The sequence below is a fragment of the Burkholderia sp. S-53 genome, assembly GCF_025560745.1.
In the GTDB taxonomy this organism is placed as follows: domain Bacteria; phylum Pseudomonadota; class Gammaproteobacteria; order Burkholderiales; family Burkholderiaceae; genus Burkholderia; species Burkholderia pyrrocinia.
This window is the reverse complement of record NZ_CP090483.1, coordinates 2,673,706-2,730,659: the sequence shown is the minus strand read 5'-3', so window position 1 is coordinate 2,730,659 and position 56,954 is coordinate 2,673,706. Positions and strand designations below refer to the sequence as shown.

48 protein-coding genes and 1 pseudogene (1 of these 49 running past the window's edge) are annotated in these 56,954 nt (G+C 68.1%); 21 read left to right on the top strand and 28 right to left on the bottom strand.

Going from position 1 to position 56,954, the window contains the following annotated elements; genetic code table 11:
• Positions 1–200 precede the first annotated feature (200 nt).
• The 6 genes from LXM88_RS17595 to LXM88_RS17570 all read right to left on the bottom strand — a co-directional run bounded on the left by LXM88_RS17595 (position 201) and on the right by LXM88_RS17570 (position 7,140).
• Positions 201–2,540, bottom strand: coding sequence for a bifunctional diguanylate cyclase/phosphodiesterase (locus LXM88_RS17595; protein ID WP_262535346.1), 2,340 nt, complete (start codon positions 2,538–2,540; stop codon positions 201–203).
• Positions 2,541–2,757: 217 nt separating this feature from the next.
• Positions 2,758–3,639 (bottom strand): PhzF family phenazine biosynthesis protein, encoded by an 882-nt coding sequence (locus LXM88_RS17590; RefSeq protein WP_262535344.1) that lies wholly within the window; start codon positions 3,637–3,639, stop codon positions 2,758–2,760.
• Between the two features lie 13 nt (positions 3,640–3,652).
• Positions 3,653–4,111 (bottom strand): RidA family protein, encoded by a 459-nt coding sequence (locus LXM88_RS17585; protein ID WP_031402925.1) that lies wholly within the window; start codon positions 4,109–4,111, stop codon positions 3,653–3,655.
• A 42-nt stretch (positions 4,112–4,153) separates the two neighbouring features.
• Entirely contained in the window at positions 4,154–5,335 is a 1,182-nt protein-coding gene (locus tag LXM88_RS17580; RefSeq protein ID WP_262535340.1) for an aminotransferase-like domain-containing protein, read from the bottom strand.
• Between the two features lie 152 nt (positions 5,336–5,487).
• Entirely contained in the window at positions 5,488–6,396 is a 909-nt protein-coding gene (locus LXM88_RS17575; RefSeq protein WP_262535338.1) for a DMT family transporter, read from the bottom strand.
• Positions 6,397–6,447: 51 nt separating this feature from the next.
• Entirely contained in the window at positions 6,448–7,140 is a 693-nt protein-coding gene (locus LXM88_RS17570) for a VOC family protein (RefSeq protein ID WP_262535336.1), read from the bottom strand.
• A gap of 230 nt (positions 7,141–7,370) precedes the next feature.
• On the opposite strand from LXM88_RS17570, the gene LXM88_RS17565 reads away from it, so the two are divergent.
• The 4 genes from LXM88_RS17565 (at position 7,371) to LXM88_RS17550 (ending at position 11,960) form a co-directional block, all read left to right on the top strand.
• Positions 7,371–8,828, top strand: a complete 1,458-nt coding sequence (locus LXM88_RS17565; RefSeq protein ID WP_262535335.1) for an aminotransferase-like domain-containing protein — start codon at positions 7,371–7,373, stop codon at positions 8,826–8,828.
• Between the two features lie 158 nt (positions 8,829–8,986).
• Positions 8,987–10,885 (top strand): molecular chaperone HtpG, encoded by a 1,899-nt coding sequence (gene htpG / locus LXM88_RS17560; protein WP_262535333.1) that lies wholly within the window; start codon positions 8,987–8,989, stop codon positions 10,883–10,885.
• An 8-nt stretch (positions 10,886–10,893) separates the two neighbouring features.
• Positions 10,894–11,484: a chorismate--pyruvate lyase family protein gene (locus LXM88_RS17555; RefSeq protein WP_262535331.1), complete on the top strand. Its 591-nt coding sequence runs from the start codon at positions 10,894–10,896 to the stop codon at positions 11,482–11,484.
• On the top strand, positions 11,484–11,960 hold the full coding sequence (locus LXM88_RS17550; protein ID WP_262535329.1) for a DNA-deoxyinosine glycosylase: 477 nt from the start codon (positions 11,484–11,486) through the stop codon (positions 11,958–11,960). The genes LXM88_RS17555 and LXM88_RS17550 overlap by 1 nt, the downstream gene beginning before the upstream one ends.
• A 42-nt stretch (positions 11,961–12,002) precedes the next feature.
• On the opposite strand, the gene LXM88_RS17545 is transcribed toward LXM88_RS17550, so the two are convergent.
• Entirely contained in the window at positions 12,003–12,257 is a 255-nt protein-coding gene (locus LXM88_RS17545) for a hypothetical protein (protein ID WP_262535327.1), read from the bottom strand.
• A gap of 42 nt (positions 12,258–12,299) precedes the next feature.
• Positions 12,300–12,578: a YlcI/YnfO family protein gene (locus LXM88_RS17540; protein WP_262535325.1), complete on the bottom strand. Its 279-nt coding sequence runs from the start codon at positions 12,576–12,578 to the stop codon at positions 12,300–12,302.
• Between the two features lie 168 nt (positions 12,579–12,746).
• On the opposite strand from LXM88_RS17540, the gene LXM88_RS17535 reads away from it, so the two are divergent.
• From LXM88_RS17535 to mctP, 3 genes are all read left to right on the top strand, one after another.
• Positions 12,747–13,664, top strand: a complete 918-nt coding sequence (locus tag LXM88_RS17535) for a spermidine synthase (RefSeq protein ID WP_262535324.1) — start codon at positions 12,747–12,749, stop codon at positions 13,662–13,664.
• 199 nt (positions 13,665–13,863) lie between these two features.
• A complete protein-coding gene (locus LXM88_RS17530; protein WP_047898686.1) occupies positions 13,864–14,106 on the top strand; it encodes a DUF3311 domain-containing protein in 243 nt (80 codons plus the stop codon).
• Positions 14,103–15,653, top strand: a complete 1,551-nt coding sequence (mctP, locus tag LXM88_RS17525) for a monocarboxylate uptake permease MctP (protein WP_047898685.1) — start codon at positions 14,103–14,105, stop codon at positions 15,651–15,653. The genes LXM88_RS17530 and mctP overlap by 4 nt, the downstream gene beginning before the upstream one ends.
• A 61-nt stretch (positions 15,654–15,714) precedes the next feature.
• On the opposite strand, the gene LXM88_RS17520 is transcribed toward mctP, so the two are convergent.
• The 5 genes from LXM88_RS17520 to LXM88_RS17500 all read right to left on the bottom strand — a co-directional run bounded on the left by LXM88_RS17520 (position 15,715) and on the right by LXM88_RS17500 (position 20,839).
• Positions 15,715–16,149 carry a VOC family protein gene (locus LXM88_RS17520; protein ID WP_096471447.1) on the bottom strand — a complete coding sequence of 145 codons (435 nt, stop codon included), beginning with the start codon at positions 16,147–16,149 and terminating at the stop codon, positions 15,715–15,717.
• A 241-nt stretch (positions 16,150–16,390) separates the two neighbouring features.
• On the bottom strand, positions 16,391–17,344 hold the full coding sequence (gene tal, locus LXM88_RS17515) for a transaldolase (protein ID WP_262535320.1): 954 nt from the start codon (positions 17,342–17,344) through the stop codon (positions 16,391–16,393).
• A gap of 180 nt (positions 17,345–17,524) precedes the next feature.
• Positions 17,525–18,736: a benzoate/H(+) symporter BenE family transporter gene (locus LXM88_RS17510; protein ID WP_262535318.1), complete on the bottom strand. Its 1,212-nt coding sequence runs from the start codon at positions 18,734–18,736 to the stop codon at positions 17,525–17,527.
• A gap of 57 nt (positions 18,737–18,793) precedes the next feature.
• Positions 18,794–19,969, bottom strand: coding sequence for a vWA domain-containing protein (locus LXM88_RS17505; RefSeq protein WP_262535317.1), 1,176 nt, complete (start codon positions 19,967–19,969; stop codon positions 18,794–18,796).
• 27 nt (positions 19,970–19,996) lie between these two features.
• Positions 19,997–20,839: an AAA family ATPase gene (locus LXM88_RS17500; RefSeq protein WP_047901028.1), complete on the bottom strand. Its 843-nt coding sequence runs from the start codon at positions 20,837–20,839 to the stop codon at positions 19,997–19,999.
• 245 nt (positions 20,840–21,084) lie between these two features.
• Between LXM88_RS17500 and LXM88_RS17495 the strand changes: the two genes are divergently transcribed.
• Both LXM88_RS17495 and LXM88_RS17490 read left to right on the top strand, forming a co-directional pair.
• Positions 21,085–21,444 carry a c-type cytochrome gene (locus tag LXM88_RS17495; protein ID WP_011352793.1) on the top strand — a complete coding sequence of 120 codons (360 nt, stop codon included), beginning with the start codon at positions 21,085–21,087 and terminating at the stop codon, positions 21,442–21,444.
• A 40-nt stretch (positions 21,445–21,484) separates the two neighbouring features.
• Positions 21,485–21,844, top strand: coding sequence for a c-type cytochrome (locus LXM88_RS17490; RefSeq protein ID WP_047898680.1), 360 nt, complete (start codon positions 21,485–21,487; stop codon positions 21,842–21,844).
• Positions 21,845–21,926: 82 nt separating this feature from the next.
• Here the strand turns inward: LXM88_RS17490 and LXM88_RS17485 are convergent, their stop codons facing one another.
• On the bottom strand, positions 21,927–22,394 hold the full coding sequence (locus LXM88_RS17485; protein WP_412524110.1) for a DUF1841 family protein: 468 nt from the start codon (positions 22,392–22,394) through the stop codon (positions 21,927–21,929).
• Between the two features lie 261 nt (positions 22,395–22,655).
• On the opposite strand from LXM88_RS17485, the gene LXM88_RS17480 reads away from it, so the two are divergent.
• The gene (locus LXM88_RS17480) at positions 22,656–23,594 is read left to right on the top strand and encodes a DMT family transporter (protein WP_262535304.1); all 939 of its coding nucleotides are present in this window, start codon (positions 22,656–22,658) and stop codon (positions 23,592–23,594) included.
• A gap of 103 nt (positions 23,595–23,697) precedes the next feature.
• Here the strand turns inward: LXM88_RS17480 and nth are convergent, their stop codons facing one another.
• Together nth and rsxB are read right to left on the bottom strand one after the other, a co-directional pair.
• Complete coding sequence (nth, locus tag LXM88_RS17475) at positions 23,698–24,342, bottom strand: endonuclease III (protein WP_262535303.1); 645 nt, start codon at positions 24,340–24,342, stop codon at positions 23,698–23,700.
• Positions 24,339–25,340, bottom strand: coding sequence for an electron transport complex subunit RsxB (gene rsxB / locus LXM88_RS17470; protein ID WP_262542868.1), 1,002 nt, complete (start codon positions 25,338–25,340; stop codon positions 24,339–24,341). Before rsxB ends, nth begins: the two co-directional genes overlap by 4 nt.
• 156 nt (positions 25,341–25,496) lie before the next feature.
• Here rsxB and LXM88_RS17465 point away from each other — a divergent pair, with 156 nt between their 5' ends.
• Entirely contained in the window at positions 25,497–26,129 is a 633-nt protein-coding gene (locus LXM88_RS17465) for a TetR family transcriptional regulator (protein ID WP_047898676.1), read from the top strand.
• 81 nt (positions 26,130–26,210) lie between these two features.
• Here the strand turns inward: LXM88_RS17465 and LXM88_RS17460 are convergent, their stop codons facing one another.
• Together LXM88_RS17460 and LXM88_RS17455 are read right to left on the bottom strand one after the other, a co-directional pair.
• Positions 26,211–27,677: a polyhydroxyalkanoate depolymerase gene (locus LXM88_RS17460; RefSeq protein ID WP_262535300.1), complete on the bottom strand. Its 1,467-nt coding sequence runs from the start codon at positions 27,675–27,677 to the stop codon at positions 26,211–26,213.
• Positions 27,678–27,968: 291 nt separating this feature from the next.
• On the bottom strand, positions 27,969–29,798 hold the full coding sequence (locus LXM88_RS17455) for a glycoside hydrolase family 15 protein (protein ID WP_262535299.1): 1,830 nt from the start codon (positions 29,796–29,798) through the stop codon (positions 27,969–27,971).
• A gap of 165 nt (positions 29,799–29,963) precedes the next feature.
• Here LXM88_RS17455 and LXM88_RS17450 point away from each other — a divergent pair, with 165 nt between their 5' ends.
• Positions 29,964–31,208 (top strand): lactonase family protein, encoded by a 1,245-nt coding sequence (locus LXM88_RS17450; RefSeq protein WP_262535298.1) that lies wholly within the window; start codon positions 29,964–29,966, stop codon positions 31,206–31,208.
• A 100-nt stretch (positions 31,209–31,308) separates the two neighbouring features.
• On the opposite strand, the pseudogene LXM88_RS37295 reads toward LXM88_RS17450, so the two are convergent.
• Together LXM88_RS37295 and LXM88_RS17440 are read right to left on the bottom strand one after the other, a co-directional pair.
• A pseudogene (locus tag LXM88_RS37295) lies at positions 31,309–32,868 on the bottom strand (DNA translocase FtsK); the annotation flags it as partial.
• Positions 32,869–36,255: 3,387 nt separating this feature from the next.
• Positions 36,256–36,801, bottom strand: coding sequence for an META domain-containing protein (locus tag LXM88_RS17440; RefSeq protein ID WP_262535294.1), 546 nt, complete (start codon positions 36,799–36,801; stop codon positions 36,256–36,258).
• A 213-nt stretch (positions 36,802–37,014) separates the two neighbouring features.
• On the opposite strand from LXM88_RS17440, the gene purT reads away from it, so the two are divergent.
• The 4 genes from purT to LXM88_RS17420 all read left to right on the top strand — a co-directional run bounded on the left by purT (position 37,015) and on the right by LXM88_RS17420 (position 40,850).
• On the top strand, positions 37,015–38,229 hold the full coding sequence (purT, locus tag LXM88_RS17435) for a formate-dependent phosphoribosylglycinamide formyltransferase (protein ID WP_262535293.1): 1,215 nt from the start codon (positions 37,015–37,017) through the stop codon (positions 38,227–38,229).
• Between the two features lie 18 nt (positions 38,230–38,247).
• Positions 38,248–38,433: a DUF6726 family protein gene (locus LXM88_RS17430; RefSeq protein WP_262535292.1), complete on the top strand. Its 186-nt coding sequence runs from the start codon at positions 38,248–38,250 to the stop codon at positions 38,431–38,433.
• An 80-nt stretch (positions 38,434–38,513) separates the two neighbouring features.
• On the top strand, positions 38,514–38,891 hold the full coding sequence (locus LXM88_RS17425) for an MliC family protein (RefSeq protein ID WP_262535291.1): 378 nt from the start codon (positions 38,514–38,516) through the stop codon (positions 38,889–38,891).
• Positions 38,892–39,278: 387 nt separating this feature from the next.
• The gene (locus tag LXM88_RS17420; protein ID WP_262535290.1) at positions 39,279–40,850 is read left to right on the top strand and encodes a DEAD/DEAH box helicase; all 1,572 of its coding nucleotides are present in this window, start codon (positions 39,279–39,281) and stop codon (positions 40,848–40,850) included.
• Positions 40,851–41,024: 174 nt separating this feature from the next.
• Here the strand turns inward: LXM88_RS17420 and gluQRS are convergent, their stop codons facing one another.
• Complete coding sequence (gene gluQRS / locus LXM88_RS17415; protein WP_262535288.1) at positions 41,025–41,918, bottom strand: tRNA glutamyl-Q(34) synthetase GluQRS; 894 nt, start codon at positions 41,916–41,918, stop codon at positions 41,025–41,027.
• A gap of 19 nt (positions 41,919–41,937) precedes the next feature.
• On the bottom strand, positions 41,938–42,792 hold the full coding sequence (locus tag LXM88_RS17410; RefSeq protein ID WP_262535287.1) for a sulfurtransferase: 855 nt from the start codon (positions 42,790–42,792) through the stop codon (positions 41,938–41,940).
• 216 nt (positions 42,793–43,008) lie between these two features.
• Between LXM88_RS17410 and dnaE the strand changes: the two genes are divergently transcribed.
• The 3 genes from dnaE to LXM88_RS17395 all read left to right on the top strand — a co-directional run bounded on the left by dnaE (position 43,009) and on the right by LXM88_RS17395 (position 49,266).
• A complete protein-coding gene (gene dnaE / locus LXM88_RS17405; protein WP_262535286.1) occupies positions 43,009–46,542 on the top strand; it encodes a DNA polymerase III subunit alpha in 3,534 nt (1,177 codons plus the stop codon).
• 270 nt (positions 46,543–46,812) lie between these two features.
• On the top strand, positions 46,813–47,901 hold the full coding sequence (locus LXM88_RS17400) for a glycosyltransferase family 9 protein (RefSeq protein ID WP_262535285.1): 1,089 nt from the start codon (positions 46,813–46,815) through the stop codon (positions 47,899–47,901).
• A gap of 186 nt (positions 47,902–48,087) precedes the next feature.
• Positions 48,088–49,266, top strand: a complete 1,179-nt coding sequence (locus LXM88_RS17395; RefSeq protein WP_262535283.1) for a glycosyltransferase family 9 protein — start codon at positions 48,088–48,090, stop codon at positions 49,264–49,266.
• Between the two features lie 153 nt (positions 49,267–49,419).
• On the opposite strand, the gene LXM88_RS17390 is transcribed toward LXM88_RS17395, so the two are convergent.
• The 3 genes from LXM88_RS17390 to LXM88_RS17380 form a co-directional block, all read right to left on the bottom strand.
• Positions 49,420–50,700 carry an O-antigen ligase family protein gene (locus LXM88_RS17390; protein WP_262535282.1) on the bottom strand — a complete coding sequence of 427 codons (1,281 nt, stop codon included), beginning with the start codon at positions 50,698–50,700 and terminating at the stop codon, positions 49,420–49,422.
• A 132-nt stretch (positions 50,701–50,832) separates the two neighbouring features.
• A complete protein-coding gene (locus tag LXM88_RS17385; RefSeq protein ID WP_262535281.1) occupies positions 50,833–51,675 on the bottom strand; it encodes a glycosyltransferase family 2 protein in 843 nt (280 codons plus the stop codon).
• A gap of 131 nt (positions 51,676–51,806) precedes the next feature.
• Positions 51,807–52,559, bottom strand: a complete 753-nt coding sequence (locus LXM88_RS17380) for a glycosyltransferase family 2 protein (protein ID WP_262535279.1) — start codon at positions 52,557–52,559, stop codon at positions 51,807–51,809.
• A gap of 225 nt (positions 52,560–52,784) precedes the next feature.
• Here LXM88_RS17380 and msbA point away from each other — a divergent pair, with 225 nt between their 5' ends.
• On the top strand, positions 52,785–54,536 hold the full coding sequence (gene msbA / locus LXM88_RS17375; protein WP_262542867.1) for a lipid A export permease/ATP-binding protein MsbA: 1,752 nt from the start codon (positions 52,785–52,787) through the stop codon (positions 54,534–54,536).
• A gap of 92 nt (positions 54,537–54,628) precedes the next feature.
• A complete protein-coding gene (locus LXM88_RS17370; RefSeq protein ID WP_262535278.1) occupies positions 54,629–55,021 on the top strand; it encodes an RcnB family protein in 393 nt (130 codons plus the stop codon).
• Positions 55,022–55,069: 48 nt separating this feature from the next.
• Here LXM88_RS17370 and LXM88_RS17365 read toward each other — a convergent pair whose 3' ends face one another.
• The 3 genes in view from LXM88_RS17365 to LXM88_RS17355 are tightly spaced (at most 41 nt apart) and all read right to left on the bottom strand, a layout consistent with a single transcriptional unit that may run on beyond the window.
• On the bottom strand, positions 55,070–55,636 hold the full coding sequence (locus tag LXM88_RS17365) for an FUSC family protein (protein WP_262535276.1): 567 nt from the start codon (positions 55,634–55,636) through the stop codon (positions 55,070–55,072).
• Positions 55,637–55,677: 41 nt separating this feature from the next.
• Entirely contained in the window at positions 55,678–56,946 is a 1,269-nt protein-coding gene (locus LXM88_RS17360; RefSeq protein ID WP_262535275.1) for an MFS transporter, read from the bottom strand.
• Positions 56,943–56,954, bottom strand: the 3' portion of a protein-coding gene (locus LXM88_RS17355) for a PRC-barrel domain-containing protein (RefSeq protein WP_262535273.1). It continues 954 nt past the right edge of the window; the window shows 12 of its 966 coding nt (coding positions 955–966); its start codon lies off the right edge, out of view — the gene reads right to left on this strand; it ends in the stop codon at positions 56,943–56,945. Before LXM88_RS17355 ends, LXM88_RS17360 begins: the two co-directional genes overlap by 4 nt.

The window sequence follows — 56,954 nt, the reverse complement described above, 5'->3', positions numbered from 1 at the left end:
GTGGTGTTGGAGCAGGGCCGGATCTTGCGCGTGTAGACGTGACCGGCGGCCCGCCGATACGTTGGCCCTCCCGATTGTCCGCCGCGCACAGCGACACAGCCATGCGCGGAAACGCTAATTAATAAACTGAAGAATAAGATCGGAACACGAAATAATTGTGGCAGCGCGCAACGCGTGCCACGGCCGCAGCCGCGGTGCGCTCAGGCGCCGGTGCTGCCGGTCGCGCGGTGAGCGATGACGTTCGGATGGTCGCCGCGCACGCCGAAGCGCGCGATCAGCGCGGGAATTGCGTCGGCCGGCACCGGACGCGAGAACAGGAAGCCCTGCGCCTCGATCTCGCCGAGCGCGGACAGCCACGTGATCTGTTCCTCGGTTTCCGTGCCTTCGACGACGACGGTCAGGCCGAGCGAGCGCGCGAGATGCACGATCGACGATACCATCACGCAGACGCTGCGATCGTTCGGGATCGCCTGCACGAACGAACGGTCGACCTTCAGCGTGTCGACGGAGAAGCGGTGCAGGTACGACAGCGACGAATAGCCGGTGCCGAAATCGTCGAGGGCGATCCGGATGCCGAGCTTCTTCAGCGCGACGATCTTCTCGGACACGAGTTCCGGATACTCCATCATCGCGGTTTCGGTGATCTCGATCTCGAGCCGGTTCGCGTCGATGCCGGTGTCCTGCAGCGTGCGCGAGATCGTCTCGATCAGGTCGCCGCGCCAGAACTGCACGGGCGAGATATTGACCGCGAGCGTCAGCGTGTCGTGGCCCTCGTCGCGCCAGCGCGCGATCTGCTCGCACGCGGTGCGGATCACGAAGTCGCCGATCGGCACGATCAGGCCCGTCGATTCGGCGATCGAAATGAATTCGTTCGCGGAGATGATCCCGTGTTCGGGGTGATCCCAGCGCGCGAGCGCCTCGAAGCCGGTGATGGTGCGGTGCGTGAGGTCGATCTTCGGCTGGTACGCGAGGAACAGCTGCCCCTCGGCGAGCGCGACGCGCAATTGCTGTTCCCAGCGCATCAGGTGGTCGGCGCGGTGCGACAGGTGCGGCGCATAGAACTGGTAGCAGTTCTTGCCGGCGTCCTTCGCGCTGTACATCGCGAGGTCGGCCTTCTTCAGCAGGTCGATCTCGCTTTCGTTCGCGACGGTGTGCAGCGCGATGCCGATGCTCGCATGCAGCACGAACGAACTGCCGCGCACGTCGAACGGTTCGCCGAACATCCGGATGATCGCTTCCGCGAGCCGCACCGCGCGCCGTTCGACGTCGTCGCCCTTCATCACGACGACGAACTCGTCGCCGCCGATGCGTGCGAGCGAGCCTTCGTCGCCGACCGCATCGGACAGGCGTGACGCGGTCATCTGCAGCACGATGTCGCCGGCGTTGTGGCCGAGCGTGTCGTTGACCGTCTTGAAGTTGTCGAGATCGATGAACAGCAGGCCGAGCCGCGACAGGCTCGTCGGCATCGCCACGTCGTTGCGCAGCCCGCGCAGCGTCGCATAGCGGTTCGCGAGGCCGGTGAGCAGGTCGAATTCCGCGAGCTGCGTCATCTCGCGCTCGCGGCCGAGCAGCTTGCCGATCAGGCCCGTCGCGACGCCGAAGAATGCGAGCATCGCGAGCGTGATGAAACTCGTCATCAGGAGGTAGACGTTGCGCGTGTGGTAGTAGTCCGCGAATTCCTCGGTTTGCGACAGGCCGACCATCACCGCGAGCGGATAACCGTCGAGGTGGCGGTACGACACGATGCGCGTCACGCCGTCGAGCGGGTCGATGATCGTGCCCGTCACGCGCTCGGCGATCGGGTACACGCCCGATGCCGAAAACGCGCCCGGTGCGTTGCTGAGCGAGCCCGTGCGCCGTGCGAGCACCGCGCCCGTGTCGGACACGACCGCGATCACGCCTTCCTTGCCGATCGCCGCGTTGTTGTAGAAGTCGTTCGTGAAGTAGCTCGGGTCTTCCGACACGACGACGATGCCCGCGAAGCTGCCGTCCGGGTTGTTCAGGCGCCGCGTCATCTGCAGCGTCCAGTGGCTCGACACGCGGCCGAGCACGGGCTTGCTGATATAGAGGCGGTCGTCGTTGTGCGACAGGTGGACCTTGAAGTGCTCGCGATCGGCCAGGTTGATCGGCTGCGGATGGAGCTCGGCCGTGTTCGCGAACAGGATGCCCTTCGCGTTGACGAGCGATACCTGGATCAGCGTATCGCTCGGCACGACGCCTTTCTCGACGGCGCTCGCGAGATTGAAGCGTCCGGGCGACTTCTCGAACTCGAACTTGACGAAGCGGGTGATCTGGTCGACCTGGTGGATCGCCTTGACCGTATGCTGCTCGAGCGCGGAGGACAGGATCGCGGCGGATGCCGCCGCTTCCTTGTATGCACTGTCCTTCTCGACCGACAGCCGCGCGATGATCACAGCCCACAGCAGCGCAAGCGCCAGCATCCCGAGCAGCGGGATCGCGAACAGCGCACGCCGGCGCGATTTGCGCGGCGCGCGTAGCGGCCGGGTCGGCGGCGTAGGGTTGGACCGGGCGGAGCTCATCGAAGAGGGTGGCGTCCTGCTCGCGTGCGCCATCCGTCGGGATGGCCGGCTATGGTTGGGGTCGCCCCGGCGTCTGTTCGTTCGCGGGATGCGCAATCATGGACAGACCTCCGAAACAACGGATTAGGCCCGATATTACTGGCTGGAACGTTTTTGCGATAGTTGGGCGAACCGTAGGGGCGCCGGGCGGGCCGGCGCCATCGCACATCGCGAAATGTCAGACAGGTGACCGGAACGTGCCGTCGACGACCGTGACGGCGTGGCCGCCGATCCAGGTCGTGCCGTCTTCGTCGTAGCTGACGAAGATGCGGCCGTCGCGGCCGATCGCCGTGCCCTGGCGGGCCGTGTAGGACATGCCGGGGCGGCGTTCCTGCCGCGTCAGCAGCCCGGCCAGCGCGGCATTCGCGCTGCCCGTGACGGGATCTTCGCCGACGCCGAAGTTGCCGCCCGTCATCAGGCAGCGGATTTCGAACGTCGCGGGGCCGCCTTCGGCATGCGGCGCGTAGACCGCGAGGCCGTCCGTGCCGTAGCGGTGCGTGATCGCCTCCAGCGCGGCCGGATCGGGCGTCAGGCCGATGCAGGCGTCGGCCGACGTCAGCCGCACGACGAGCCACGGCGCGCCGTTGTCGACCGCGCACGGCTCGGCATCCAGGTCGATCGCGTCGCTGCGCAACGCGGCCGCCAGCGCCGCGTAGTCCGAACGGTCGAGCGGCGTGACGCGTGCCGGCGGCGCGGCGAACGCCCAGCCGTCGACCTGCTCGCGCAGCGCGACCCGGCCGACCCCGCACTGCTGGATCAGCCGGCCCGGCGTGCGCGGCTGCGCGCCGCTTTCCAGGAACGCATGCGCGGTGCCGAGCGTCGGGTGGCCGGCGAACGGCAGTTCGCCGCCCGGCGTGAAGATCCGCACGCGGTAGTCGGCTTCCGGGTCGGTCGGCGTGCAGACGAACGTCGTTTCCGACAGGTTCGTCCAGCGGGCGATCGCGAGCATGGCGTCGTCGCCGAGCGTATCGGCGTCGAAGATCACGGCGAGCGGGTTGCCCTTGAACGGCACCGACGTGAACACGTCGACCTGCTTGAAGCGGACGAGACGACCGGGCATCGCGCTGCGCCTGTTACGCGACTTCGGCGATCAGCTCGATCTCGACGCATGCGCCGAGCGGGATCTGCGCGACGCCGAAGGCCGAACGCGCGTGCTTGCCCGCGTCGCCGAACACTTCCGCGATCAGTTCCGACGCGCCGTTCGTCACGAGGTGCTGTTCGGTGAAGTCGAGCGTCGAGTTGACGAGGCTCATCAGCTTGACGATGCGCGTGACCTTGTTCAGGTCGCCGGTGTGCGCGTGCAGCGTCGCGAGCAGGTCGATCGCGATCGAGCGCGCGGCCGCCTTGCCGTCTTCCGTCTGAAGATCCGCGCCGAGCTTGCCGGCCCAGACCTTGCCGTCCTTCTTCGCGATGTGGCCCGACAGGTAGACCGTGTTGCCGCTTTGCGCGCTCATCACGTAGGCGGCGGCCGGTGCGCCGGCGGTCGGGAGCTCGATGCCGAGCGACTTCAGTTTGTCGTAGACGTTAGCCATGTGTTCGATTCCTCGTAGAGAGTCGTGACAGGAAAAGGGGGATCAGAGGCGTTCGCGCAGCAGCTTGCCGAGGCGAGCCACGCCTTCCTCGATCTTCTCGGGCGGCACCGTGACGAACGACAGGCGCAGCGTGTTCTGCTGCGCGTTGTCCGCGAAGAACGGCGCGCCCGGCACGAAGGCGACGTGGTTGTCGACGGCCGCGGCGAGCAGCTTCATGCTGTCGATTTGCGCGGGCAGGTTCACCCAGATGAACATCCCGCCTTCCGGGCGGTTCCACGTGACGCCTTCCGGCATGTGGCGTTCGAGCGAGGCGAGCATCGCGTCGCATTGCGCACTGTACAGCTCGCGGATCGTCGGGATGTGTTCGTCGAGGAAGCCGTCCTTGATCACTTCGTGCGCGATGCGCTGCGTCAGCGTCGGCGTGTGCAGGTCGGTGGCCTGCTTGGCCTGCACGAGCTTGAAGTGGAGTTCCTCGGGGGCAATGATGTAGCCGATCCGCAGGCCCGGTGCGAGCACCTTCGAGAACGTGCCGAGGTGCACGACGTGGTCGGGCGCCATCGACAGCATCGTCGGCAGCGGCTCGCCGCGGTAGTTCAGCGCGCCGTACGGATCGTCTTCCAGCACCGGGAACGGGCTCGTCTGCGCGAACGCGGCGAGCGCGCGGCGGCGCTCGACGGGCAGGCGGCGGCCGGTCGGGTTCTGGAAGTTCGGCTGCGCGTACAGGAGGCGCGCGCCTTGCGTGAGTTCGGGCGTGAGGCCTTCCGGCAGCAGGCCCTGCTCGTCGGTCGGCACCTGCACGTAGCGCGGCTCGTACAGCGAGAACGACTGCAGCGCGCCGAGGTAGGTCGGCGTTTCGACGAGGATCGGGCTGCCCGGATCGACGAGCGCCTTGCCGAGCAGGTCGAGCGCCTGCTGCGAGCCCGTCGTGATCAGCACCTGCGACACGCGCACGCTGTAGCGCTCGGCGATCCACTCGCGCAGCGGCAGGTAGCCTTCGGTCGCGCTGTACTGGAGTGCGGCGGCCGGCGCGTCGCGCAGCACGCGATCGGCGGCGGCGCGCATGCGCTCGGCCGGGAACGTCGCGGGAGCGGGCAGGCCGCCGGCGAACGAGATGACCTCGGGGCGTTCCGTGACCTTCAGGATCTCGCGGATCGCAGAGCTCGTCAGCTTGCGGGCGCGTTCGGAAAGCTGCCAGTGCGGCGGATGCAGGTCGCTCGGATTCATAGTCTCCTCGTTCGGATATCGTGGTCAGTCAAGAAAGGTCGTTCGGGCGGATCGCTTCGACGCTGCCGGGTGGGCAGGCGCGAGCGCGGTCGAGCCTTCGCGGCCGGGTGGGCAAAACCGATCAGGCAAAACAGCCATTATGGCGCACCTGTTCAGCCGGCGCGAGCCGGTTGCGCGGTGGTGGCGACCGCCGAGCGGCGCCCGAGCACCACGGTGGCGATCACGGCGGCGGCGAACAGCCAGGTCGACGGCGTGACCGTCTCGCCGAACAGGAGTGCGGAAAAAGCAATCGTGAAGAAAATCTGCAGCAGTTGCACCTGGCCGACGCGCGCGATGCCGCCCATCGCGAGCCCCGCATACCATGCAAAAAAACCGATGAACTGCGAAAAAAGGGTCACGTAGCCGAACGCGAGCCACGTGCGCAGCGCGAGCGGGCCCGGATGCGCGACATGCTGCATCCACGCGAGCCAGCCGACCGGCAGCACGAGAAACGGCGCGGACACGACGAGCGCCCAGCAGATCACCTGCCAGCCGCCGATCTGGCGCGCGAGGCGCGCGCCCTCCGCATAACCGAGCGCGCCGATGCCGACCGCGACGAGCATCAGCGCGTCGCCGGCCTGCACGGTGCCGCCGCCGTCGCGCAGCGCGAACGCGATCACGAGCGCGCTGCCGGCCACCGCGCTGGCCCAGAAAGCCTTCGACGGCCGCTCGTGCGACAGCCATGCGGCGTACAGCGCGACGAACAGCGGCTGCAGCCCGTTGACGACCGCGCCGTGGGACGCCGGCACGGATTTCATCGCCCATGCGGAGAACACCGGATACGCGATGATCACGCCGGCCGACGTGATCGCGAGGCTTTTCAGTTGCGCGCGGGTCGGCAGCGCCTCGCGGCGCCACCACAGCAGCAGGCCGGCCGGCACCGCGGCGGCGAGCGCGCGGCCGAGCCCGTTGAGCAGCGGATTGAGCTCGGACACGACGATACGCGTCATCGGCAGCGTCAGGCTGAAGATCATCACGCCGATCAGGCCGAGCAGCATGCCCCGGGTTTCGCGCGAATTCATGTCGTGGGTGTCTCCGTGTTGCAGGGTCGTTGTAATCGAGGGGCGGGGTGTTCAGCGCAGCGTGCGCGCACCTTGCGGCGTGTCGAACTCGGCGACCAGCGCGGGCGGGCCGTCGCCGGTTTCGAGGTCGAGCAGATGCGCGGCGCCGAGCCAGTCGAGCTGCTCGCGGATCGCGTCCGCACGCGGGTGAGTGCCCTTGAGCGCCTTCAGCGCGACGCCGTCGTGCGGCAGCGATTCGGCCGGGTGGTGCGGGCTGTCCCACTGGATCAGCGACGGCACGAGGCCGTCGCCGGAACCCTGCCACGCGGGGAACGCGCCGTCGTCGGGCACCGTCAGGCCCCAGCTCAGGTCGCCGCGCCGCATCGCGACGACGGGCGGGATGCGGGCCGGGTACTGGCTCTGCCACAGCGCGAGCTGGCGCGGGCGGTCGACGCGCGCGACCCAGTGCGAGAGAAACGGGCCCTGCGCGAGCCGTGCGTGCATCGCCGGATCGTCGAGCGCGAACAGCCGCGCGCGCGGCGGCGCTGCGCTGTCGTCCAGGACGGGTGCGTCGGGGTCGATCGCGATCACTTCGAGGTAGAGCCCGCCCCATGCGCCGAACAGCGCATTGTGGGTCCGCATCAGCGGGTGGCGGCCGCCTCCGGCCGGTTCGATGCCGAGCGCGTCGGCGACATGGCGTACGCCGTCGTCGAGCGTGCGCGCGGCGATCACGAGATGGTCGAGTGTCAGGGAGCGGGCTGGCATGAACGTCGGTCGGGAAGCGAAAGTGTCATGGTAGGCGGGCGATGCGCCGGGCGGTGGCCGGACCGGCCGGCGCACGGGCCGCGGACGAGGCCGGCCGACGCGGCGCCGGGTGCGGCGGGGCCGGAACGGCGGCCGCACGGTCGCCGTTGCGGTCAACTGTAATCGTCGGGACCGGCACAGTAACGGTACAATCGGCGCGATAGCCTTCGGTACAGTTGGAGCTGCCGCCCATGTCCACCGTTCCACTCGCCCAGATTCCCGCGCCGCACGATACGGCCACGCTCACGCTCGTCGACCAGCTTGTCCAGTGGGCCCGGCGGCGCATCGACGAACGCGTGTTCCGTCCCGGCATGCGGATGCCGTCGATCCGCAAGCTCGCGCTCGACAAGAGCGTGTCGCGCTTTACCGTCGTCGAGGCGTACGAGCGCCTCGTCGCGCAGGGTTACCTCGACTCGCGGCGCGGCTCCGGCTTCTACGTGCGCGAACGCACGGCCGGCCCGCAGCCGGCCGACAACGCGGCGCGCGGGTCCGAGGCCGCGCCCGTGCACAACACGATCGACGTCGTCTGGCTGCTGCGCAACATGCTGCACACCGTCAGCCCGGAAAAGGGGCCCGGTCTCGGCTACCTGCCGGGCCGCTGGCTCGACGGCGAGCTGATCACCGGCGCGCTGCGCGCGCTCGGGCGCCAGTCCGGCGCGCAGATGCTCGGCTTCGGCACCGCGCAGGGTTTCCTGCCGCTGCGCCAGCAACTGCAGACGCGGCTCGCCGAAGTCGAGATCGGCGCGACGCCCGACCAGCTCGTGCTCGTATCGGGGATCACGCAGGCGATCGACCTGATTTCGCGGATCTACGTGCGGCCCGGCGACGCGGTGATCGTCGGCGATCCCGCGTGGTTCCAGATGTTCGGCCGCTTCGCGTCGCAGGGCGCGCAGCTCGTCGGGATGCCGTACACACCGGACGGCCCCGATCTCGATGCGCTCGAGACGCTCGTGCAGATGTGGCGGCCGAAGATGCTCGTGATCAACTCGGTGCTGCAGAATCCGACCGGCACGTCGCTGTCGGCCGCGCAGGCGTTCCGGATCCTGAAGCTCGCGGAGGCGTACGACTTCCTCGTCGTCGAGGACGACGTGTACGGCGACCTGTGCCCGCCGAGCTATCCGGCCACGCGCCTCGCGAGCCTCGACCAGTTGAAGCGCGTGATCTACCTCGGCAGCTATTCGAAGACGCTCGCGGCGAACCTGCGGGTCGGTTATGTCGCGTGCGCGCCGGAGATCGCGAAGGCGGTCACCGACCAGAAGATGCTGGTCGGGATGACGACGCCCGAGCTCAACGAGCGCGTGCTTTACAAGATCCTGACCGAAGGGCATTACCGGCGCCATGTCGAGCGCTTGCGCGCGCGGCTCGACGGCGTGCGCGACAAGACCGCGCGGATGCTCGAGCGCACGGGGCTCGGGCTCTTCACGATGCCGGCGGCCGGGATGTTCCTGTGGGCCGATACGGGCGTCGATTCGGACGCGCTCGCGGCGGTCGCGCACGAGGCCGGCTTTCTGCTGACGCCGGGCAGCCTGTTCTCGCCGCAGCAATCGCCGTCGACGTGGATGCGCTTCAACGTCGCGAACTGCGGCGATCCGGCGCTGCCGGGGCTGCTGGCAGGCTATATCGACTCGGCCGTGCGGCGCGCGTCGTGACGCGGCGCGGCATGCCGACCCTTGAAATCGCGCGCGCCGTCCCCAGATACGCGCGCAAACCGCTCGCGCCGGGCGGTCGGGCTTCACGGGCTTGCCGGCATCGCACGCCGGGCGCCTGCGCCACATCATTCAAGTTCAAGTAAGAGGAAACAGCATCCATGGCACACGAAACGATGAGCTTTCAGGCAGAGGTCAAGCAACTCCTCCACCTGATGATCCATTCGCTCTACAGCAACAAGGAAATCTTCCTGCGCGAACTGGTGTCGAACGCGTCCGACGCGGCCGACAAGCTGCGTTTCGAGGGGCTCGCGGACAACGCGCTGTACGAGAACGATCCGAACCTGCGCATCCGCATCGGCTACGACAAGGCCGCGCGCACGATCACGATCGACGACAACGGCATCGGCATGAGCCGCGACGAGGCGATCGCGAACCTCGGCACGATCGCGCGTTCGGGCACCAAGGAATTCTTCACGAAGCTGTCCGGCGACCAGCAGAAGGATGCGGCGCTGATCGGCCAGTTCGGCGTCGGCTTCTACTCGGGTTTCATCGTCGCCGACAAGATCACCGTCGAGACGCGCCGCGCGGGCCTGCCGGCGAACGAAGCCGTGCGCTGGGAAAGCGCGGGCGAGGGCGATTTCACGATCGACGCGATCGAGCGCGCGCAGCGCGGCACGACGATCACGCTGCACCTGCGCGAAGGCGAGGACGAGCTGCTGTCGTCGCATCGCCTGAAGTCGATCATCCAGAAGTACTCCGACCACATCGCGCTGCCGATCCTGATGCAGAAGGAAGAATGGGATCAGGAGAAGGGCGAGATGGTCCTGAAGGACGAGGACGAGACGGTCAACCAGGCGAGCGCGCTGTGGACGCGTTCGAAGAGCGACATCACCGACGAGCAGTACACGCAGTTCTACCAGCACGTCGCGCACGACCACCAGGATCCGCTCACGTGGACGCATAACCGCGTCGAGGGCCGCAGCGAATACACGCAACTGCTGTTCGTGCCGTCGCACGCGCCGTTCGACCTGTGGAACCGCGATTATCGCGGCGGCCTGAAGCTGTACGTGAAGCGCGTGTTCATCATGGACGACGCCGAGCAGCTGCTGCCGCAATACCTGCGCTTCGTGAAGGGCGTCGTCGATTCGGCCGACCTGCCGCTGAACGTGTCGCGCGAGATCCTGCAGGAAAGCCGCGACGTGAAGGCGATTCGCGAAGGCGTGACGAAGCGCGCGCTGTCGATGCTCGAAGAGCTCGCGAACGCGGAAGAGGATGCCGGCAAGGAGAAGTACAAGACGTTCTGGGGCGCATTCGGCCAGGTGCTGAAGGAAGGCCTCGGCGAGGATCACGCGAACCGCGAGCGCATCGCGAAGCTGCTGCGCTTCGCGTCGACGCACGGCGATACCGACGCGCAGGACGTGTCGCTCGCCGACTACGTGTCGCGCATGAAGCCCGAGCAGAGCAAGATCTACTACGTGACGGCCGACGCATGGCAGGCCGCGAAGAACAGCCCGCATCTCGAGGTGTTCCGCAAGAAGGGCGTCGAGGTGCTGCTGCTGACCGATCGCGTCGACGAATGGATGCTGTCGTTCCTCAATGAATTCGACGGCAAGCCGCTCGCGAGCGTCGCACGCGGCGACCTCGATCTCGGCGAGCTGAACGACGAAGAGAAGAAGGCGCAGGAACAGGCGGGCGAGGCGATCAAGCCTGTCGTCGAGAAGATGAAGGAAGCGCTCGGCGACAAGGTGAAGGAAGTGCGCGTCACGTTCCGCCTGACCGATTCGCCGTCGTGCCTCGTCGCGGACGACAACGACATGAGCGGTTACCTGCAGCGGATGCTGAAGGCGGCCGGCCAGAACGCGCCGGCGATGCAGCCGATCCTCGAGATCAACCCCGACCATGCGCTCGTGAAGCAGTTGAACTCCGACAGCGCCGATTTCGGCGACTGGTGCCATCTGCTGTTCGACCAGGCACTGCTGGCCGAAGGCGGCATGCTCGACGATCCGGCGAGCTTCGTGAAGCGGACCAACGCGCTGCTGCTGTCGCGCGCCGCGTGAACGTGCGCATGCGATTCGACGGCGGACAGGCCGGCTGGCGCGAGACGCCGCGGCCTGGCTGCACGCTCGACCAGCGCGACTGGCTGACGCGCGGCGGATCGCTGACCGCGCATCTCGCGCGGCTCGGTCGCGTGAACGTGCGCGTGACGCGCGAGGCCGTCGACTGCGCGTGGTTCGACGAGCCCGACGCGCTCGCCAGTTCGCCGCGCGCGCCGATGTGGGTGCGCGAGGTGATCCTGTCGGTCGACGGTACGCCGTACGTCGCCGCGCACAGCATCGTGCCGCTCGCCGCCAGCAAGGGCGTGTGGCAGGCAATGCGGCGGCTGCGCACGCGGCCGCTCGCGGAGCTGCTGTACAGCGATCCGCAGGTCGAGCGCTCGGCGCTCGTCAGCCGGCGCGTGATCGCCGGCCATCCGCTGTACGCGCTCGCGAGCCATGCGCTTGGCGCGGGCGCGCGCCCGCCGCATGCGTTCGCCGCGCGGCGCTCGGTGTTCCAGCGTCACGGCAAACCGCTGATGGTCACCGAGTGCATGCTGCCGGCGTTGTGGCGTCATCTCGACGCGTACGGCGACGGGACGTGCTCGGGCGGAGACGCGTGATGCTGCAGGGCTTCGGGCCGGTGGTCGGGCCGAATACGCATACGATGATCCTCGGCAGCTTTCCGGGCGAGGCATCGCTCGATGCCGCGCAGTATTACGCGCATCCGCGCAACCAGTTCTGGCGGCTGCTCGGCACGGTGCTCGGCGAGCACGGGCTGCACGAGCTTGCGTACGAGGAACGGCTCGAACGCGTGCTGACGCACGGGATCGGTATCTGGGACGTGCTTGCCGCGTGCCATCGCGAGGGCAGCCTCGATTCGGCGATCCGCAACGCGGAGCCGAACGATTTCGATTCGCTGCGGGAGCATGCGCCGCTGCTGAAGCGCGTGTGCTTCAACGGCAAGACGGCAGGGCGGTTTGCCGACGTGATCGGCAGGGCCGGGTACGAGACGCTGGTGCTGCCTTCGTCGAGCCCGGCGAATGCGATGCTGTCGTTCGAGCAGAAGCTGGTGCAGTGGCGGGGGATTCGCGGCTGACGCCGGTATGAGCGCCACGGAGGGCGGGCTCGCTCCCGACGCTCAATCGTCCTTGCCCCATCTCCACCCGGGCTTTTCGCCCTTGATCCAGCATACGGCGATCAGCATCGCGGACAACACCACAATGCATGCGCCGTACGCGAACGGCGATTCGTGCGGTGGCAGCAGCCACGCGCTGGCGACGACCCCGATCCCGAACAGCAGCAGCACGATCCAGCCTTGCCACGCGACCGGCAACCCCCATCCCCATCCGTAGCGCTTGGCCGGAAACCAGATCTTCTTGTCGTTCGAGGCCATGTGGTTCCTCGTCGTCCGACGGTTGTGGCGCGAATCGTTCCGTCAGCGAACTCGCTGCTGACGATCGCGCATCGCATCGAGCCGGCGTTGCAGCCGTTCGAGCACGACGGATGACGAAACATACTGGTCCGCGTGCATCGCGTGGTCGCGGGATGCAATGCCGCGTGCAATGAACTCGCTTCGAAGCCGGCGACGCTCGATGCCTTCACGGATCGATTGCTCGACGAAGCTCGATAGCGTTTCGCCGTCACCCAGGACGCGTTCGGCAGCGGCAAGCAGTTCCGGCTCGACGTGGACGGATGGAAAGGTGGCGGTCTTCATCGGATAACTTCCTCCAACACGGTTGCGATGCATTATCGTTCACGCCGACCAAGGGTGCACGCCGACCGATCAACGGCGCGTAGCGGTGAATCTGTCTCCGCTGGCGCCACCCGGCACCAATGCTATCCTCTCGTCCGCTCATCCAGCATCACCCAGCGAGATTCAATCATGACCCGACTGATCAAGCGCGCGTCCGCCGAGGCGCGTGCGTTCAAGCAAGGCAAGCCGTCCTCCTACAACGGCTCCGACAAACTCCAGCCGCCGCGCGTGAAGCGCCGCCCGGACATCGACGAACACGACGACGTGCCCGTGCTCGAAGCACCGCGCAAGCCGCGCTTCGCGCCCGTTACGTTCTCCGAAGAGGGTGGCGTGCGCTTCCTGCACTTCGGCACCGAATGGGTGCAGGGTGCGATGCGGATTTCGAAGCCGCTGCATATCGAACTCGAATACGCACAGCAGATGATGGCGTGGCTGCTGTTCCTCGAAACGCCCGAGCGGATCGTCCAGCTCGGGCTCGGCACCGGCGCGCTGACCAAGTTCTCGCACCGCTTCCTGCCGCACGCGAAGGTCGAGGCCGTCGAACTGAACCCGGCCGTGATCGTCGCCGCGCGCACGATGTTCGCGATGCCGCCCGACGACGCGCGCCTCGCCGTGCACGAAGCCGACGCATGGGATTTCGTCAACGATCCGGCCAACCGCGGCACGACGGGCGCGATCCAGATCGACCTGTACGACGCGACCGCGCGCGGCCCGGTGCTCGACAGCGTCGCGTTCTACCGCGCGGTGCGCGGCTGCCTCGCCGACGCGGGCATCGCGACGATCAACCTGTTCGGCGATCATCCGAGCTTCGTGCGCAACATGAAGCATTTGAACGCGGCGTTCGATCACCGCGTGATCGCGCTGCCCGAAGTGCACGACGGCAACCGGATCGCGATCGCGTTCTCGGGCCCCGCGCTCGACGTGCCGTTCGCGCAGCTCGACGCGCGTGCGAAGCTGATCGAGGACACGCTGAAGCTGCCCGCGCGCAAGTGGGTGAAAGCTTTGAAAGAAACAACCGGCGCACGCGATACCTCGTTCGCGATCTGACGCTTCATGCACCGGCGGCATGCCGGTGCAACCGCGGGACAAGGGGCGGATCACCTCGGGTTCGCCCCCGCTTGACCGCGTGCTCGCGGCTCCTATACTGGCGCGAAGCCAGCGGAGCCGCAGCCTACCCGTTTTGCCGCTCCTCTCGCCGCCGTACCCGCTCAACAAGATCGATAACCGGGAAAGATGAGGAGACGTCATGGCTCACGATGCCGACGCCAACCGGGCCGCGAAGCGCTGGCTCTGGCTGCTGGTGCTGCCGCTGATCGCGATGGTCTGGGTGCCGTCGTACAACAAGGTCGATCCGCAATGGTTCGGCTTTCCGTTCTTCTACTGGTACCAGCTGCTTTGGGTCTTCATTAGCGCGGTGATCACCGCGTTCGTGTACTTCAAGACCAAGAACGCGTGGAAGGCGAGCGGCCCGCAAGGAGGTGCGCGATGAATCTCGGCGCAACCTTCGTCTTCGTCCTGCTCTTCATCGGTGTCACGATCATCGGCTTCCTGGCCGCGAACTGGCGGCGCGGCGATCTCGCCCATCTCGACGAATGGGGCCTCGGCGGACGCCGCTTCGGCACGATCGTCACGTGGTTCCTGCTCGGCGGCGACCTCTACACCGCATATACGTTCGTCGCGGTGCCCGCGCTCGTGTTCGGCGCCGGCGCGATGGGCTTCTTCGCGCTGCCGTACACGATCCTGATCTATCCGTTCGCGTTCGTCGTGTTCCCGAAGCTGTGGAGCATCGCGAAGCGGCACGGCTACGTGACGGCCGCCGACTTCGTCAACGCGCGCTACGGCAGCCGGATGCTCGCACTCGCGATCGCGGTGACGGGCATCCTCGCGACGATGCCGTACATCGCGCTGCAGCTCGTCGGCATCGAGGTCGTGATCGGCGCGCTCGGTTTCGACACGACCGGCTTCGTCGGCGATCTGCCGCTGATCATCGCGTTCGCGATCCTCGCCGCGTACACGTACACGTCGGGGCTGCGCGCGCCCGCGATGATCGCGATCGTGAAGGACATCCTGATCTACATCACGATCGCCGCGGCGGTCATCGTGATTCCCGCGAAGCTCGGCGGCTTCGGGCACATCTTCGCGAGCGTGCCGCCGGCGAAGCTGTTGCTGAAGGCGCCGGACGCGGCGAGCCTGAACGGCTACAGCGCGTACGTGACGCTCGCGATCGGCTCGGCGCTCGCGCTGTTCCTGTATCCGCACTCGGTCACGGCGATCCTGTCGTCGTCGTCGGGCAACTCGATCCGCCGCAACATGGCGATGCTGCCCGCTTACTCGTTCGTGCTCGGCCTGCTCGCGCTGCTCGGCTACATGGCGCTCGCGGCGGGCGTGAAGGACATGCCGCAGTACGCGCCGTACTTCAAGGCGTTCGGCCCGAACTTCGCGGTGCCCGCGCTGTTCCTCGAGTATTTCCCGTCATGGTTCACCGGCGTCGCGTTCGCGGCGATCGGCATCGGCGCGCTGGTGCCGGCGGCGATCATGTCGATCGCGGCCGCGAACCTCTATACGCGCAACATCCACCGCGAGTTCGTGAACCGCAACATGACGCACGACCAGGAGACGCACGTCGCGAAGCTCACTTCGCTGATCGTGAAGGTCGGCGCGGTCGCGTTCATCCTCGGGCTGCCGCTGACCTACGCGATCCAGCTGCAGCTGCTCGGCGGGATCTGGATCATCCAGACGCTGCCCGCGATCGTGCTCGGCCTGTACACGCGGCTGCTCGACCATCGCGGCCTGCTGGTCGGCTGGGCGGCCGGCATCGTGTGCGGCACGTGGATGGCGGTGTCGCTGAAGCTCGCGAGCTCGATCTTCACGATCCACCTGTTCGGCCTCGCGATTCCCGGCTACGCGGCCGTGTGGTCGCTGATCGTGAACCTGGTGGTGTCGGTGGCGGTGAGCGTGCTGGTGCGCGTGATGGGCATGGCGCATGCGGAGGATCGCACGCGGCCGGAGGACTATCTCGACGTCGTCGAAAGCTGAGACGGACGACGCGCGGAAATGAAAACGCCCGCCACCTCCCGGTGGCGGGCGTTTTTTTGCGTCAGCCCTGCGCGCGCTGCGACAGGTCCTCGACGTTGACCATCCAGTGCACGCCGAAACGGTCCTTCGCCATCCCGAAGCCGAGCGCCCAGAACGTCTTGCCGAACGGCATCGTCACTTCGCCGCCGTCGGCGAGCGCATTGAACAGCTTCTGGCCTTCCTCGACCGTCGCCGGGTTCAGCGACAGCGAATAGCCGGCGTGCGTGCCGCCCGGCTGGCTGCAGTCGCCGTCCGAGCACATGATCATCGAGTCGCCGATCGTGAAGCTCGCATGCATCACCTTGTCGGCCATCTCGGGCGTGATCGCGTGTTCGGGATTCGGCGGCGCATCCTTGAAGTGCATCTTGAACATGGTCTTCGCGCCCAGCGCCTTTTCGTAGAACTGAAGGGCTTCGTCGGCGCGACCGTAGAACGTCAGATACGGTTGAACTTGCATCGTTGTCTCCTGTAATGGACCGGGCCCGCGCACCGGCACGGGTTCGGCGTCGTGCAAGATTGACTGGGAAGGGGCACGTCGAGAGGCGGCCGGCGCACCCGTGACGTGGATTGTAGTGCGCGTGCTTGACGATGGCGTGAAAAATAAAAACGGCCGCGAACATCACGTTCGCGGCCGTTTGCGGCGCGCATGCTGACGGCTGTTGTCAGTGTTGCTGACAGCCGCTGACGCGCGGCACGATTCAGCGCAGCCCGTCGATCAGCTTCTCGAGCTTCACCGCATCGGCGGCGAACACGCGGATGCCTTCGGCGAGCTTTTCGGTCGCCATCGCTTCGTCGTTCAACTGGAAGCGGAACGATGCCTCGTCGATCGCGACCCGGTCGGACGGCTTGTCCTGCAGCGCTTCCGGCGACAGCTTGCGCGAGACCGTCTCGTTGCTGTCCTGCAGTTTCTGCAGCAAGTCGGGACTGATCGTCAGCAGGTCGCAGCCGGCGAGTTCGGTGATCTGGCTGGTCGTGCGGAAGCTCGCGCCCATCACTTCGGTGTGGTAGCCGAAGGTCTTGTAATACGTGTAGATGCGGCGCACCGACTGCACGCCCGGATCGTTCGCGCCGCCGTCCTTCGCTTCATCCCATTCCGCGCCGGCCTGCTTCTTGTACCAGTCGTAGATGCGGCCGACGAACGGCGAGATCAGTTGCGCGCCGGCTTCCGCACACGCGGCGGCCTGCACGAGCGAGAAAAGCAGGGTCATGTTGCACTTGATCCCTTCCTTCTGCAGCACCTCGGCCGCGCGGATGCCTTCCCACGTCGACGCGAGCTTGATCAGGATGCGCTCGCGGCCGATGCCGGCTGCTTCGTACAGCTTGATGAGCTCGCGGCCCTTGTCGATCGAGCGCTGCGTGTCGAACGACAGGCGCGCGTCGACCTCGGTCGACACGCGGCCCGGGATCAGCTTCAGGATTTCGGTGCCGAACGCGATCAGCAGGCGGTCGATGATGAAGTCGGTGCTTTCGTTGCGATGATCGCGGACGGTTTTCTCGAGGATCGGCTTGTACGCATCCTTCTGGACGGCCTTCAGGATCAGCGACGGGTTCGTGGTCGCGTCCTGCGGCTTGTATTGCGCAAGCTGCTGGAAGTCGCCCGTGTCGGCGACGACGGTCGTGTACTGCTTCAGCTGGTCGAGTGCGGTAGTCATGGCGATTCGGAAGAAGGGCGCGGGGCGCCGGGTTCTCACGGGCCGCGCGAGCGCGGCGGCGAAGCGAAGCGGCGCCGGGCGCCGCTTTCGATCCATCATTTTAGGCCCGATTCGTGTCGGGCACGTTTTGGGACGTCCCGGGGCGTGCACGGCAACCGCCGCAGCGGGCGGCGAGCCGCGTCACGCGGGGCGTCGCGCGTTCAGGATCACCTGCGTGACGATCCCCGCGACGAGCCCCCAGAACGCCGAGCCGATCGACAGCAGCGTGAGGCCCGACGCGGTGACCATGAACGTGACGAGCGCGGCTTCGCGCTGCTTCACGTCCTGCATCGCGTTCGCGAGCCCGCTCATGATCGAGCCGAACAGCGCGAGTGCGGCGACCGACACGACGAGCGCCTTCGGCAGCGCTGCGAACAGCGCGGCGATCGTCGCGCCGAAGATCCCGGCGACCAGGTAGAACGTGCCGCACCACACGGCGGCCGTGTAGCGCTTCGCATGATCCTCGTGCGCTTCCGGCCCGGTGCAGATCGCGGCCGTGATCGCCGCGAGGTTCACGCCGTGCGAGCCGAACGGCGCGAGCAGCAGCGACGCGAGGCCGGTCGTCGCGATCAGCGGCGACGACGGCGTCTGGTAGCCGTCCGCGCGCAGCACCGCGATGCCCGGCACGTTCTGCGACGCCATCGCGACGACGAACAGCGGAATGCCGATGCTGACGATCGACGCGATCGAGAACGCGGGCATCGTGAACACGGGCTGCGCGAGCGCGATGTGGAAGCGGCTGAAGTCGAGCAGGCCGAGGCCGCCGGCCACCGCCGTGCCGACGATCAGCGTCGTCGGAATCGCATAGCGCGGCGCGAGCCGCTTGACGATCAGGTACGTGAAGAACATCGCGAGCACGAGCGCGGTCTGGAACTGCGCGGCGCGGAAGATCTCGATGCCGATCTCGAACAGGATGCCCGCGAGCAGCGCGGCGGCGATGCCGGCCGGAATCCGGCGCATCAGCGTGTCGAACAGGCCGCTCACGCCGATGGCCGTCAGCAGCAGCGCACACACGACGAACGCGCCGATCGCCTCGGCGTAGGGCACGCCGGGCAGCGACGCGATCAACAGCGCGGCGCCGGGCGTCGACCATGCGACGACGACGGGCGCGCGAAAGCGCAGCGACAGGCCGATCGTCGTCAGCGCCATGCCGATCGACAGCGCCCAGATCCACGACGAGATCTGCGCATCGGTGAGGTGGGCGGCGCGGCCGGCCTGGAACATCAGCACGAGCGAACTCGTGTAGCCCGTCATCATCGCGACGAAACCGGCGACGAGCGCCGAGACGGATGTATCGGCGAAAAAGCGGCGGCCGCCGGCGCGGCCAGCGCTCGCGGTGGGCAAGGGGTTCATGCTATCTCCGGGGGGAGGCCGCCCGGACGCGGCCTTCGTGTCTGCTGGGTGGTGTCGTTACTTGCTGAGTGCGCGCATCGCGGTTTCGAGGCCGGCGAGCGTGAGCGGATACATGCGATGGCCGAGCAGGTCGCGGATGACCGCGACCGACTGCCGGTATTCCCATAGCCGCTCGGGCTCGGGGTTCAGCCATGCATGATGGGGGAACTGGTCGGCGAGGCGCCGCAGCCACACGGCGCCGGCTTCGGGGTTGTTGTATTCGACCGAGCCGCCGGGCTGCAGCACTTCGTACGGGCTCATCGTCGCGTCGCCGACGAAGATCAGCTTGTAGTCGGGCGTGAACTTGTGCAGCACGTCCCACGTCGCGGTGCGCTCCGAGTGGCGGCGGCGGTTGTTCTTCCACAGGTGGTCGTACACGCAGTTGTGGAAGTAGAAGAATTCCAGGTGCTTGAATTCGGCCTTCGCGGCGGAGAACAGCTCTTCGGTGCGCTTGATGTGGTCGTCCATCGAGCCGCCGACGTCGAGCAGCATCAGCACCTTCACGTTGTTGTGGCGCTCGGGCACCATCCGCAGGTCGAGCCAGCCGGCGTTCGCGGCCGTGCTGCGGATCGTGCCGGGCAGGTCGAGCTCCTCGGCCGCGCCTTCGCGCGCGAAGCGACGCAGCCGCCGCAGCGCGACCTTGATGTTGCGCGTGCCGATCTCGACGGAATCGTCGTAGTCGCGGTACGCGCGCGCTTCCCATACCTTCACCGCGGTGCGGTTGCCGTTCGACGGGCCGCCGATGCGCACGCCTTCCGGGTTGTAGCCGCCGTGCCCGAACGGCGACGTGCCGCCCGTGCCGATCCACTTGTTGCCGCCTTCGTGGCGTTCCTTCTGCTCGTCGAGCAGTTCCTTCAGACGCTCCATCAGCTTGTCGAGCCCGCCCATCGCTTCGATCTGCGCCTTTTCCTCCGGCGACAGCTCGCGTTCGAGACGCTTCTCGAGCCACTCGAGCGGGATGTCGAACGCGTCGGTCGGCAGCGCGGACACGCCGTGGAAATACGCGCCGAACGCCTGGTCGAACTTGTCGAAGTACTGCTCGTCCTTGACGAGCGTCATCCGCGCGAGGAAGTAGAACGCGTCGATCGACGGCGAGATCAGCCCGGCCTTCAGCGCTTCGAGCAGCGTCAGGTATTCCTTCACCGAGACGGGCAGCTTGGCTGCGCGCAGCGCGTAGAAGAAATTGAGCAGCATGGCCGGGCCTTCGCGGGTGGGGGAGGATTACCGGTTGTGCCGGTTCATGTAGACGAGGCGTTCGAGCAGGCTCAGGTCCTGCTCGTTCTTCAGCAGCGCGCCCGCGAGCGGCGGCACGATCTGCTTCGCATCCACGCCGCGCAGCGCGTCGGCCGGGATGTTCTCGGCGAGCAGCAGCTTCAGCCAGTCGAGCAGTTCGGACGTCGACGGCTTCTTCTTCAGGCCCGACACGCCGCGCAATTCGAAGAAACTCTCGAGCGCCGCGCGCAGCAGCGCCTCGCGGATGTCGGGGAAGTGGACCGCGACGATCTTCTGCATCGTCGACGGGTCGGGAAACTGGATGTAGTGGAAGAAGCAGCGGCGCAGGAACGCGTCGGGCAGCTCCTTCTCGTTGTTCGACGTGATGATGACGAGCGGGCGGTGCTTCGCGCGGACCGTCTCGCGCGTCTCGTACACGTGGAATTCCATCCGGTCGAGCTCGCGCAGCAGGTCGTTCGGGAATTCGATGTCGGCCTTGTCGATCTCGTCGATCAGCAGCACGCTCGGGTGCTCGGCGTCGAACGCCTGCCACAGCACGCCCTTGACGATGTAGTTCGAGATGTCCTTCACGCGCTCGTCGCCGAGCTGCGAGTCGCGCAGCCGCGACACGGCGTCGTATTCGTACAGGCCCTGCTGCGCTTTCGTCGTGGACTTGATGTGCCACTGCAACAGCGGCATGTCGAGCGCGGCCGCCACTTCCTCGGCGAGCATGGTCTTGCCGGTGCCGGGCTCGCCCTTGATCAGCAGCGGGCGTTGCAGCGTCAGTGCGGCATTGACCGCGAGCTTCAGATCGTCGGTGGCGACGTAGTGCGAGGACCCTTCGAAACGCATGGCGGCGCTCTTCTTCATCGGGAAAAAAACCCAGTATAAGTCAGAAGGGCTGTGCGGTTGGGCCGCGCCCGCGTATCGTAGCGGGGCTGTGGCGGGGCGCACCGGGGCGCCTTGTGGACGCCTTCCCCGCCGACGCGGTACAATCTGGCCGTTTTTTTTGGCCTGCGTGGCGATCCGATAAGCAAAACGGCGCGGGCCGTTGCCGCTTTGGCGCCAGTTTCCCCTCAAGCTAGGTTACAAGAGCTATGAACAAATTCGTCGGCAAACACGTCGTTGTCGCAGCGCTCGTGGCGCTCGCGGGCAGCGCGCAGGCGGCCGGTGTGGTCGGCAACCCGAAGGACGGGGCGAGCAAGGCCGCCATGTGCATCGGTTGCCACGGCATCCAGGACTACCGCGCGGCGTACCCGGAGGTCTACCGGGTGCCTGTCCTCGGCGGCCAGAACCAGCAATATCTCGAGAACGCGCTGAAGGCCTATCGCAAGAAGGATCGTCACTTCCCGTCGATGAACGCGATCGCCGGTTCGCTGACGGACCAGGACATCGCGGATCTGGCGGCCTACTATGCCGTCCAGAAGGCCGACACGAAGGACAATCCCTACAAGTAAAGCGCGCGCCGCCGATCTCTCCGGCGGGACAGGAGCATTCATGAACAACGCATTCAAGACGGCGGCGGTTGCACTGGCGGCCGGCCTCGCGATCGGTACCGCGCACGCAGCGGACATCACGAAGGGCAAGGAACTGGTCGAATCGCACAACTGCGCGGCCTGCCACGGCGCGCAGATGAACAAGCCGATCAACGCCGAATATCCGCGCCTTGCCGGCCAGCATGCCGACTACCTCGTGTGGGCGATGCGCCAGTACCAGATGGGGCTGACGAACCCGCTGCTCGGCCGCAACAACGCGATCATGCAGGCGCAGGTGCAGAGCCTGTCGGTCAGCGACATGAAGGACATCGCGTCCTACATCGAATCGCTGAAAGAGACCGATCTCGTGTTCAAGAAGTAAGCGCGACGGGCCGGACAGGCCCGCGCAGCAAGAATACCCCGCCGAGGCGGGGTATTTTTTTGTCCGCGGCCCGGCGCCGCGCTCAGTCGCGCGACGCGCGGCGCAGGATGCGCTGCAGGTACGCGTCGGTATCGGGCGGCGTGTTGGTGCGTTGCGCTTCCCAGATCGTCTCGCCGAGGCATTCCATGATCGCGTGCTGCGCGTCGTGGGTCGAGTCGAGCTTCGCGGCCAGCTTGTCGTGCGCGGCGCGGATGCCGGGCGGCTGGTCGATCGACAGTTGCTCGCTGATCGCGAGATGCATCGACAGGTGCAGGAACGGGTTCGTGCGACCTTCCTCGGGCGTGTAGTTGCGCGCGGCCGCGCCGTCGGCATCGTCGAGTTCGGCGTGGTATTCGGGATGCTCGACGATCCAGTCGGCCGCGATCGCTTCCAGCGGCGTCAGGATCTCGCCCGCGCGCTGCTTGCGCCAGGTCTCGGTGAAAAAGCGACGGACTTCGTCGCGGCTTGGATTGAACATGGTGGGGAAACGTCGTGATTCGGGCGGCGTCATGCCGCGTCGCGCATTGTACGCCGGGTCGGCGGACGGCGCTGGCGGCGGGCTGGAGCGGTTGGTGCGGTTGGTGCGGCAGCGGTGGCGGGGCGGTCGGCCTGGCGGTGCGGATGCGCGGGGGCGCGGTGATGGTCGGTTGCCGCCGGTTGCGGCTGTTCCGTACCGGGGCAGCGGAACGGGTAAGCGCGGGCTAGGCTCGTGGCCGCCGCGCCGCTAAACTCCGACGTTTCCAGTCACCGCACCGTTCTCATCCGTTCCGTCATGACCGCCACCGCTCGCTCATCGTCCGCTGCTCTCCAGGGCACGCTCTACGTCGCGTTGTCCGCCGCCGCGTTCGGTGCGATGGCGATCTTCGGCCGCTACGCATACGCGGCCGGCGTCGACGTGCTCGGGCTGCTGATCGTGCGCTTCGCGATCGGCGGTGCGGTGCTCGCCGCGATCGCGCGCCACCGCCGCGTCGCGTGGCCGCGCGGGCGCGCGCTCGCGCCGCTCGTGGCGATGGGCGCGCTCGGCTACGTCGGCCAGTCGTTCTGCTATTTCAGCGCGCTGCAGCACGCGCAGGCGAGCCTCGTCGCGCTGCTGCTGTACCTGTATCCGGCGTTCGTCACGCTGCTGGCCGCGTGGTGGCTCGGCGAGCGCCTCACACGCGCGAAGGCCGTCGCGCTCGTGCTGTGCGTCGCGGGCTCGGCGCTGATGGTCGGCGGCGGGCACGGCGAGCCGCTCGGGATCGCGCTCGCGCTGGCGGCCGCGGTGATCTATTCGCTGTACATCGTCGGCGGCACGAAGGCGACGCGCGGCGTCGATCCGCTCGCGACCACCGCGATCATCTGCCTGTCGGCGACCGCGACGCTCGTGGCGATCGCCGTCGTGCGGACCGCGGCGTTCGGCGCGCCGCCGCGCTGGCCCGCGACGGCCGGCGGCTGGGCATCGATGCTCGCGATCGCGCTCGTCTCGACGGTTGCGGCCATGCTTGCGTTCTTCGCCGGGCTCGAGCGGCTCGGGGCCGCGCGCACGTCGATGCTGTCGACGCTCGAGCCGGTCGTGACGGTCGTGACGGTCGCGCTCGCGGCGCTGCTGTTCGGTGAAGCATTGTCGCCGCTGCAGTGGGCGGGCGGCGTCGCGATCCTTGCGGCCGTGCTGGCGCTCGTGCGCGCGGGCGGCGCGGCGGCCGACGATGCGACCGCGACGTCCAACGCGTAGTCGGGGAGGGGAAGGGCGCTGGCGTTGCGACGTCGGCTACGGGGTGGGTAGTGCCGGACCGGTTCGGTCGGCCGGCCCGGTGCATCTCTGTCGCGCCTGACGTTTACTCGTTGGGCGGCGGCGTCTTCGGCCTGAATTCGCACAGCGGCTCGATCGCGCAGTGCCAGCATTCGGGCTTGCGGGCCTTGCACACATAGCGCCCGTGCAGGATCAGCCAGTGATGGGCGTCCTGCAGGTATTCCTTCGGCGTGAACTTCTCGAGCGCGGCCTCGACGGCCCGCACGTCCTTGCCCGGCGCGAGCCCCGTGCGATTCGCAACACGGAAGATATGCGTGTCGACCGCGATCGTCGGCTGGCCGAATGCGGTGTTCAGCACGACGTTCGCGGTCTTGCGGCCGACGCCGGGCAGGCTTTCGAGCGCTTCGCGATCGGCCGGCACCTCGCCGTCGTAGCTATCGAGCAGGATCCGGCACGTGGCGACCACGTTCTTCGCCTTGGTCCGGTAGAGACCGATCGTCTTGATGTACTCGGTGACGCCTTCCTCGCCAAGCGCGACGATTTGTCGCGGGGTATTCGCGACCGGAAACATCTTCCGCATCGCCTTGTTGACCGACACGTCGGTCGCCTGCGCGGACAGCATCACGGCGATCAGCAACTCGAACGGCGTCGAGTATTCGAGCTCGGTGGTCGGATGCGGATTGAGGCTCTGCAGCGTTTCGTAGATCGCGCGTCGTTTGCTGGCGTTCATGGAGCGTTCTGGTCGGGCGGCGCGGACGGGCCGCCTTGGTCGTCGTTGCCTGCGTCGTGGTCGTTGCCATCCGCCGCGGCGTCGGCGTCGCGCTGCGCCTGCTGTTCGGCGAGCCGTTTGCGGCGGGCCTCGGCCGCGTCGATCTGCGCCTGGACGGCTGCGCTTACGCCTTCGGTGTTCTTCGGCCCGGCGCCTTGCCCGGAGAGTTCTTCCTTCTTCTTGCGCGCGCGTTCGAGCGCGGCGGCGATGATCGCGCGCTTCTTCGCGTCGGCATCGTCGGCGGCCGGTGCGGCGGCCGGCGCGTCGGGCGGTGCTCCGGGTTGTTCCGCGGCCGGCTTCGCAGCACTGGCACTGGCCGCGCGGCGGGCGGCGGCGCGCGCTTCGGCGGCCTCGCGCTCGCGGCGCTGGCGGGCGAGCCGGAGGTCATGGCGTTCGCGCGCGGCGTCGGCCTGCTCTTGCGACCATGCGTCCCAGCCCGTGCGATCGCCGGTCACGGGCAGCATCGCGATGCAGTCGACAGGGCACGGCGGCACGCACAGGTCGCAGCCGGTGCAAAGCGACTCGATGATCGTGTGCATCTGCTTCGGCGCGCCGACGATCGCGTCGACCGGGCACGCCTGCATGCACAGCGTGCAGCCGATGCACAGGTTTTCGTCGATGAATGCGACCGCGCGCGGGTGCTCGCTGCCGTTGACGGGGTTCAGCGGAATCACCGGCTTGCCGAGCAGGCCGGCGAGGCGCGCAATGCCTTCAGCGCCGCCGGGCGGACACTGGTTGTAGTTCGCGTCGCCGGCGGCGATGGCCTCGGCATACGGACGGCAGCCGTTATAGCCGCACTTCGTGCATTGCGTCTGGGGAAGCAGATCTTCGATGCGATCCGCGAGTGTTTTGGAGTCGGTCACGGTGACAACGGGCGCAGCGGCGCCGAATGGCTCTCGGCCGCGCGCGGCGCGGCCGGAAAGGTTTGCCAAAGCTCGATTATCGCCGATTTCCCGCATTGCGCTGGAAGCCGTCTGTGCGCATAATCGAACCGCTTTTTTGCAGGGGCTCAGCAGGAGGGCGGCCGTACGCGGCGCGCCCGTTCCAGGGCGGCCGGCGCCGAGGCGGTGGGGGTGCCGGTCCGGATCAAGCGGCTCACATAGCAAAACGCCACCATGAATCAGCCAAAAATCAAAAGAGATCCTGAAGGTACGCGCCGTCGCATCCTGATGGCGGCAGCCGAAGAGTTCGCGAGTGGAGGGCTGTTCGGCGCACGTGTCGACCAGATTGCGCGCCGGGCCGAAACCAACGAGCGCATGCTCTATTACTACTTCGGCAGCAAGGAGCAGTTGTTTACGGCCGTGCTCGAACACGCGTTCTCCGCGCTGACCGAGGCCGAGCGCGTGCTCGATCTCGACGGCGTCGCGCCGGTCGAAGCCGTCACGCGGCTCGCGCATTTCGTTTGGGACTACTACCGCGACCACCCCGAGTTGCTCAGGCTCATCAACAACGAGAACCTGCACGAAGCGCGCTACCTGCACAAGTCGACGCGAATCCGCGAGATGATGTCGCCGATCGTCGCGAAGCTCGGCAACGTGCTGATGCGCGGCCAGAAGGCCGGGCTGTTCCGTAGCGACGTCGATCCGCTGCGCTTCTATGTGACGCTGTCGGGGCTCGGCTACTACATCGTGTCGAACCGCTTCACGCTCGCCGCGACGCTCGGCCGCGACTTCACCGACACCGACGAGCGCGCGGAGATGGTCCGGATGAACACCGAGGTGCTGCTCGCGTATCTGCTGCGGCGCTGACGCGGCGATCATTCGCCGCCGGATGTAAAAACGCCGCCGTGCGCAGGCAACGGCGGCGTTTTTTCGTCGGAACGCGGTGCGTCAGGCGGCCTTGCGCGTGCGCACGGCTTTTGCGCGCGGGCTGCTGCTTGCGCGCTTCGCGGCCGGTGCGGCCTTCGCGGGCGCGGCGGCCGTGGCCGTTGCCTTCGCGCGCGTGCGCTTCGCCGCGGTGGCACGCGTCGTTTCAGCCGGCGTGTCGATGACCGGCACTGCCGTCAGCGTCGCGGCCGCCTCGGGGCGATCCTTCGTCGCGCCGTTCTTCGGCTCCGGCGCATGCTCGCGGATGAAGTCGCGCAACTGCGGGTAGATGATCGTGCGCCAGCGGCGGCCCGAGAAGATCCCGTAGTGACCGCATTTCTCGGCGGTCAGGCTGCGGCGATGATCTTGCGGGATGCCCGTGCACAGCTCGTGCGCGACGTGCGTCTGGCCGCTGCCCGAGATGTCGTCGAGTTCGCCCTCGATCGTCATCAGCGCGGTGTGCCTGATGTCCTGCGGGCGCACGCGCTCGCCGGCGACATCCCACGTGCCTTCGGCCAGCCGGAATTCCTGGAACACGACGCGGATCGTCTCGAGGTAATACTCGGCGGCCATGTCGAGCACCGCGTTGTACTCGTCGTAGAAGCGGCGGTGCGCTTCGGCGTCGTCCTCGTCGCCGCGCAGCAGGCTCTGGTAGAAATCCCAGTGCGATTGCGCGTGCCGTTCCGGGTTCATCGCGACGAAGCCCGTGTGCTGCAGGAAGCCCGGATAGACCTGGCGGCCTTCGCCCGGATAGTTCGCGGGCACCGTGTGGATCACGTTGTTCTCGAACCACGCGGTCGAGTGCTGCGTCGCGAGCGAGTTCACCGACGTCGGGCTGCGGCGCGCGTCGATCGGGCCGCCCATCATCGTCATCGTGAGCGGCGTATCCTCGCCGCGGCTCGCCATCAGCGAGATCGCCGCGAGCACCGGCACCGTCGGCTGGCACACCGAGATCACGTGCAGGTTGCGCGCGCCGATGTGACGGATGAATTCCTGGATGTACGCGATGTAGTCGTGCAGGTGGAACGGGCCGGTCTCGACCGGCACCATCCGCGCGTCGATCCAGTCGGTGATGTAGACCTTGTGATCCTGCAGCAGCGTGCGCACCGTGTCGCGCAGCAGCGTCGAGTGGTGGCCCGACAGCGGCGCGCAGACCAGCACGACCGGCTCGTCCTTCAGTTGCGTGACGGCGTCGGCGTCGTCCGAATAGCGCTTGAAACGCAGCAGCCGGCAGAACGGCTTCTCGACGATCGTCTGCTCGACGATCGGGATGTTGTGGCCGTCCTTGACGATCTGATGAAGGTTGAATTCGGGCTTCTCGTAATCCTTGCCGAGCCGGTACATCAGTTCGTAGGCGGCGGCCATCCGCGTCGCGCCCGGCATCAGCGAGAACGGGCTGGACGGATTGGCGAACGATTTGGAGGCGGCCTGGGCCCAGGCCGTGAGCGGGCTCAGCATGGCCCGCTGGAATTCGTGCAGTTGGTAAAGCATGCAGACTACTCCCGCGTGGGGGACGGTGCGCAAGGGCGGCGTGGGGCGTCGCGGCGTGCCGTGGGGGTCAGCGGCCGGCCATGTTGCACTGCGGCCGGACAATCGCGTCGATCATATCGGACAACGATGGGTGGTGCAATGCAACATTTCCCCGATTTTTCATCATAATTTTGCGATTTGACGTTCTCTCAAGAAAGCGCTGGGCCGCCCCAAGTTTTCTTGACCCCCTCGGGGGGCCTGGCGCGAAGCGACAGGTCCGGGGGCGCTCTGAACAAGCCGCCCGTGCCCCGTTCAGCGCCCGGTGGCCATCGCCGGCGCGGGCTGGCCGGCCGCGCGCGCCATCGCGTCTTCGTGGTGCATCAGGTTCATCGCGGTATGCACGAGCGCCACGTGCGAGAACGCCTGCGGGAAGTTGCCGACGAGCCGCCCGGCGACCGGGTCGTACTCCTCCGCGAGCAGCCCGAGATCGTTCGACAGCGACAGCAGCCGGCTGAACAGGCGGTGCGCGTCGTCGATCCGGCCGAGCAGCGCGTAATTGTCGACCAGCCAGAAGCTGCATGCGAGAAACGTGCCTTCGCCGGGCGGCAGGCCGTCGTCGTAGTCGGTCGTGCGGTAGCGCATCACGAGGCCGTCGTGCAGCAATTCCCGCTCGATCGCGTCGACGGTGCCGACGATGCGCGGGTCTTCCGGCGGCAGGAAGCCGAGCAGCGGCATCAGCAGCACGCTCGCGTCGAGTTCGTCGCTGCCGTAGCTCTGCGCGAACGCCTGCTTGCCTTCGTGCCACGCGTTGTCGCAAACGTCGGCATGGATCTGCTCGCGCAGCGCGCGCCAGCGGTCAAGCGAGCCGGGCAGCCGGAACATCTCCGCCGACTTGATCGCGCGGTCGAACGCGACCCACGCCATCACCTTCGAGAACGTGAAATGGCGGCGGCCGCCGCGCGTTTCCCAGATTCCCTCGTCGGGTTCCCGCCAGATCTTCTCGAGATGGTCGAGCAGCGCGCACTGCACGGACCAGACCGTGTCGTCGGCCTGCAGGCCGCCCACGCGTGCGAGGTGCAGCGCGGCCATCACCTCGCCGAACACGTCGAGCTGGAGCTGGTTCGCGGCGCCGTTGCCGATGCGTACCGGCTTCGAATCCTGATAGCCGGGCAGCCAGTCGAGCTCCATTTCCGGCAGCCGGCGTTCGCCGGCGATCCCGTACATGATCTGGATCTGCTCGGGCGAACCGGCCATCACGCGGCCGAGCCACGAGCGCCACGCGCGCGCCTCGTCGAAATGGCCGCCGCGCATCAGCGCGAGCAGCGTGATCGTCGCGTCGCGCAGCCAGCAGTAGCGGTAGTCCCAGTTGCGGTTGCCGCCGATCTTCTCGGGCAGCGACGTGGTCGGCGCCGCGACGATGCCGCCGGTCGGCTCGTAGGCGAGCGCCTTCAGCGTGATCAGCGAACGGCGCACGGCGGCCGCGTAGCGGCCCTGCACCTGGCAGCGGCCCGACCATTCGAGCCAGTAGTTCTCGGTGCGCGCGAGCATCGACAGCGGATCGCGCGCGGGCGGCAGCCGCAGGTGCGAGGCCGCATAGCTGAGCGAGAACGGCACGCGTTCGTCGGCGCTCACCGTGAATTCCGCAAGCGTATGAAGATTCTTGCCGGTCAGCGGCACCGGCGTGCGCAGCACGACGGTGTCGGGGCCGGCGATCGCCTTCATGCCGTCCTCGCGGGTCAGTTGCGTGACCCACGGGATCGAGAAGCCGTAGTCGAAGCGCAACACGAGTTCCATGCGCATCTTCATCGTGCCGTGGCGGCCGACGACGATCCGCACGAGTTCGGACCAGCCGTTGCCGGGCGGCATGAAGTCGATCACGGTGACGGCGCCGTCGGCGCTTTCGTAATCGGTTTCGAGAATCAGCGTGTCGCCGCGATAGCGGCGGGTCGTGTGCGTGATCGCGGCGTCGGCGGCCGGCGCGAGCAGCCAGCGGCCGTGCTCGGGCGTGCCGACGAGCGCCGCGAAGCAGGCGCCCGAATCGAAGCGGGGCCAGCACAGCCAGTCGACGGAGCCGTCTTTCGCGATCAGCGCGGCGGTGTGGCCGTCGCCGACGAGGGCGTAGTCTTCGATCAGGGCGGGCATGGGCAGGCGATCCTTGGGTATTCGAGTTCACAATGCGGACGGCGGCGGCCGGACTTCACGTGCCTGCGCCGCGCCCCGTATACTCGGCCGGGCGGCGGAGCGCATGAACGGCCGGCGTTTCGTCCTATCTCAACACTTGAAGCGACTCGATGCAAGGAGGATTCAATGCCCAGCCGTTTACGCGAGCGTGACGCACGCGCTTCGACACGAGGGTTCCCGCTTAGGCTCGCTCACTGGATGAAAGGTTTCGCGATCGTGCTCTCCCTTTCCGCGACCCACGCATTTGCGCAGCAATCGCCCGTCCCGGCCGACGGCGTCTACAACCTGCTCGTCGGCACCTATACGGGCGGCGGCAGCGACGGGATCTATGTTTACCGCTTCGATACGAAAACCGGCAGCGTCGCACCGGTGTCGTCGGCGAAGACCGTGAATCCGTCCTATCTGTTGCCGAGCCGCGACGGTCGCACCGTCTACGCGGTCAACGAACTGCCCGGCGACGACGGGCCGGCGACGCAGCGCGGCGGCGTCAGCGCATTCCGCTTCGACGCGAAGACGGGCGCGCTGACCTTCATCGACCGCGTGTCGTCGGAAGGGAACGATCCTTGCTACCTCGCGCTGTCGCCGGACGGCAAGTACCTCGTGACGGCCAACTATTCGGTCGCGGCGGATCCGGGCGGCAGCTTCGCGGTGTTTCCGCTGCGCGACGACGGCGCGGTCGGCCAGGCCGTGCTGACCGTGCACCATGAAGGCACGGGGCCCGTGAAGGGCCGCCAGGACGGCGCGCACGTGCACTCGACGGTGTTTTCGCCGGACGGCCGTTACCTGTTCGTGCAGGATCTCGGCGCGGACAAGATCTACGGCTACCGCTATACGGTGGACGGCAGCCGCGGGCTGATCGGCCCGACCGACACGCGCTACACGCCGGTGAAGGCCGGTTCGGGCCCGCGACACATGGTGTTCAGCGCCGACGGCCGGTTCGCCTACGTGACGAGCGAGCTCAACGCGTCGGTCGAGGTGCTCGGCTACCACGACGGCAAGCTGACGCCGGTCGAGACGCTGCCGATGACGGCGCCGGGCTTCAAGGGCAAGATCGGCGGCGGCGCGATCCACCTGTCGCCGGACGGCCGCTTCCTGTACGCGAGCAACCGCGGCGACGCGAACGACATCGTGATCTACGCGGTGAACCAGGCCGACGGCCGGCTGAAGCACGTCGGCCGCCAGTCGAGCCTCGGCAAGACGCCGCGCGAGTTCCTGATCGATCCGACCGGCAAGTGGCTGATCGTCGGCAACCAGGACAGCGATACGTTCTACGTGTTCAGTCGCGATGTCGAAACGGGGCAGCTCGGCGCGAATCCGCAGAAGGTCGCGGTCGGCAAGCCGGTCGACTTCAAGCTGGTGCCGGCGCTGTAAACGACAAAGGGCGCTGCCGATGCAGCGCCCTTTGTGTTCCGGGGCGGCCGGTTGTCCGGTGCGTCCGCCCTGGTTGATGGCGGCAGGCCGGCCGCCTGGCTCAGTCGGCCGCGGCCGGCACGAGCACCTCGCGGCTGCCGTTGATGCCCATCGCCGACACGAGCCCGGCCGCTTCCATCTGCTCGACGAGACGCGCGGCGCGGTTGTAGCCGATGCGCAACTGCCGCTGCACCGACGAGATCGACGCGCGCCGCGTGCGCACGACGAACGCGACGGCTTCGTCGTACAGCGGATCGGCTTCCGCGTCCGGCGCTTCGCCGAACAGGTCCTGCGTCGCGCCGTCGGCGGCCGGGCCGTCGAGAATCCCTTCCTCGTACTGCGGCTCGCCGAACTGCTTCAGGTACTCGACGATCCGGTGCACTTCCTCGTCGGCGACGAACGCGCCGTGCACGCGCTGCGGATAACCGGTGCCCGGCGGCAGGAACAGCATGTCGCCCATCCCGAGCAGCGATTCGGCGCCCATCTGGTCGAGGATCGTGCGCGAGTCGATCTTCGACGACACCTGGAACGCGACGCGCGTCGGGATGTTCGCCTTGATCAGGCCCGTGATCACGTCGACGGACGGACGCTGCGTCGCGAGGATCAGGTGGATGCCGGCCGCACGCGCCTTCTGCGCGAGGCGCGCGATCAGCTCCTCGATCTTCTTGCCGGCGACCATCATCAGGTCGGCCAGTTCGTCGATCACGACGACGATCAGCGGCAGCTTCGACAGCGGCTCGGGATCCTCGGGCGTCAGCGAGAACGGGTTGCCGATCTTCTTTTCCTTCGCTTCCGCGTCGCGGATCTTCTGGTTGAAGCCCGCGAGGTTGCGCACGCCGACGGCCGACATCAGCCGGTAGCGCTTTTCCATTTCGCCGACGCACCAGTTCAGCGCGTTCGCCGCGAGCTTCATGTCGGTGACGACCGGCGCGAGCAGGTGCGGGATGCCTTCGTAGACCGACAGCTCCAGCATCTTCGGGTCGATCATGATGAGCCGCACGTCCTCGGGCGTCGCCTTGTACAGCAGCGACAGGATCATCGCGTTGATCGCGACCGATTTGCCCGAGCCCGTCGTGCCCGCGACGAGCATGTGCGGCGCCTTCGCGAGATCGGTGACGACCGGGTGGCCCGTGATGTCCTTGCCCATCGCGATCGTCAGTTGCGACGGCGAATGCTGATACTCGCGCGAGGCAAGAATTTCCGACAGGCGGATCATCTGGCGCTTCGCGTTGGGCAATTCGAGGCCCATGCAAGTCTTGCCGGGAATCGTCTCGACGACGCGGACCGACGTGAGGCCGAGGCCGCGCGACAGGTCCTTCATCAGGCCGACGATCTGGCTGCCGCGCACGCCGAGCGCGGGTTCGATCTCGAAGCGCGTGATCACGGGGCCGGCCGATGCGCCGACGACCGTTACCGGCACCTTGAATTCCTGCAGCCGCTGTTCGATCACCTGGGCCGTTTGCGCGAGGTGTTCCTCGGTGATCATTTCGACGTCGTCGGACGCGGGCTCGAGCAGGTCGAGCGTCGGCAGTTCGACGTTGAACGACGCGGGCGCGTGGAATTCGAACGCGTTCGGGCGCGGCTGGCGCGCGGGGATGTCGGTTGCGGCGGGCGCGGCCGGTTCGGTCGCGCTGGTGGCGATTGCATCGATGGGTGCGGCAACCGGGATCGTCGGCACGGCGGCGACGGTCGCCGGCGCGGGCAGGCCGGTGCCGGGAACGGTTGTTGCCGGCACCGGTGCGGCGGCCGATGCGACCACTGGTGGTGCGGACACATTCGGCGCCGACCAGCTCGCCGACGATGCGGCAGGGGCGGGCGGCGTTGCGAACGTCGTGGTTGCCGCAGGCGCCGATGCGATCGGCACGGGCTGCGTCGCGGTCGTTGCCGAGATGGACGTCAGCGATCCGGTCGCGGCGACAGGCGAGCCTGCGATCGGTTGGGCCGGAGCCGTCGCAGCCGTGGTCATCGGGGTGACTGCGCTTGAGGACGGTGTCGTTACGACGGACGCGGCTGGCGGAACAGGCAGGCTGGCCGCCGGTTGCGGTGCGGTTGTGCCGGATCCGCCGAATGTCGAGCCGGTCGACGAGGTTGCGGTGTTGGCCGAAAGAGTCGGCGCGGGCACGAAAGGCTGCGAGCCGGACGCGACATTCACAGGCGTCGCGGGAGCGGGCGTAGGCGTCGCCGCCGATGCGGGTTGCGTCGTCGAACCGGATACCGAACCCGACATGCCGGTCGTCGACGGCGTCGCGGCGTGCGTGACGGTCGATGCGCGGTGGAGTGAACCGTAAGTCTCGCCTGTAACGCCGACCGGCGTCGACGATGCGACCGATGCGACTGTCGATGCCGATGCGGCCGGCTGCCAAGGCGAAGCGGATGCGGTGCCGTTTGCGCTGACCGGGGAAGTCGCCGCGATCGATGCAACGGTCGGCGCCGAGGCGGTGGCGGCCAGTTGCGAAAGCGCAGCGGATGCCGTGCCGGTTATGCCGACCGGGGAAGTCGATGCGATCGGTGCAATGGTTGATGCCGACACGGCCGGCTGCGAAAGCGAAGCGGACGCAGTGCCGGTTACGCCGACCGGCGCCGTCGATGCGACCGATGCAACGGTCGATGCCGACACGGCCGGCTGCGAAAGCGCAGCGGATGCCGTGCCGGTCACACCAGCCGGCGAAGCGCTGTCGGGCGCAATGTTCGACGCAGACGCAGGTACCTGCACGGTCGAACCGTGAGCGCCGCCGCCGAACGGCGAAGTAGTGGCGGCCGAAGCCGTCGGTGCTGCGGCAAACGGTTGAGTTGCCGGCGATTTCGGCAGTTCCGCGGAGACGGCCGTATATGTCGTTGCAGGTTGCCCCGTCGGCGGAATCGACGGTGTCCGCGTCCACTCTGTCGCGGGCGTGGCGCCCGGCGCGATTGCCGACACCGGCGCTACACGTTCTGCGGCTTTCGGCTCTGCGCCTTCCGGTGAGATACGCGATGCAGTCAGTGTCGACGCTGCCGCCAGCGGCACGGTGTCGGAAATGGCGCGCGTCGATGTTTCGGCGAGCGACGAAGAGGGGAGGGCCGCAAACGGAGCGATCCCCCCGGCGGATTCGACGTCGGCGTGAGCATCGGCGAGGCTCTGCGGCGCACGGGCCGGTGCATGGCGATCGATCGCAGGCGACGGTTGCGCTTCGTATTTGTCGTCGGTATCGACGGACGCAACCGGTTTGCTCGCAGCGATGTCGTGAACCGTCGCGTCTTGCGGCGGCGCGGAGGACGCATCGGCCGGCTCCGATCCCATCGCGTCCGTCAGCGATACGTCGAACGCGGAAACCGGCTGGCTGGCGAGGTCTTCCCAGGGAGCGAGGTCGATTGGCGCGTCGAACGACGGCGCGGCGGGCGCATCGTCGGCGCGCCGGATCCCGAGGGCGCCGTGATGCGAAAACACCGGATTGTCGATGCCGGTATCCGGCAGCGTCTGCGGGACGAAATCGTCGAACGCCGTGACGCCTGTATCGGCAACCGGAGCATGCGTCATGCCGGACTCTGCCGGCATGAACGCCTCCAGCGCGATCGGCGCGTTGTCGTCGTAGGCGGGTGCCGCATCGCGCTCGACCGGGGCGCTGGCGTCATGGGGCGCGACGCCGTGCGTCGCGGAGACGAACCCGTTCGACACGGCCGCCGACACCGGCGCGGCAACGCTGCCGGCTGCCGCTGCCATACCGGCCACGGTTGCGCCTGCCGCCGCCGCGTGCGTGGCATCGGCCGACTGCGAACCGCCGAGCGTGGCCCATTGCGCGGTGCTGGCCTCGATCGATCGCAGCGTGTCGTGAACGCTCGGCGCCGGCGTGATCGGTGCGGCGGGCTTTTCCGTCCATGCATACAGCGGCGCGCGCGTTGGCGTTTGCGGCGCCGGGCGGCGTCGCGCGGTGTCCGGCGGCAGGCCGGCCGCGCCGGTTCCCGCGACCGGTCGCACCGGCGGGCGCGGCGGCGCGCTGGCCGGCCGCGGCGCGACCGCGGTGCGCGGAGCGGTCTGCTTCAACGCCGCGGTGGCCGGTCGCGCGGCCGTCGGCCGCGGCCGGACCGGTTCGAATCCGACCGGAAGCGGGGCGGGATCGGGGCGCGGCACTTGCGCGTTCGCCGCCGCGCGCGCGAGGCTCGCGGTGCTGCCGGTTGTCGGCGGCGGCATCGCGCTGGTCGGGAGCGGCGCGGGCGGTGCCGGCATGCTGCTGCGACCGGTCGCGGTCGGCTTCAGCCAGCCCGACGGCGCGACGGGTTCCGCGTGCGGACGCGGGGGCGTCTTGCTGCGCGGCTTCGGCCGCGCCTGCGGGTCGGGTTTCCACAGCGTCGGGCGCGAATACCGGCCGTTCTGGCGCGGCGCCATCGAGTTGACGGTATGCGCGGTAGTCGGCTGCACGATGTCGTCGTCGCGATGCAGCGCGCTGCGCGGCAGGTCGGCGATGCCGCGTGCATCGTCGTCGCCGCCGTCGCGCGACAGCTTGACGCCGAACGACGTGTCGACCCATGCGGCGAACTGGCGCCAGCCGATGCCGCTCAGCCAGGGCAGCCCGGCGAAGAACAGCACGACCATCGCGACCGGCGTGCCGATCGGGCCGAGCACATGGGCGAAGCCGGCGGAAAACGCATGGCCGAGCGCGTTCGTGTCGGGGCCCGACAGCGGGCTCGTCAGCGTGCAGCTCGCAACGAACACCGCGGCGAAACCGAGCCACAGGCGGATCGAGCCGCGGCCTGCGAGCCCGCCGCCGCCGGGCAGCATCGCCTGCACGAGACGCCAGAAGAGAAGGAGGAACCAGACGGCGGAGATGCCGAACCAGCCGAAGACAACCGTGTGCATGCTTTGAAACAGGAGTGGGGAGGGGCGCGCGGGGCGCGACCCGCCGAGTTTAACCGGCCGGCGAACAAGATTCTAAGGCGGCATGAATTCGTTTCACGCCGCGCGGCGCGTGTGTCCGGCACATGCGCGCGACGCGCAACGCGAAGGCGGTCGGCCGGCCTTCGCGCGCGCGGTGCATCAGGGGCTCCGGTGCGTGAAGGTCAGCGTAGCGCCGGCATTGGTTACGATCTGCAATTGCTGCGGCTCGCGCATCTGCACGCCGGTCTTCTCGATGTGGGCGAGCGCGTCGAGGTACGCGTGTTCGAGCTGGCCGCCGAGCGTATTCGGGCAGGCCATCCGCGTGCCGGCGAGTGGCCCGAAGCTCAGCAGGCCGTTCTTGATCGCGTAGGTGCCCATGTAGCGGTTGCAGCCCGAGAACCCGCTGGCGCGCCGGATGCCCGAATCGGTGGACAGCGCGAGCTTGATCGGCTCGCCGTTGTCGCCGTGCGGGATCGTGCGCTGCGTGCCGTCGGCGTTCAGCCAGTTGGTGAGTTCCCAGTTGGTGTCGTCGAGCAACTGGACGGCGGCCGGATTGTACGGATCGGGCGCGTGGGCGGCGGAATCGGGGTGGGTCGGCATCGCGCAGGCGGCGAGAAGCGTGGCAAGCGTCAGCGCGCAGAGGGGCGCGCGCAACGGGCGAAGCAGGCCGGTGCGTGCGCGTGCGGCCGCGGACAGGTGGGACATGAGCCTCGTTCCTCATCGGATTCTGATCAAGGCGTAAGAGTAACGCACCCGCGCCGCGACAGGCGAGCCGACACTTCGCGCGTGAAAACGTTCGCAGCCTGCCCGCGAGCGGCGCGCGGCCGGGCAGCGGCGCGGCGAAACGCGCCAAACCGGCGTCGTGGCGCGTGTTAACATCGGAGCCGTTTTCGTCCTCCACCAGAAGCGGGAAATCACATGCAGATCGGTCAGCGGCTCGGTACGCCGCTTTCACCCTCGGCCACGCGCGTCATGCTGCTCGGCGCCGGCGAACTCGGCAAGGAAGTCATCATCGCGTTGCAGCGGCTCGGCGTAGAAGTCATCGCAGTCGACCGCTATCCGGATGCACCGGGCCATCAGGTCGCGCATCGCGCGCACGTGATCGACATGACGGACGCCGCCGCACTGCGGGCGATCGTCGAGGCCGAGCGCCCGCACCTGATCGTGCCCGAGATCGAAGCGATTGCGACCGACGCGCTCGCGGCGATCGAGGCGGCCGGCCTCGCCGAGGTGATCCCGACCGCACGCGCGACGCAGCTCACGATGAACCGCGAAGGAATCCGCCGGCTCGCGGCCGAGGAGCTCGGCCTGCCGACGTCGCCGTATGCGTTCGCGGATTCGTTCGAAGCGTTCAGCGCGGCGGTCGCGAAGATCGGCATGCCGTGCGTCGTGAAGCCCGTGATGTCGTCGTCGGGCAAGGGGCAGTCGGTCGTGAAGACCGAAGCCGACGTGAAGTCCGCGTGGGACTACGCGATGGCGGGCGGGCGCGTGAACCACGGCCGCGTGATCGTCGAAGGCTTCATCGATTTCGAATACGAGATCACGCAACTGACCGTGCGCGCGATCGACCCGGCGACGCTCGGCACGCGCACCTACTTCTGCGAGCCGGTCGGCCACGTGCAGGTCGCGGGCGACTACGTCGAGTCGTGGCAGCCGCAGCCGATGAGCGCGGTGGCGCTCGAGAAGTCGCGCGAGATCGCGCACAAGGTCACCGAGGCGCTCGGCGGGCGCGGGATGTTCGGCGTCGAGCTGTTCGTGCGCGGCGACGACGTGTGGTTCTCCGAGGTGAGCCCGCGGCCGCACGATACGGGCCTCGTCACGCTCGCGTCGCAGCGCCAGTCCGAATTCGAGCTGCACGCGCGCGCGATTCTCGGGCTGCCGGTCGATCCGGCGCTCGGTACGCCGGCCGCGTCGGCCGTGATCTACGGTGGCCTCGACGAGCGCGGGATCGCGTTCGAAGGCGTGCGCGACGCGCTCGCGGTGCCGGGCGCCGACCTGCGCCTGTTCGGCAAACCGGAAAGTTTTGCGAAGCGGCGCATGGGCGTCGCGCTGGCGACCGGCGCGACCGTCGACGAAGCCCGCGAACGCGCGAAGCGCGCCGCCGCGGCCGTGCGGCCTGTGTCGGCCCGCTGACGGAACGAGGAGAGGACGATGGCGCCGATCTGGCTGCGTATCGGAAAGCTGGGCGTCGCGCTGGCGCTGGTCGCGAGTCTCGCGGGTTGCGGCGTCGCGGCCGCACCGTGCCGGGTCGCATCGGCCGGGCTCAAGATCGTGCCGCTCGTCGGCCATCTCGCGGCCGCGCCGACCGACGCGTGCGCCGACGTCATCGATCCCTGACAGCGCGACCCAACGCGAAACCAGCAATAACCGCGCGCCCCGCGAGGGCGCGCTTCCACCCGTCTCGTGAGAGGACCTGCATGATTCGCCAAACCGTCGCCGCACTCGCGCTCGCCGGCACCGCCGTTTCGGTCGCGCATGCCGCGCAACTGACCGTCGAAGAGATCGACGCCGATGCGCGCCAGCAGACCGTCTACCAGTGCGCGAACCAGAAGCAGCCCGTGCGCGTGTCGTACTGGCTCGCGGGCAACGGCCAGAGCTTCGCGCTCGTGCCGGTCAACGGCCGGCAACTGCTGTTCGTCGATACCGTGTCGGCTTCGGGCGCGCGCTATCAGGCCGGCCGCTATACGTGGTGGACGAAGGGCAAGGAAGCGACGCTGCGCGACGAGATCGCCGACCAGAAGTCGCCGCCGCTGCTTGGCGATTGCGTACAGGTCGAGAAGAAAAAGAAGGGCTGAGCGCCGGGCGCGATCGCGGATCGTGCGCGCCCGTGCTTGCCGGCCGCCGGACCTGACGGTTCGGCGCTCGGGCGGGTCGCGGGCGCCTGGGCAACGCAATCCTGAATCTGGCCCTTATATCCCTTGCCGGCCGGTCGGGGTAGCCCGATCGGCCGGTTCGCCGACCGCGCGGGGCCGTACGGGCCCGCCGCGCGAACCGCCGTTGCGGCCGTTCGCGGCGTTGTCACGGACAGATGGCCGCGCAGTGCTACAATACGGCCCTTTCCGCCGGCATTCGCGCCGAACGGAGTCCGCACGGCCTGGTGTCCAGCGTTCGCATTGAACCGGTCCCAAGCGCCAGAGCGGCGCCGCGCGGCGCGCCGCGGCTCCGTCTATTTCCGAATTGTGATGAGCGCAGGCCCGGCTGGCCTGACGCACGATGTCCCCGCCGCGCCTTTTGAGCGAAACGCCACCATGTCCGATTCTGTCGCCAAGCCCGTCGACGCAACCTTCGACCAATTCGGCCTTGCCGCCGATATCCTGAAAGCCATTGCGGAGCAGGGGTATACGACGCCGACGCCGATCCAGGCGCAGGCCATTCCGGTCGTGCTCGCCGGCCGCGACGTCATGGGCGCCGCGCAAACGGGCACCGGCAAGACCGCGAGTTTCTCGCTGCCGATCATCCAGCGCCTGCTGCCGCAGGCGAACACGAGCGCGTCACCGGCGCGCCACCCCGTGCGTGCGCTGATCCTCACGCCGACCCGCGAACTCGCCGACCAGGTCGCCGCGAACGTGCATGCGTATGCGAAGCACACGCCGCTGCGCAGCGCGGTCGTGTTCGGCGGTGTCGACATGAACCCGCAGATGGCCGAACTGCGCCGCGGCGTCGAGATCCTGATCGCGACGCCGGGGCGCCTGCTCGATCACGTGCAGCAGAAGACCGCGAATCTCGGCCAGGTGCAGATCCTCGTGCTCGACGAAGCCGACCGGATGCTCGACATGGGCTTCCTGCCCGATCTGCAGCGCATCCTGAACCTGCTGCCGAAGGAACGCCAGACGCTGCTGTTCTCGGCCACCTTCTCGGCGGAAATCAAGAAGCTCGCATCGACCTACCTGCGCAACCCGCAGACGATCGAGGTCGCGCGCAGCAACTCGACGAACGCGAACGTCACGCAGATCGTCTACGACGTCGCCGAAGGCGACAAGCAGGCGGCCGTCGTGCAGTTGCTGCGCGATCGCGGGCTCAAGCAGGTGATCGTGTTCTGCAACAGCAAGATCGGCGCGAGCCGGCTCGCGCGCAATCTCGAGCGCGACGGCGTGGTCGCGTCGGCGATCCACGGCGACAAGACGCAGATCGAGCGGATGCAGGCGCTCGACGCATTCAAGCGCGGCGAGATCGAGGCGCTGGTCGCGACCGACGTGGCCGCGCGCGGCCTCGACATCGTCGAGCTGCCGGCCGTGATCAACTTCGACCTGCCGTTCAGCGCGGAAGACTATGTGCACCGGATCGGCCGGACGGGCCGTGCGGGCGCGACCGGCGACGCGCTGTCGCTGTGCAGCCCGAACGAGCGCAAGCAGCTTGCCGATATCGAGAAGCTGATCAAGCGTCCGCTCGAAGTGCAGACGCTCGCGCTCGACAAGCCGGCGCGCCCTCGTCACGACGAGCGTGGCAGCGAGCGCGGCGGTGACCGTGGTGGCGACCGCAACAGCGAACGCGGTGGTGAGCGCGGTGGCCGGCGCGAACGCGACGAGCATCGCGGTGCGTCGGGGCGCCGCTCGGCCGGTTCCGAGCGCAGCGGCCATCACCGTCGCCACGAAGCGCCGGTCGACGATTTCTTCCTGAAGCCGTATGAGCCGTCGGCGGCGGCGAAGCAGTCGGACGACGCGCAGCCTGCGCAGCAGCCCGAGAAGAAAGGGCCGAAGCGCCAGGTCGCCGCGCTGCTCGGCGGGTTCGGCATGCCGCGCAAGCCGTCGGCTTAAGCCGGGCGAACGTGGCGGGGCGGCGCGTGAGCGCTGCCGGACAAGCGGGTGCATGCGATGAGCATGTGCCCGTTTTTTATTGGGGCCGTAGTTAGGGGGCGGGGGTGGCGCGGGGCGCCGGCGAGCCATTCAATCTCGGCGCTCGATCGGCGCGAATCCGGCTCGCCGGGTGCTTTAGCCGGCCAGCGGCCCGAAGCGCCGCGCCCATGCAGCCGTCGCGGCCGCGTAGAACGCATCGAGCGTGGTGCCCGCGAGCATGCCATCGGGCGCGAGGCCCAGATGTGCGGCCGCGGCCTGCAGTGCCGGCAGCGGATCGTCGCGCTCGAGCGCGGTCGCGCCCGTCTGCTTGCTGAGCTTCTCGCCGTTCGCATCGACGACGACGGGCACGTGCAGATATCGCGGCGTCGGTACGCCGAGGCAGTGTTGCAGATGGATCTGGCGCGCGGTCGAATCGAGCAGGTCGGCGCCGCGCACGACGTGCGTGATGCGCGCATCGGCGTCATCGACGACGACCGCGAGCTGATAGGCCCATTGCCCGTCGGCGCGCTTCAACACGAAATCGCCGACTTCGGTCGCGAGGTTCTGCGATTGCGTGTGCTGCCAGCGGTCGTCGAACGTGACGATCGCGTCGTCGCCGTCCGGTACGCGCAGCCGCCATGCGCGCGCGGGCTTGCCGTGCAGGCCCGTGCGGCAGGTGCCCGGATACGCGAGCGTCGTATGGCGCTCGTGCGCGGCGCGCAGCGAGTCGGCGATTTCCTTGCGCGTGCAGCCGCACGGATAGACGCGCCCCGCTGCGACGAGCTGCTCGAGCGCGGCCGTGTACGCCGCATCGCGCGTGCTTTGCCAGACGGGCGGCTCGTCGGGCGTCATGCCGAAATGCGCGAGCGTCGCGAGGATGTCGTCGGCCGCGCCGGGTACCGTGCGCGGGCCGTCGAGGTCCTCGATGCGCACGAGCCATGTGCCGCCGTGCGCGCGCGCGTCGAGCCAGCTCGCGAGCGCGCCGACCAGCGAGCCGAAGTGCAGCGGCCCGGTGGGCGACGGTGCGAAGCGGCCGCGATAGCCGTTCATCGGGGCGCGGGCCGCGCGCTTACGCGGCGCTGGCTGCCTGCGCGCAGGCCGGGCACGACTTGCCGGCCACGTAGCTCGGCGACTGTTGCGCTTCCGGCGTGACGACCGCGCGGCACGCGAAGCACGTGACGTTCTCGGTAGGCTGGAGTTGCGGGTTCAGCGCGGTGCGGTAGTCGAACACGAAGCAGTCGCCGTGATAGTGCGCGCCGCCGACTTCCTCGAAATACTTCAGGATCCCGCCTTCGAGCTGGTACACGTTCTCGATGCCGATTTCCTTCATGTGGATCGCGGCCTTCTCGCAGCGGATGCCGCCCGTGCAGAACGACACGACCGTCTTGCCGTCGAGATCGGCGCGGTTCGCATCGATCACTTCCGGGAATTCGCTGAACTTGTCGATCCGGTAGTCGAGCGCGTCGTCGAACGTGCCGACGTCGACCTCGAACGCATTGCGCGTGTCGAGCATCACGATCGGGCGGCCCGCGTCGTCGTGGCCGCGGTCGAGCCATGCCTTCAGCGTGCGCGCGTCGACGAACGGCGCGCGGCCGAGCTCCGGCTTGATCGCGGGCTTCTTCATCGTGATGATCTCGCGCTTCAGGCGCACGAGCATGCGGCGGAACGGCTGCGAGTCGGACAGGCTTTCCTTGAACTGCAGCGTCGCGAACTTGCCTTCGAACAGCGGATCGTGGCGGATGTACGCGATGAACGCGTCGGCTGCTTCGCGCGTGCCGGCGATGAACAGGTTGATGCCTTCCGGCGCGAGCAGGATCGTGCCGCGCAGGCCGAGTTCGTTGCAGCGGGCGGTGACGAGCGGGCGCCATTGTTCGGTCGCGTCGAGCGACACGAAGTGGTAGGCGGCGAGGTTGACGATGGTCATGATGGTCCGACGGGAAAACGGCCGCACGGCGGCCCGCAAAAAAGGGTGCGAAGCCGTGGCGATGATTCGAAAACCCGTATTATCCCGCAAACCGCGCACGTGCCGGCATCCAGCCGTTTGGCATGCCGCGCGACGTGGCGTCGCGCGCATCGGCCGAACGGCCAGCGCGGGGATTTTTTGGGCAGCCTGCGCGGCGACGCGGCTACAATAGCGCCCATGTCAGATCCTCGCTTCGTCCATCTTCGCGTTCACTCCGAATTCTCGATTGCCGACGGCATCGTGCGTCTCGACGACATCGTCAAGGCGGCGGCCGCGGACGGTCAGGGCGCGCTCGCGCTCACCGATCTCGGCAATGCATTCGGCCTCGTTCGTTTCTACCAGGAAGCCCGCGGCAAGGGCATCAAGCCGATCGCCGGCTGCGACGTCTGGATCACCAATCCGGACGATCGCGACAAGCCGTCGCGGCTGCTGCTGCTGGTGAAGGACAAGGTCGGCTACCTGAATCTCTGCGAGCTGCTGTCGAAGGCATGGCTCACGAACCAGTATCGTGGCCGCGCGGAACTCGATGCGAGCTGGCTCGATGGCGAACTTTCGCAGGGGCTGCTCGCGCTGTCGGGCGCGCAGCAGGGCGATATCGGGCTCGCGCTCGCGGCCGGCAACGAAGAAGCGGCGCGCCGTCACGCCGAGCGCTGGGCGAAGGTGTTTCCGGGCGGCTTCTACATCGAGCTGCAGCGATACGGCCAGCCGGGCGCCGAGGCGTACATCCAGCAGGTTGCGACGCTCGCGGCGTCGCTGAAGCTGCCGGTCGTCGCGACGCACCCGACGCAGTTCATGACCGACGACGATTTCACCGCGCACGAGGCGCGCGTGTGCATTTCGGAAGGCGACATCCTCGCGAACCCGCGGCGCCAGAAACGCTTCACGACCGACCAGTATTTCCGCACGCAGGACGACATGGCCGCGCTGTTCGCCGACCTGCCGTCCGCGATTGCGAACACGGTCGAGATCGCAAAACGCTGCAACCTGAAGCTCGAGCTCGGCAAGCCGAAACTGCCGCTGTTCCCGACGCCGGACGGCATGTCGCTCGACGACTACCTGGTCCAGCTGTCGAAGGAAGGGCTCGAGACGCGGCTCCTGCAGTTGTATCCGGCCGAAGCCGAACGCGACGCGCAGCGCGACACGTACTACAAGCGACTTGAATTCGAGTGCGGGACCATCACGAAGATGGGCTTCCCGGGCTACTTCCTGATCGTCGCGGACTTCATCAACTGGGCGAAGAACAACGGCGTGCCGGTCGGCCCGGGCCGCGGCTCGGGCGCCGGTTCGCTGGTCGCGTACGCGCTCGGCATTACCGACCTCGACCCGCTGCGCTACAACCTGCTGTTCGAGCGCTTCCTGAACCCGGAACGCGTGTCGATGCCCGACTTCGACATCGACTTCTGCCAGCACGGCCGCGACCGCGTGATCCAGTACGTGAAGGAGAAGTACGGCGCGGACGCGGTGTCGCAGATCGCCACGTTCGGCACGATGGCCGCGAAGGCGGCCGTGCGCGACATCGGCCGCGTGCTCGACCTCGGCTACATGTTCACCGATGGCATCGCGAAGCTGATCCCGTTCAAGCCGGGCAAGCACGTGACGATCGCCGACGCGATGAAGGAAGAGCCGCAACTGCAGGAGCGCTACGACCACGAGGACGAAGTCCACCAGTTGCTCGATCTCGCGCAGCGCGTCGAAGGCCTCACGCGTAACGTCGGGATGCACGCGGGCGGCGTGCTGATCGCGCCCGGCAAGCTGACCGATTTCTGCCCGCTGTACACGCAGGGCGACGACGGCGGCGTCGTCAGCCAGTACGACAAGGACGACGTCGAAGCCGTCGGCCTCGTGAAGTTCGACTTTCTGGGCCTCACGACGCTGACGATCCTCGACTGGGCCGAGCGCTACATTCGCCGCCTCGATCCGTCGAAGGCCGACTGGTCGCTCGCGCAGGTGCCGCTCGACGATCCGGCTTCGTTCCAGATCCTGAAGAAGGCCAACACGGTCGCGGTGTTCCAGCTGGAAAGCCGCGGGATGCAGGGCATGCTGAAGGATGCGCAGCCCGACCGCTTCGAGGACATCATCGCGCTCGTGTCGTTGTACCGTCCGGGCCCGATGGACCTGATCCCGAGCTTCTGCGCACGGAAGCACGGCCGCGAGAAGGTCGACTATCCGGATCCGCGCGTCGAACCCGTCCTGAAAGAGACCTACGGCATCATGGTCTATCAGGAGCAGGTGATGCAGATGGCGCAGATCATCGGCGGCTACTCGCTCGGCGGCGCGGACTTGCTGCGTCGCGCGATGGGCAAGAAGAAGCCCGAGGAGATGGCCAAGCACCGCGAGATCTTCGCCGAGGGTGCGGCGAAGAACGGTCTCGCGCGCGAGAAGTCCGACGAGATCTTCGACCTGATGGAGAAGTTCGCGGGCTACGGCTTCAACAAGTCGCACGCGGCTGCCTATGCACTGCTCGCGTATTACACCGCGTGGCTGAAGGCGCATCATCCGGCCGAATTCATGGCGGCCAACATGACGCTCGCGATGGACGACACCGACAAGGTGAAGATCCTGTTCGACGACTGCGTCGTGAACAACCTCGCCGTGTTGCCGCCCGACATCAACCAGTCGCATTACCGGTTCGAGCCCGTCGCCGAAGCCGACGGCAAGCGTTCGCGCACGATCCGCTACGGCCTCGGCGCAGTGAAGGGCAGCGGCCAGAACGCGATCGAGGAAATCCTGCGCGCCCGCGAGGAAAAGGCGTTCACCGACCTGTTCGACTTCTGCGAGCGGATCGACCGGCGCGTCGTCAACCGCCGCACGGTCGAGGCGCTGATCCGCGCCGGCGCGTTCGATTCGCTGAATGCGAACCGCGCGCAGATGCTCGCGTCGGTGCCGCTCGCGATGGAAGCGGCCGACCAGGCCGAGGCGAACGCGATGCAGGCCGGCCTGTTCGACATGGGCGCCGAGTCGCCGCACGCGCATGCGCTCGTCGATGAACCGGCGTGGGACGACAAGCGTCGCCTGCAGGAAGAAAAGGGCGCGCTCGGCTTCTACCTGTCCGGCCACCTGTTCGACGCGTATCGCGACGAGGTGCGCCGTTTCGTACGGCAGAAGGTCGGCGACCTGAAGGAAGGGCGCGACAAGCTGGTCGCGGGCATCATCGCGTCGCTGCGTACGCAGATGACCCAGCGCGGCAAGATGCTGATCGCGCTGCTCGACGACGGTTCGGGCCAGTGCGAGATCACGATCTTCAACGAGCAGTTCGAGGCGAACAAGGCGCTGTTCAAGGAAGACGAACTGCTGATCGTGCAGGGGCAGGCGCGCAACGACGCATTCACGGGCGGTATCCGCTTCACGACCGATACCGTGATGGATCTCGAACGCGCACGCAGTCGTTACGCGCAGGCCGTGCGGCTGACGATGAACGGCAACGCCGATGCAGCCGCGCTGCGCCGCGTGCTCGAGCCGCACGTGTCGAAGGACGATCCGGCTGCCGCGCCCGCGGTCGAAGCGCCCGCGCCGCGCGGCGGCGGGCGTGACGGCGGCCGTCGCCCGCAGGCGCCGCTGCCGAACGGGCTCGCGGTCCAGATCCACTACAGCAACGCGCGGGCGCAAGGCGAAATGCGGCTCGGCGATGCATGGCGCGTGAAGCCGAGCGACATGCTGCTCGCGGAACTGCGTGCGGCGTTCGACGGCAGTGTTGTCGAAATTACCTACTGACCGGGTCCCGACCGGACGGCTGTCGCGATATGCGGCCCGTCGCATCGCCATCGTGCGGTGCGGCGGGCCGTTTTTGCATCTTCGGGGAGCCGGGTCTTGGGCCGGCCATCCGGACGCTATACAATCCGGCGCAAGCCGCGCTCGCACGCGCGTGCGCAAACGGGGGCGGATCCATGCGGCGAGCGGCAGCGCGCGAGCAGGCCGCCCTGGAACAGGATGCCGGGGCATCGGCCCGTCGCGACGAAAAAAACTGACAGTCACCACATGACCATGGCCAACAGGAACCCGACCGGGCGGATCCTCGTGATCCGGATTGATTTTCTGGGCGACATGCTGTGCACGACGGCGTTCCTCGGTGCGCTGAAGGAGCGCTGGCCCGGCGCGGAGCTGCATGTGGTCGCGAACCGCTACAACGCGGCCGCGCTGGCCGGCAACCCGGATGTGCACGCGATCCATACGTACGTGTACAGCCGTCAATGCGAACGCAACGACCGTCCCGGGCGGATGCGCGCAATCGTCGACCGGCTGCGGCTCGTGCGCCGCCTGCGTCGGCTGCGGTTCGACCTCGTGGTCGTGCCGAACGGCGGCATGCATCGCAGCAGCATGCAGTTCGCGCGCCAGCTCCGCGCGAAGGATTGCCGCTGGCACGATGCCGAGACCGAGTTCGACGATCGCAAGCCAGAACATGTCGCGCAGCGGCCGATGTGCCACGAGGCGCTGTCGGGGTTCCGGCTCGTGCCGGAACTCGGTCGCGCCGATCTCGACCGCCTCGAGCTGTCGGTTCATCCGGACCGCGCGCTGCAGGATGCGTGGTATCGCCTGCTCGGGGAGCGCACGAAGCCGCGCGTCGGACTGTTCGTGTCGAACAAGGCGGCCGAGCGCCGCTGGCCCGCGGACCGCTGGCGCGACCTCGGCGAGCGGCTCGCGCCGTTCGCCGACGTGATCGTGTTCCGCGATCCGGCCATCCGCAACAACGCCGAGGACGATGCGTGGCGCGACGTGAGCGCGCGCCATGTCGCGCCGTCGTCGGTTGCCGATCTGGTGGCCGCCGCGAGCCTGCTCGACGCAATCGTGTCGGCAGACAGCGCCCCCGTGCATCTCGCGTCGGCGCTCGGCGTGCCGGTCGCCGCGCTGTTCGAGGATCGTCCCGAGAAATACCTGCGCTGGCATCCGCTCGGCGTGCCGCACGTGATCCTGCGCGCCGGCGCGACCGTCGATGCGATTGACGTCGACGCGGTCGAGCGCGCCGTACGCCATCTGCTGCCGCAGGCCGGCCATGGCGACGCGCCGGTGGCCGATGCGGGACGCGCGCGGCCGGCTTCCGCTGCGACACCTGCGATCCCGACCATCACTTCGTAGCGCGGGACGCACCGCGCACGGTGCAAGCGCCGGCGCGCCGGCGCCTGCCGCACTGCGTCCCGCGGGCAGGGCCACATCAGGGCCCCGTCGGCGCGTCATGCACGGCCGGTTCGCCATGCCGCGCCGGCTGTTGCAAAATCCTGTACATTGCCAGCCTTGTTCAGCCAGCTAGACAGACCGATCGCCGTGGCCCTGTTTTCCTCCGCCCGTCCGCCCAGAACCATCCTCGTTGCCGCGCCGCGCCGTATCGGCGACGTGCTGCTGACGACGCCGCTCGTGCGTTCGCTGAAGGCCCGCTGGCCCGATGCGCAGATCGACATGCTGGTGTTTCGCGGCACCGAGGGCGTGCTCGAGCACAATCCGGACGTACGGCGCGTGATCGTCGTCGCGCAGCGCGCGGGATTGCGTGAGCGGCTGCGCGACGCGCTGTCGATGTGGCGTCGCTACGATCTCGCGTGCGCGGCGCTGAGCTCCGACCGGCCGCGCTTCTATAGCTGGTTCGCCGGCCGCAAGCGGGTCGGCCTCGTCGATCCGAACCGTGTCACGTGGCTTACGCGGATGATGCTGAACGGGATCGCGATCAATCACCACGAATCCGCGCATACGGTCGTCAGCACGCTCGCGCTCGCCCCCGTGATCGGCATCGAGCCGGTGTCCGAGGTCGTCGCGCCCGGCATCGGCGACGATCCCGCGCGGCGCGCACGCTTCGACGCATGGCTCGCGGAGTCGCCGGCGATCCGCGACGGCAAGCCGCTGGTCGTCCTGCATCCGTATCCGATGTTCCGTTACAAGCAATGGCGGCTCGACGGCTGGGTCGAGATGATCGGCTGGCTGCGCGAGCACGGCTTCGCGGTCGCGTTGTCGGGCGGTCCGGCCGATCGCGAGCGCGAGTATGCGGAGCAGGTCGCGGCCGAGGCAGGCGGCGACGTGCTGAACCTGGTCGGCCGCCTCACGTTCGGCGAAAGCGCGGAGCTGGTGCGGCGTGCGCGGCTCTTCATCGGGCCGGACACCGGCGCGACGCACGTCGCGGCCGCGACGGGCACCGACACGATCGCGCTGTTCGGCCCGTCCGACCCCGTGCGCTGGGGGCCGTGGCCGCAGCACTGGCCCGCGACCGAGAATCCGTGGCCGCTGCGCGGCTCGGGGCGGCACGGGAACGTGTGGCTGCTGCAGGGGGAGGGCGATTGCGTGCCGTGCCGGCACGAGGGCTGCGAGCGCAAGGTCGACAGCCGCAGCGATTGCCTGGCCAATCTCGGCGCGCAGCGCGTGAAAGCCGCGGCGGCCGAGATGCTCGGGCTGAATCCGCCGGGCCCGGCGGAGGCCATCGTCGACACGTCGCGACTGCATCGCGCCGGATCGGACTGACGACCGACGCGCGGAAGACGCGCGTTTTTTCTTCGCTTTTCGGGGGGCTTGTTTCTCGACGAGCCGCGCTGACGGCGCGCAGCCCGCTCGCTTTGACGGCGGGCCGCCGCTGTCGCCTGAGCCGGCCGGCAGCGGGGCCTGCGCCGTCGTGCGTTACGCGCTGCGCCGGATCGCCGACGTCTCGCGCGGCAGCGCCTCGCTGCGCGCGCCGCAACCGAGCAGGATGCCGGCCAGCAGCACGATCAGGTGCCCTTCCGCGAAGTCGAGCAGCAGCGAATTCGCGAGGCTGCCGATCGTGAAGATCGCGAGCCATGCGAGCAGCAAGTGCCGCGAGCGCGGATCGAGCGTGCGGCTGCCGCGCGCGATCTGCACGATCAGGTTGATGAACAGCAGCACGCCGAGCGAGCCGAGCTGCACGGCCATCAGCAGGTATTCATTGTGCGGGTTCGACGTGAGCTGGCCCTCGGCGGCCGTCTTGCCGGCCGTGAGCTTCTCGAATTCGGATTCGAGGCCGCCCGCGCCGTAGCCGATCACCGGGCGCTGGCGATACAGCTCGAGCCCCTTCTTGTACCACTCGAGGCGCAGCCCGGTCGACGTGGCCGCATCGCTCTGCCGGTATTCCTGCACTTCCGACACGACCTTCACGAGCCGGCCGTTGTGAACCGTGCACGCGGCGACGACGAGCGCGACACCGGCCAGCACGAGCACGCCGGCGGCGAGCCCCGCGCGCAGTGCCGATTGCCGGCGCAGCAGCAGCACGAAACGCACGGCGACGACGAGGATCAGCAGCAGCGCGATGACCTGCCCCGTGCGTCCCTGCAGCATCACGAACACGTTGACGAGCGACCACGCGGCAACACCCGCATAGGCGGCGCGCCACAGCGTCGTGCGAGCCGCCAGGGCCAGATCGGCCGCCTGGTAGAACAGCAGCGCGCCGAACATGCCGGCGGCGATGTGGTTCTTGAACACCCACGCGCGCGACAGCGGCAGTTGGGTGGCGTGCGCGGGCCCGATCGCGGTCAGCCCGAGATAGTTGGTCGTCGACAGCAGCAGGATCACGCACAGCGTGCCGAACCAGCAGCGCCGCACGATCGGCGCCCAGTTCGAATGACGGAACGCGAGCACGGCGAAGGGCAGCAGCAGCAGCTTGTCGTACTTGCCAACCCAGTTCCACGCCTTGTTGTGCGGTGCGACCGTATACGTGACGCTGGCGGCCAGCGCGGCGAGGACCAGCAGCGCCGCGAGCGAAGCCGGGTCGGTAACGAACGAGCGAAGGTCGCGCCAGAATTCGGGGGAGATCACGAGCGCGACGGCGAACAGCCCGCAGAAGACGTTGGTCAGCGCGGTCGAGACCGGCACCATGCAGAGCGCGGCGACGGCGAATGCGCGGGCGGCGGTCAGGCGCCGCGTGGCGGGAGCGGAAAACGAAAGCATCGGAACCTGTCGAATGGACGAATGCGGCTTGCGGACATCATGCTCGCGCCGCGCGTCCCGGCGGGAGCTTCGGGACGAACGGCGCAGTATACGCGAAGCAGGGCAGGTTTCCGTGCCGTTTTAGGGGCTCGATCAGCTGAACGCGCGCTTGATCCGCGAACGCAGCAGCGCGCGCTTCAGGCGCCCGGCGACTGCCGGCGTGTCGAGCGCGATGCGCGTGCCGGCCGGCTCGCCGCGATGCAGGTAGTAGCGGTCGAACGTGGCCTGGGTCATGCCCCATTTGTTGAGGAACTGGCGGCGGCCGTCGTTCTTGACGATCTTGCCCGTGCTCTTCTGCTGGAAGTGGTAGACGAGGCTGTCGCCGACGCCGAGGAAGATCCGGCAGCCGGCGTCCCAGAATTTCATCGAGAAGTCGTTGTCGCTGCTCATGCCGGGCGACAGCTCGCTGCTGTAGCCGCCGATGCGGTTCCACCAGTCGCGGTGCACGAGCGTCGGCGGCCAGGTCGAGCCGAGCCAGTCCGCGCGCGCGAGACGCGGGCTCGCTTCGACGAGACCCGCCGCGTCGAAATGCTCGGCGTCGCGGCCGAAATTGCTGACGACGACACACGGGTTGCGCGTGTCGACCGGCTCGACCATCGTGCCCGACAGCATGAAGAGGTCGGTCGGCATCTGTTCGATGCGGCGCACGAGCGCCGTGTCCCAGCCGGGGCAGCAGAACATGTCGTCGTTCATGTAGACGACGTAGTCGCGCGTCGCACGCGCGGCGGCCAGGTTCACCGCATGGCAGATGCCGATGTTGGTCGGCGACGCGGTGTGCTCGATCCCTTCGCTGCGCACCCAGTCGAGCGTGCCGTCCGAACCGTCGTTCACGTGCACGATGATCTGGTGGTCGTACGCGGAGTGGCGGCGCAAGCTGTCGACGACGAGCTTGAGGTACGGCAGGTTGTTCCAGGTCGGGATGATGATGGAGAACATGGCGGTCGGATTCGGTGGTCGTCGTGGCGGGCGGTGCGAAGTGCAGCCGCTGGGGCGGGCACGCGCGGCGCGGGCAGCCCGGCATTGTAACGCCGGGCCGGCCGCGTGCCGGCGGCGTGGGGGGCGGGCGCTCAGCGCGCCGGTTCGTGGCCGAGCTTCAGGAAGCGGTAGTACACGGTTTCCGCGTTGAACACGGCGATCATGAAGCCCGCGCGGCCGTCGAGGAACCCGCGCCGCAGCACGTAGGTGCGCACGAACGCCCAGGCGCCGCGCGCGAGCGCCTTGCCGAAGCCGCCGCGCTGGCCGGCCGCGCGGCGCTGGCGCGCGCCGGCCGTCGAATACGCGTCGAGCTTGCGCACGACGGTTTCGAAGTCTTCGTACGAGTAGTGCATCAGCTTGCCGGGCAGGCGCTGCGCGGCGCTATCGAACACGAGACGCTCGTGCACGAGATCGTCCGAGAAGCGCGCGGTGCCGCGCCGGAACAGGCGCGGCACCCAGTCCGGATACCAGCCGCTGTGATGGATCCACTGGCCGCAGAAGCTCGACAGCCGGTCGAGCGCATAGACCTGCGCGGCCGGCGCGCGGATCGCGTCGCGGATCGACTGCGCGAGTTCCGGGCTGACGATCTCGTCGGTGTCGAGCGACAGGATCCAGTCGGTGCCGAGCGCGTCGAGCGCGCGGTTCTTCTGCGGGCCGAAGCCCGGCCAGTCGCGCTCGACGATCACACGCGCGCCGTGCGCCTGCGCGATCGCGACCGTATCGTCGGTGCTGCCGCCGTCGATGACGACGACATCGTCGGCGAACGACAGCGCCGCGAGGCACTGGGCGAGCCGCGCGGACGCGTTGAGGGCGATGAGGGCGACGCCGAGGGAGGGTTCAGCCATGAAATCGTCGGAAAGGCGGTGAAAACGGTGAGCGGCAGTATACCCGCGGCCCGGCCGCCGGCCCTATCGGCCATGACCGTGCCGGCGGGGGCGGTGCGGCTATAATGTTGAGCCCTTTTCGGCACCCGCCCGACAGGGGCGAAATCCCGGGCGGCCACGCGCCGGGCGCCGCATCGCGGCTCAAGAAGGATTGCCTTGGAAACCCAGAACACTCTTCGCAAACCGATGGACGGCAGCGGCACCTCGCCGGTCACGGTCCTCAAGCGCCTGTGGCCGTACATCCGGCCGCACGTCGGCATCGTGGTGCTCGCCGTGATGACGATGGGCGTCGTCGCGGCCACCGAAGCCGGCATTCCGGCGCTGCTCAAGCCGCTGCTCGACCACGGTTTCGGCGTGCACGGCAGCGACAGCGCGAAATGGTACGTGCCGATCGCGGTGATCGGCCTCGCGCTCGTGCGCGGCGTATCGCAGTACGCATCGAGTTACCTGCTCAACTACGTATCGAACCGCATCCTGCTGCAACTGCGGCTCGAGATGTTCCAGCGGATGCTCCACACGAGCGCGTCGTTCTTCCAGCGCGAAACCGCGAGCACGGTGATCAACGCGATCGTGTTCGAGGTCAACCAGATCCTGGCGGTGCTGACGAGCGTGATGGTCACGCTCGTGCGCGATTCGCTGACGGTGATCTTCCTGCTCGGCTACCTGTTCTACCTGAACTGGCGGCTCACGCTGATCGTCGCGGTGATCCTGCCCGGCATCGGCTGGCTCGTCAGCAAGATCAACCGCCGCCTGCGCCGCCTGAACCGCGAGCACCAGACGCTGACCAACGAGCTGTCGTACATCGTCGAGGAGACGGTCGGCGGCTACAAGGTCGTCAAGGTGCACAACGGCGAAGCGTACGAGATGGACCGCTTCACCGCGATGAGCAAGCGCCTGCGCGGCTATGCGATGCGGATGACGATCTCGGGCGGTCTCGCCCAGCCGCTCACGCAGTTCCTGGCGTCGATCGCGCTCGCGGTCGTGATCACGATCGCGGTCGTGCAGTCGACCAACGACCAGACGACGGTCGGCGGTTTCGTCGCGTTCGTCACGTCGATGCTGCTGGTGATCTCGCCGCTCAAGCACCTGATCGACGTCAACCAGCCGCTGCAGCGCGGGATGACGGCCGCCGAGCTGATCTTCGGGCTGATCGACGAGCCGGCAGAGCCGCAGGGCGGCGGGCGGCCGCTGTCGCAGGCGCGCGGCGAAATCGAGTTCCGCAACGTGTCGTTCGACTATGGCGCGGCCGAGCGGCCGACGCTCGACCGCATCTCGTTCAAGGTCGCGCCGGGCGAGATGATCGCGCTCGCGGGCCCGTCCGGCAGCGGCAAGACGACGCTCGTGAACCTGCTGCCGCGCTTCTTCGACCCGACGGACGGCGCGATCCTGGTCGACGGCGTGCCGGTTTCCGACTACGACCTCCACGCGCTGCGCGGGCAGATGGCGATGGTCAGCCAGGACGTCGTGCTGTTCAACGACACGATCGCCGCGAACGTCGCGTACGGGCAGACGCCCGATCGCGCACGCGTGCAGGCCGCGCTCGAGGCCGCGAACCTCGCCGATGCGGTCGCCGCGATGCCCGACGGGCTCGACACGCTCGTCGGCGGCAACGGGATGCGGCTGTCCGGCGGCCAGCGTCAGCGGCTCGCGATCGCGCGCGCGATCTACAAGGACGCGCCGATCCTGATCCTCGACGAAGCGACGTCGGCGCTCGATTCGGAATCGGAGCGCCACGTGCAGGCCGCGCTCGAACGGCTGATGGAAGGGCGTACGACGCTCGTGATCGCACACCGGTTGTCGACGATCGAGCGCGCGGACCGCATCCTCGTGCTCGAGGCCGGCAAGATCGTCGAAGAGGGCAGCCACGACGAACTGCTGCGCCACGGCGGCCTCTACGCGCACCTGCACCGGATCCAGTACCAGCAGCAGGCGGCTTGACGCGCGTTCCGTTCGCGTCAAACCGGTGTGCTAGTCTTCATCGGGCAGGCACGGTCATTTCGTACGACGTGACGATATGGAGGGAAGGCACGATGAAGACGATGCACGGCATGGTGCTGTCCGCGCTGATCGCGGCAGGTTGCGCCGCGACGGCGGCGATCGCGCAGGATCACGGCAACTACGACAAGCACGATAACGACGATGGTCCCGGCATGCATCGCGGCCACGGCCCGAAACACATGCCGCCCGGCCAGGCGATGCACCGCGAGGACGACGTGCCGCCGCGCTGGGCCGACCAGCCGCGCCGCGACTGGCACAAGGGCGACCGGTTGCCCGACGAATTCCGCGACCGCCAGTACGTGATCGACGACTGGCGCGGCTACCGCCTGAGCCCGCCGCCGCGTGGCTATCAGTGGGTCGGCGTGGGCGGCGATCACCTGCTCGTGCAGATCGGCTCGGGCATCGTGCTGCAGATCGGCCCGTAACGTTTCCCGCCTTTTATCCGGTTGCCGGGCGTACACCCGGCAACCGCGTCATTTTGCCGCCGCGCGGCGGAACCAGCGCCGCTCGATTCTCGACATCCCCCAGCACACGCCCAGCGCGCACACGGTGCCGAGCGTCACCTCGCCGAGCCGCATCAGCGGAATGTCCCACAGCGGGCCGTTGCCCGGGAACAGCAGCACGATCGTCGCGGTCACGCCGCCGAGCCGTGCCGCGCTGCCGACGTTCAGGCACCAGCAGCAGACGATCGTCAACGCGACCGCGAGCGCATAGGCGACGAGACGATCGCCGCCGAGCGCGGCGCCCGCGAAGCCGAGCACGCCGCCGATCATCGCGCCGATGAACTGGTCGCGGGACAGCGACATCGTGTCCGAGTAGTTGTGCTGCGTGACGGCGATCGCGGTGACCGCCGCCCACACGGCCTGCTCGGTATGCAGCGCCCGCCCGATCGTGTAAGCGAGGCACGCGCCGCAGACGGCCTGGATGGCCATCAGCACGCCTTGCACGAAACGCTCGCCGAAGGTCAGCCCCTTGAACAGATCGAAGATCGACTGCTGGATCTGCTGGCGGGCTTCGTTGAGTGTCCTGATCGTATCCATCGTGAGTCGGCCAAGAAGCGGGTAACGGCGGCGCGCTGCTGTCAGTGCGCCTGTTTGGGCGATGCGGCGGCCGGCTCGTCGGCCGCTGCGTCGCCGTTATCGACGCGCGTTTCGGGCATCACGAGCCAGACCAGCAGCACCGCGAGCGCACCCGCGCCCGCGAGTCCGAAGAAGCTGACCGCGTTGCCGAAGTGGTCGGCGACGTAGCCGGCCGCGGCCGTGCTGAGCGTCGCGCCGATCCCGGCCGCGAGCCCGAACAGCCCGATGCACAGGTTATAGCGGCCCTTGCCGCCCGCGACGTCGGCCGCGATCAGCGGCAGCATCACGCCGAATACGGCCGCGCTGATGCCGTCGAGCATCTGTACGGGCACGAGCAGGTACGGGCTGCTCACGCCGGCGAACAGCAGCGCGCGCACCGGCAGCGCGGAGAAGCCGAGCAGCAGGATCGGCCGGCGCCCCCAGCGTTGCGCGGAGCGGCCGACCCACGGCGACAGCATCGCGACGATCGCCTGCGGCACGATGATGCACGCGGCGATCACGAGCTGCACGTTCTCGCCCATCCCGGCCGTGACTTCGCCGGCCGCGAGGTTGAGCATCGCCGCGTTCGACAGGTGGAACAGCACGACGCACGCCGCGAAGATCAGCATCCGGCGGTCGCGCAGCAGTTCGAGCAGCGTTTCGCGTTCGCCGGCTTCGTCGTGAGCGCCGTGGTCGTCGGGCTTCGACGACTGCGGGATCACCTCGTGCGTCGGCTGGATCATCGCGAGCGCGAACAGCGCGGGCAGCGCCAGCACCGCGGTCAGCCAGAACACCGCGCGCGCGGAGAAGTATTCGCCGGTGAGCCCCATCAGGCCCGCTGCGACCGCGCTGCCGATCGATGCCCAGCGCGCGTTGCGGCCGAGCCGGTCGCCGAGGTCGGCGCGGCCGACGAGCGAGAACGAGATCGCGGCCATCGCCGGCACGAGCATGCAGCTCGCGAAACCGTGGAACACCTCGGCGGCGATCACCGGCACGATCGTCGGGCTCGACGCGAGCAGCACCGCGGACAGGATGATGGCCGCGATCGCCCACGCGGCCGCGCCCTTCTTGTTCTTCAGCGCATCGACGGCCGCGCCGCCCGGCACCTGGCTGACCATCGCGCTGATCGTGCCGATCGACAGCACCATGCCGATCTCGCCCTGCGTCCACTTGTGCGACGCGAGGTAGGACGCGATGAACGGACCGAACCCTGTTTGAACGTTTGCAACGAAGAAGTTGAGCCAGTCGAGGGACCGGAGACTGCGTACGCTGACGGAATGCTTGATCGTCATCGGGTGGC

Coding starts and splice junctions, on each gene's coding strand:
- LXM88_RS17595 (WP_262535346.1), bottom strand. CDS start 2,540: ATGAGCTCCGCCCGGTCCAACCCTACGCCGCCGACCCGGCCGCTACGC.
- LXM88_RS17590 (WP_262535344.1), bottom strand. CDS start 3,639: ATGCCCGGTCGTCTCGTCCGCTTCAAGCAGGTCGACGTGTTCACGTCG.
- LXM88_RS17585 (WP_031402925.1), bottom strand. CDS start 4,111: ATGGCTAACGTCTACGACAAACTGAAGTCGCTCGGCATCGAGCTCCCG.
- LXM88_RS17580 (WP_262535340.1), bottom strand. CDS start 5,335: ATGAATCCGAGCGACCTGCATCCGCCGCACTGGCAGCTTTCCGAACGC.
- LXM88_RS17575 (WP_262535338.1), bottom strand. CDS start 6,396: ATGAATTCGCGCGAAACCCGGGGCATGCTGCTCGGCCTGATCGGCGTG.
- LXM88_RS17570 (WP_262535336.1), bottom strand. CDS start 7,140: ATGCCAGCCCGCTCCCTGACACTCGACCATCTCGTGATCGCCGCGCGC.
- LXM88_RS17565 (WP_262535335.1), top strand. CDS start 7,371: ATGTCCACCGTTCCACTCGCCCAGATTCCCGCGCCGCACGATACGGCC.
- htpG (WP_262535333.1), top strand. CDS start 8,987: ATGGCACACGAAACGATGAGCTTTCAGGCAGAGGTCAAGCAACTCCTC.
- LXM88_RS17555 (WP_262535331.1), top strand. CDS start 10,894: ATGCGATTCGACGGCGGACAGGCCGGCTGGCGCGAGACGCCGCGGCCT.
- LXM88_RS17550 (WP_262535329.1), top strand. CDS start 11,484: ATGCTGCAGGGCTTCGGGCCGGTGGTCGGGCCGAATACGCATACGATG.
- LXM88_RS17545 (WP_262535327.1), bottom strand. CDS start 12,257: ATGGCCTCGAACGACAAGAAGATCTGGTTTCCGGCCAAGCGCTACGGA.
- LXM88_RS17540 (WP_262535325.1), bottom strand. CDS start 12,578: ATGAAGACCGCCACCTTTCCATCCGTCCACGTCGAGCCGGAACTGCTT.
- LXM88_RS17535 (WP_262535324.1), top strand. CDS start 12,747: ATGACCCGACTGATCAAGCGCGCGTCCGCCGAGGCGCGTGCGTTCAAG.
- LXM88_RS17530 (WP_047898686.1), top strand. CDS start 13,864: ATGGCTCACGATGCCGACGCCAACCGGGCCGCGAAGCGCTGGCTCTGG.
- mctP (WP_047898685.1), top strand. CDS start 14,103: ATGAATCTCGGCGCAACCTTCGTCTTCGTCCTGCTCTTCATCGGTGTC.
- LXM88_RS17520 (WP_096471447.1), bottom strand. CDS start 16,149: ATGCAAGTTCAACCGTATCTGACGTTCTACGGTCGCGCCGACGAAGCC.
- tal (WP_262535320.1), bottom strand. CDS start 17,344: ATGACTACCGCACTCGACCAGCTGAAGCAGTACACGACCGTCGTCGCC.
- LXM88_RS17510 (WP_262535318.1), bottom strand. CDS start 18,736: ATGAACCCCTTGCCCACCGCGAGCGCTGGCCGCGCCGGCGGCCGCCGC.
- LXM88_RS17505 (WP_262535317.1), bottom strand. CDS start 19,969: ATGCTGCTCAATTTCTTCTACGCGCTGCGCGCAGCCAAGCTGCCCGTC.
- LXM88_RS17500 (WP_047901028.1), bottom strand. CDS start 20,839: ATGCGTTTCGAAGGGTCCTCGCACTACGTCGCCACCGACGATCTGAAG.
- LXM88_RS17495 (WP_011352793.1), top strand. CDS start 21,085: ATGAACAAATTCGTCGGCAAACACGTCGTTGTCGCAGCGCTCGTGGCG.
- LXM88_RS17490 (WP_047898680.1), top strand. CDS start 21,485: ATGAACAACGCATTCAAGACGGCGGCGGTTGCACTGGCGGCCGGCCTC.
- LXM88_RS17485 (WP_412524110.1), bottom strand. CDS start 22,394: ATGACGCCGCCCGAATCACGACGTTTCCCCACCATGTTCAATCCAAGC.
- LXM88_RS17480 (WP_262535304.1), top strand. CDS start 22,656: ATGACCGCCACCGCTCGCTCATCGTCCGCTGCTCTCCAGGGCACGCTC.
- nth (WP_262535303.1), bottom strand. CDS start 24,342: ATGAACGCCAGCAAACGACGCGCGATCTACGAAACGCTGCAGAGCCTC.
- rsxB (WP_262542868.1), bottom strand. CDS start 25,340: ATGCGGGAAATCGGCGATAATCGAGCTTTGGCAAACCTTTCCGGCCGC.
- LXM88_RS17465 (WP_047898676.1), top strand. CDS start 25,497: ATGAATCAGCCAAAAATCAAAAGAGATCCTGAAGGTACGCGCCGTCGC.
- LXM88_RS17460 (WP_262535300.1), bottom strand. CDS start 27,677: ATGCTTTACCAACTGCACGAATTCCAGCGGGCCATGCTGAGCCCGCTC.
- LXM88_RS17455 (WP_262535299.1), bottom strand. CDS start 29,798: ATGCCCGCCCTGATCGAAGACTACGCCCTCGTCGGCGACGGCCACACC.
- LXM88_RS17450 (WP_262535298.1), top strand. CDS start 29,964: ATGCCCAGCCGTTTACGCGAGCGTGACGCACGCGCTTCGACACGAGGG.
- LXM88_RS17440 (WP_262535294.1), bottom strand. CDS start 36,801: ATGTCCCACCTGTCCGCGGCCGCACGCGCACGCACCGGCCTGCTTCGC.
- purT (WP_262535293.1), top strand. CDS start 37,015: ATGCAGATCGGTCAGCGGCTCGGTACGCCGCTTTCACCCTCGGCCACG.
- LXM88_RS17430 (WP_262535292.1), top strand. CDS start 38,248: ATGGCGCCGATCTGGCTGCGTATCGGAAAGCTGGGCGTCGCGCTGGCG.
- LXM88_RS17425 (WP_262535291.1), top strand. CDS start 38,514: ATGATTCGCCAAACCGTCGCCGCACTCGCGCTCGCCGGCACCGCCGTT.
- LXM88_RS17420 (WP_262535290.1), top strand. CDS start 39,279: ATGAGCGCAGGCCCGGCTGGCCTGACGCACGATGTCCCCGCCGCGCCT.
- gluQRS (WP_262535288.1), bottom strand. CDS start 41,918: ATGAACGGCTATCGCGGCCGCTTCGCACCGTCGCCCACCGGGCCGCTG.
- LXM88_RS17410 (WP_262535287.1), bottom strand. CDS start 42,792: ATGACCATCGTCAACCTCGCCGCCTACCACTTCGTGTCGCTCGACGCG.
- dnaE (WP_262535286.1), top strand. CDS start 43,009: ATGTCAGATCCTCGCTTCGTCCATCTTCGCGTTCACTCCGAATTCTCG.
- LXM88_RS17400 (WP_262535285.1), top strand. CDS start 46,813: ATGGCCAACAGGAACCCGACCGGGCGGATCCTCGTGATCCGGATTGAT.
- LXM88_RS17390 (WP_262535282.1), bottom strand. CDS start 50,700: ATGCTTTCGTTTTCCGCTCCCGCCACGCGGCGCCTGACCGCCGCCCGC.
- LXM88_RS17385 (WP_262535281.1), bottom strand. CDS start 51,675: ATGTTCTCCATCATCATCCCGACCTGGAACAACCTGCCGTACCTCAAG.
- LXM88_RS17380 (WP_262535279.1), bottom strand. CDS start 52,559: ATGGCTGAACCCTCCCTCGGCGTCGCCCTCATCGCCCTCAACGCGTCC.
- msbA (WP_262542867.1), top strand. CDS start 52,785: ATGGACGGCAGCGGCACCTCGCCGGTCACGGTCCTCAAGCGCCTGTGG.
- LXM88_RS17370 (WP_262535278.1), top strand. CDS start 54,629: ATGAAGACGATGCACGGCATGGTGCTGTCCGCGCTGATCGCGGCAGGT.
- LXM88_RS17365 (WP_262535276.1), bottom strand. CDS start 55,636: ATGGATACGATCAGGACACTCAACGAAGCCCGCCAGCAGATCCAGCAG.
- LXM88_RS17360 (WP_262535275.1), bottom strand. CDS start 56,946: ATGACGATCAAGCATTCCGTCAGCGTACGCAGTCTCCGGTCCCTCGAC.